49 protein-coding genes and 1 pseudogene (1 of these 50 running past the window's edge) are annotated in these 57,671 nt (G+C 52.9%); 30 read left to right on the plus strand and 20 right to left on the minus strand.

What is annotated here, in order from left to right:
• Positions 1–46: 46 nt before the first annotated feature.
• From JCM12296_RS05310 to JCM12296_RS05320, 3 genes are all read right to left on the minus strand, one after another.
• Entirely contained in the window at positions 47–1,411 is a 1,365-nt protein-coding gene (locus JCM12296_RS05310; protein ID WP_246804011.1) for a KamA family radical SAM protein, read from the minus strand.
• Between the two features lie 63 nt (positions 1,412–1,474).
• Positions 1,475–1,834, minus strand: coding sequence for a hypothetical protein (locus JCM12296_RS05315; protein ID WP_054690733.1), 360 nt, complete (start codon positions 1,832–1,834; stop codon positions 1,475–1,477).
• Positions 1,831–2,322: a site-specific integrase gene (locus tag JCM12296_RS05320; RefSeq protein ID WP_157067392.1), complete on the minus strand. Its 492-nt coding sequence runs from the start codon at positions 2,320–2,322 to the stop codon at positions 1,831–1,833. Before JCM12296_RS05320 ends, JCM12296_RS05315 begins: the two co-directional genes overlap by 4 nt.
• 166 nt (positions 2,323–2,488) lie before the next feature.
• Here JCM12296_RS05320 and JCM12296_RS05325 point away from each other — a divergent pair, with 166 nt between their 5' ends.
• From JCM12296_RS05325 to JCM12296_RS37875, 5 genes are all read left to right on the plus strand, one after another.
• Positions 2,489–2,794, plus strand: a complete 306-nt coding sequence (locus tag JCM12296_RS05325) for an NIPSNAP family protein (RefSeq protein WP_054690736.1) — start codon at positions 2,489–2,491, stop codon at positions 2,792–2,794.
• Positions 2,795–2,976: 182 nt separating this feature from the next.
• Positions 2,977–3,285, plus strand: a complete 309-nt coding sequence (locus JCM12296_RS05330; RefSeq protein ID WP_054690738.1) for a hypothetical protein — start codon at positions 2,977–2,979, stop codon at positions 3,283–3,285.
• Between the two features lie 136 nt (positions 3,286–3,421).
• Positions 3,422–3,814: a hypothetical protein gene (locus JCM12296_RS05335; RefSeq protein WP_054690741.1), complete on the plus strand. Its 393-nt coding sequence runs from the start codon at positions 3,422–3,424 to the stop codon at positions 3,812–3,814.
• 110 nt (positions 3,815–3,924) lie between these two features.
• Positions 3,925–4,197, plus strand: a complete 273-nt coding sequence (locus tag JCM12296_RS43590) for an SEC-C metal-binding domain-containing protein (RefSeq protein WP_246804012.1) — start codon at positions 3,925–3,927, stop codon at positions 4,195–4,197.
• Positions 4,160–4,618 (plus strand): tetratricopeptide repeat protein, encoded by a 459-nt coding sequence (locus JCM12296_RS37875; protein WP_157067393.1) that lies wholly within the window; start codon positions 4,160–4,162, stop codon positions 4,616–4,618. The genes JCM12296_RS43590 and JCM12296_RS37875 overlap by 38 nt, the downstream gene beginning before the upstream one ends.
• 414 nt (positions 4,619–5,032) lie before the next feature.
• Here JCM12296_RS37875 and JCM12296_RS05345 read toward each other — a convergent pair whose 3' ends face one another.
• The gene (locus tag JCM12296_RS05345) at positions 5,033–5,992 is read right to left on the minus strand and encodes a DMT family transporter (RefSeq protein WP_213182564.1); all 960 of its coding nucleotides are present in this window, start codon (positions 5,990–5,992) and stop codon (positions 5,033–5,035) included.
• 185 nt (positions 5,993–6,177) lie between these two features.
• Between JCM12296_RS05345 and JCM12296_RS05350 the strand changes: the two genes are divergently transcribed.
• The 6 genes and pseudogenes from JCM12296_RS05350 to JCM12296_RS05375 all read left to right on the plus strand — a co-directional run bounded on the left by JCM12296_RS05350 (position 6,178) and on the right by JCM12296_RS05375 (position 24,567).
• Positions 6,178–7,059, plus strand: coding sequence for a methylated-DNA--[protein]-cysteine S-methyltransferase (locus JCM12296_RS05350; RefSeq protein ID WP_054690746.1), 882 nt, complete (start codon positions 6,178–6,180; stop codon positions 7,057–7,059).
• 282 nt (positions 7,060–7,341) lie between these two features.
• A pseudogene (locus JCM12296_RS05355) lies at positions 7,342–9,819 on the plus strand (SpvB/TcaC N-terminal domain-containing protein); the annotation flags it as partial.
• Positions 9,820–10,130: 311 nt separating this feature from the next.
• Positions 10,131–11,885 (plus strand): toxin TcdB middle/C-terminal domain-containing protein, encoded by a 1,755-nt coding sequence (locus JCM12296_RS43595; protein WP_246804013.1) that lies wholly within the window; start codon positions 10,131–10,133, stop codon positions 11,883–11,885.
• Complete coding sequence (locus tag JCM12296_RS05365) at positions 11,815–12,807, plus strand: RHS repeat domain-containing protein (RefSeq protein WP_054690751.1); 993 nt, start codon at positions 11,815–11,817, stop codon at positions 12,805–12,807. Before JCM12296_RS43595 ends, JCM12296_RS05365 begins: the two co-directional genes overlap by 71 nt.
• Positions 12,808–12,845: 38 nt before the next feature.
• On the plus strand, positions 12,846–14,813 hold the full coding sequence (locus tag JCM12296_RS05370) for an RHS repeat domain-containing protein (protein ID WP_054690753.1): 1,968 nt from the start codon (positions 12,846–12,848) through the stop codon (positions 14,811–14,813).
• 34 nt (positions 14,814–14,847) lie between these two features.
• A complete protein-coding gene (locus tag JCM12296_RS05375) occupies positions 14,848–24,567 on the plus strand; it encodes a Tc toxin subunit A-related protein (RefSeq protein ID WP_054690755.1) in 9,720 nt (3,239 codons plus the stop codon).
• Between the two features lie 11 nt (positions 24,568–24,578).
• Here the strand turns inward: JCM12296_RS05375 and JCM12296_RS05380 are convergent, their stop codons facing one another.
• The 6 genes from JCM12296_RS05380 to JCM12296_RS05405 all read right to left on the minus strand — a co-directional run bounded on the left by JCM12296_RS05380 (position 24,579) and on the right by JCM12296_RS05405 (position 31,318).
• Positions 24,579–25,238 (minus strand): hydrogenase iron-sulfur subunit, encoded by a 660-nt coding sequence (locus tag JCM12296_RS05380; protein WP_281491930.1) that lies wholly within the window; start codon positions 25,236–25,238, stop codon positions 24,579–24,581.
• Between the two features lie 6 nt (positions 25,239–25,244).
• Positions 25,245–26,756: an ATP-binding cassette domain-containing protein gene (locus JCM12296_RS05385; protein WP_054690757.1), complete on the minus strand. Its 1,512-nt coding sequence runs from the start codon at positions 26,754–26,756 to the stop codon at positions 25,245–25,247.
• Positions 26,757–27,329: 573 nt separating this feature from the next.
• On the minus strand, positions 27,330–28,385 hold the full coding sequence (locus tag JCM12296_RS05390; protein ID WP_054690759.1) for a uroporphyrinogen decarboxylase family protein: 1,056 nt from the start codon (positions 28,383–28,385) through the stop codon (positions 27,330–27,332).
• A gap of 4 nt (positions 28,386–28,389) precedes the next feature.
• Entirely contained in the window at positions 28,390–29,055 is a 666-nt protein-coding gene (locus JCM12296_RS05395) for a cobalamin B12-binding domain-containing protein (protein WP_054690761.1), read from the minus strand.
• 324 nt (positions 29,056–29,379) lie between these two features.
• Complete coding sequence (locus JCM12296_RS35980) at positions 29,380–30,192, minus strand: alpha/beta hydrolase (protein WP_172683777.1); 813 nt, start codon at positions 30,190–30,192, stop codon at positions 29,380–29,382.
• A gap of 505 nt (positions 30,193–30,697) precedes the next feature.
• Complete coding sequence (locus JCM12296_RS05405) at positions 30,698–31,318, minus strand: Tle-like phospholipase domain-containing protein (protein WP_054690765.1); 621 nt, start codon at positions 31,316–31,318, stop codon at positions 30,698–30,700.
• Between the two features lie 927 nt (positions 31,319–32,245).
• Here JCM12296_RS05405 and JCM12296_RS05410 point away from each other — a divergent pair.
• The 11 genes from JCM12296_RS05410 (at position 32,246) to JCM12296_RS05460 (ending at position 43,376) form a co-directional block, all read left to right on the plus strand.
• The gene (locus JCM12296_RS05410) at positions 32,246–34,609 is read left to right on the plus strand and encodes a hypothetical protein (protein ID WP_054690767.1); all 2,364 of its coding nucleotides are present in this window, start codon (positions 32,246–32,248) and stop codon (positions 34,607–34,609) included.
• Positions 34,603–35,160 (plus strand): hypothetical protein, encoded by a 558-nt coding sequence (locus JCM12296_RS05415; protein ID WP_054690769.1) that lies wholly within the window; start codon positions 34,603–34,605, stop codon positions 35,158–35,160. The genes JCM12296_RS05410 and JCM12296_RS05415 overlap by 7 nt, the downstream gene beginning before the upstream one ends.
• The gene (locus JCM12296_RS05420) at positions 35,150–36,145 is read left to right on the plus strand and encodes a hypothetical protein (RefSeq protein ID WP_054690771.1); all 996 of its coding nucleotides are present in this window, start codon (positions 35,150–35,152) and stop codon (positions 36,143–36,145) included. The genes JCM12296_RS05415 and JCM12296_RS05420 overlap by 11 nt, the downstream gene beginning before the upstream one ends.
• Positions 36,138–37,616, plus strand: a complete 1,479-nt coding sequence (locus tag JCM12296_RS05425; protein ID WP_054690773.1) for a hypothetical protein — start codon at positions 36,138–36,140, stop codon at positions 37,614–37,616. The genes JCM12296_RS05420 and JCM12296_RS05425 overlap by 8 nt, the downstream gene beginning before the upstream one ends.
• Positions 37,617–37,769: 153 nt before the next feature.
• Complete coding sequence (locus tag JCM12296_RS05430) at positions 37,770–38,303, plus strand: XRE family transcriptional regulator (protein ID WP_054690775.1); 534 nt, start codon at positions 37,770–37,772, stop codon at positions 38,301–38,303.
• 89 nt (positions 38,304–38,392) lie between these two features.
• Positions 38,393–38,731: a carboxymuconolactone decarboxylase family protein gene (locus JCM12296_RS05435; RefSeq protein ID WP_054690777.1), complete on the plus strand. Its 339-nt coding sequence runs from the start codon at positions 38,393–38,395 to the stop codon at positions 38,729–38,731.
• On the plus strand, positions 38,721–39,131 hold the full coding sequence (locus tag JCM12296_RS05440) for a hypothetical protein (protein ID WP_054690779.1): 411 nt from the start codon (positions 38,721–38,723) through the stop codon (positions 39,129–39,131). Before JCM12296_RS05435 ends, JCM12296_RS05440 begins: the two co-directional genes overlap by 11 nt.
• Positions 39,132–39,183: 52 nt before the next feature.
• On the plus strand, positions 39,184–39,720 hold the full coding sequence (locus JCM12296_RS05445) for a ferritin-like domain-containing protein (protein ID WP_054690781.1): 537 nt from the start codon (positions 39,184–39,186) through the stop codon (positions 39,718–39,720).
• A 258-nt stretch (positions 39,721–39,978) separates the two neighbouring features.
• On the plus strand, positions 39,979–40,497 hold the full coding sequence (locus JCM12296_RS05450; protein ID WP_054690783.1) for a helix-turn-helix domain-containing protein: 519 nt from the start codon (positions 39,979–39,981) through the stop codon (positions 40,495–40,497).
• Positions 40,498–40,612: 115 nt separating this feature from the next.
• Positions 40,613–42,733 (plus strand): TonB-dependent receptor, encoded by a 2,121-nt coding sequence (locus tag JCM12296_RS05455; protein ID WP_054690786.1) that lies wholly within the window; start codon positions 40,613–40,615, stop codon positions 42,731–42,733.
• Between the two features lie 28 nt (positions 42,734–42,761).
• Positions 42,762–43,376, plus strand: a complete 615-nt coding sequence (locus JCM12296_RS05460) for a flavin reductase family protein (RefSeq protein WP_054690788.1) — start codon at positions 42,762–42,764, stop codon at positions 43,374–43,376.
• Between the two features lie 182 nt (positions 43,377–43,558).
• Here JCM12296_RS05460 and JCM12296_RS05465 read toward each other — a convergent pair whose 3' ends face one another.
• Together JCM12296_RS05465 and JCM12296_RS05470 are read right to left on the minus strand one after the other, a co-directional pair.
• Positions 43,559–43,996: a HAMP domain-containing protein gene (locus JCM12296_RS05465; protein ID WP_054690789.1), complete on the minus strand. Its 438-nt coding sequence runs from the start codon at positions 43,994–43,996 to the stop codon at positions 43,559–43,561.
• A 55-nt stretch (positions 43,997–44,051) separates the two neighbouring features.
• Positions 44,052–44,507 carry a hypothetical protein gene (locus JCM12296_RS05470; RefSeq protein ID WP_157067394.1) on the minus strand — a complete coding sequence of 152 codons (456 nt, stop codon included), beginning with the start codon at positions 44,505–44,507 and terminating at the stop codon, positions 44,052–44,054.
• A gap of 326 nt (positions 44,508–44,833) precedes the next feature.
• Between JCM12296_RS05470 and JCM12296_RS05475 the strand changes: the two genes are divergently transcribed.
• Both JCM12296_RS05475 and JCM12296_RS05480 read left to right on the plus strand, forming a co-directional pair.
• Complete coding sequence (locus JCM12296_RS05475; protein ID WP_054690792.1) at positions 44,834–45,283, plus strand: DUF4231 domain-containing protein; 450 nt, start codon at positions 44,834–44,836, stop codon at positions 45,281–45,283.
• Between the two features lie 63 nt (positions 45,284–45,346).
• Positions 45,347–46,033: a TVP38/TMEM64 family protein gene (locus JCM12296_RS05480; RefSeq protein WP_054690795.1), complete on the plus strand. Its 687-nt coding sequence runs from the start codon at positions 45,347–45,349 to the stop codon at positions 46,031–46,033.
• Positions 46,034–46,204: 171 nt separating this feature from the next.
• Here the strand turns inward: JCM12296_RS05480 and JCM12296_RS05485 are convergent, their stop codons facing one another.
• From JCM12296_RS05485 to JCM12296_RS05520, 8 genes are all read right to left on the minus strand, one after another.
• Positions 46,205–46,456 carry a hypothetical protein gene (locus JCM12296_RS05485; protein ID WP_054690798.1) on the minus strand — a complete coding sequence of 84 codons (252 nt, stop codon included), beginning with the start codon at positions 46,454–46,456 and terminating at the stop codon, positions 46,205–46,207.
• A gap of 162 nt (positions 46,457–46,618) precedes the next feature.
• Positions 46,619–47,215, minus strand: coding sequence for a class I SAM-dependent methyltransferase (locus JCM12296_RS05490; protein ID WP_246804014.1), 597 nt, complete (start codon positions 47,213–47,215; stop codon positions 46,619–46,621).
• Between the two features lie 1,307 nt (positions 47,216–48,522).
• Complete coding sequence (locus JCM12296_RS05495; protein WP_083455869.1) at positions 48,523–48,837, minus strand: SPASM domain-containing protein; 315 nt, start codon at positions 48,835–48,837, stop codon at positions 48,523–48,525.
• Positions 48,803–49,624, minus strand: coding sequence for a radical SAM protein (locus JCM12296_RS05500; RefSeq protein ID WP_054690803.1), 822 nt, complete (start codon positions 49,622–49,624; stop codon positions 48,803–48,805). Before JCM12296_RS05500 ends, JCM12296_RS05495 begins: the two co-directional genes overlap by 35 nt.
• Before the next feature lie 70 nt (positions 49,625–49,694).
• A complete protein-coding gene (locus tag JCM12296_RS05505) occupies positions 49,695–51,209 on the minus strand; it encodes a sigma-54-dependent transcriptional regulator (protein ID WP_083455870.1) in 1,515 nt (504 codons plus the stop codon).
• Positions 51,206–52,393 carry a two-component system sensor histidine kinase NtrB gene (locus JCM12296_RS05510; protein ID WP_054690805.1) on the minus strand — a complete coding sequence of 396 codons (1,188 nt, stop codon included), beginning with the start codon at positions 52,391–52,393 and terminating at the stop codon, positions 51,206–51,208. Before JCM12296_RS05510 ends, JCM12296_RS05505 begins: the two co-directional genes overlap by 4 nt.
• 136 nt (positions 52,394–52,529) lie before the next feature.
• Positions 52,530–52,865 carry a hypothetical protein gene (locus JCM12296_RS43600; RefSeq protein ID WP_054690807.1) on the minus strand — a complete coding sequence of 112 codons (336 nt, stop codon included), beginning with the start codon at positions 52,863–52,865 and terminating at the stop codon, positions 52,530–52,532.
• Positions 52,853–53,746 carry a Tll0287-like domain-containing protein gene (locus JCM12296_RS05520; protein ID WP_054690808.1) on the minus strand — a complete coding sequence of 298 codons (894 nt, stop codon included), beginning with the start codon at positions 53,744–53,746 and terminating at the stop codon, positions 52,853–52,855. The genes JCM12296_RS43600 and JCM12296_RS05520 overlap by 13 nt, the downstream gene beginning before the upstream one ends.
• Positions 53,747–54,021: 275 nt before the next feature.
• On the opposite strand from JCM12296_RS05520, the gene JCM12296_RS05525 reads away from it, so the two are divergent.
• From JCM12296_RS05525 to JCM12296_RS05550, 6 genes are all read left to right on the plus strand, one after another.
• Positions 54,022–54,297: a hypothetical protein gene (locus JCM12296_RS05525; protein ID WP_054690810.1), complete on the plus strand. Its 276-nt coding sequence runs from the start codon at positions 54,022–54,024 to the stop codon at positions 54,295–54,297.
• 3 nt (positions 54,298–54,300) lie between these two features.
• Positions 54,301–55,929, plus strand: a complete 1,629-nt coding sequence (locus JCM12296_RS05530; RefSeq protein WP_054690812.1) for a YeiH family protein — start codon at positions 54,301–54,303, stop codon at positions 55,927–55,929.
• Between the two features lie 29 nt (positions 55,930–55,958).
• Positions 55,959–56,162: a hypothetical protein gene (locus JCM12296_RS05535; protein ID WP_054690814.1), complete on the plus strand. Its 204-nt coding sequence runs from the start codon at positions 55,959–55,961 to the stop codon at positions 56,160–56,162.
• A gap of 121 nt (positions 56,163–56,283) precedes the next feature.
• Positions 56,284–56,754, plus strand: coding sequence for a universal stress protein (locus JCM12296_RS05540; RefSeq protein WP_172683779.1), 471 nt, complete (start codon positions 56,284–56,286; stop codon positions 56,752–56,754).
• A gap of 39 nt (positions 56,755–56,793) precedes the next feature.
• Positions 56,794–57,315: a hypothetical protein gene (locus JCM12296_RS05545; protein ID WP_054690818.1), complete on the plus strand. Its 522-nt coding sequence runs from the start codon at positions 56,794–56,796 to the stop codon at positions 57,313–57,315.
• Positions 57,316–57,334: 19 nt separating this feature from the next.
• Positions 57,335–57,671, plus strand: partial view of a serine/threonine protein kinase gene (locus JCM12296_RS05550; RefSeq protein ID WP_054690821.1) — the 5' portion only. The gene runs 1,583 nt beyond the window's last position; the window shows 337 of its 1,920 coding nt (coding positions 1–337); its start codon is at positions 57,335–57,337; its stop codon lies beyond the right edge, outside the window.

A 57,671-nucleotide genomic window follows, 5' to 3' on the forward strand; every position in this document is an offset into this window, starting at 1 on the left:
CCCGACCCCGAGCCCCACCCCGAGCCCTCGATATAATCTTGACGGTTTAATCTTTTGCACTATTATCACATGCCCATGGGAGGTCGAAAAATATACGATCCTGATCAAACGCTGGCTTCAAATCCGTATACCATGTTGCATCCGGGTCATACTTGGCGAAAAATGGTCTTGCCACATGATCCGTGTTTCTTCCCTGAAGCATCCGCATGACAAAGACCTTTTCTCCGGCTACTTTACTGACGCCGAGCATCTGAACCTTACCCGGGTAAGCGGACATGGTCGGACCTCTTGCTGTTCTCGCAAGACCGCTGACGCTTTTGTAGGCATCACGGAATATGTGCCAGGCGTTTTCAAGGGTAACGCCGAAATAATGCTGGGCACCGGTGTTGCGGGCCACGAACATATAATATGGAATGCACCCAAGTTCCACCTGACGCTGCCACATCGCAGCCCAGAGTTCTGGTTTATCGTTGATATGCCCTAGTAATGGGGACTGAGTCCGGATTTCAGCGCCTACTTCCCGTATTCGGCGGATGGCTTCTCTGGCGATTAATGGTTCGAGTTCCCGCGGATGATTAAAATGTGCCATAACAGCCACATGTCTTCCTGAACGGATAATCTTTTCAAACAAAGCGATCAGATCATCAGCATCATCATCGGAAACAAATCTATAGGGCCAATAACTCAAAGCCTTTGTCCCGATCCGTATAGTTCTTAAATGGCTGATGTCCTCATCCAGCACCGCATCAATGTAACTTGCCAAAACACTCGTCTTCATGATCAGCGGATCGCCCCCGGTAAATAGAAGGTCCGTGACATGCGGATGTTTACGGATATATTCAACCAGCAGATTCGATTCGTTCATTGAAAATTTAATTTCTTTCATTCCCACAAACTGAGGCCAGCGAAAACAAAATGTACAGTAAGCATGACATGTCTGCCCCTGGCTGGGGAAAAATAGCACGGTTTCTCGGTATTTATGCTGGCTTCCTTTTAACTTTAATCCGTCAAGCGAGGGAATATTGTATTTTTGTCCGGCCGGATGAGGATTCAGTTCCCATCGGATTTCCATTGATGCTTTCTCAATTTCATCGGAAGGCGCGTTTTTTTTGAACAAATCCGCAATTTTTTGATAATGGCGCGGTTGCAGCATTTCTTTTTGCGAAAAATTTAGAATGAACATGGGGTCTTCAGGAATGTTTTGCCAGTCAATTAGATGTTCTATAACATAGTTATTAGTTTTAAACGGTAATACCTGCCCGACGATTTCGATATCCTTGAGTCGCTGTTCGGATATTTTTTGTATTTGCGGTATATTTCGCAAATTTTTAAGCGTATAAGATTGGTATCGGCTTTCTTCACCAGGCATAAATGGCTTCATTCCTGACGGATTTGTGGGTGGTATTAGCATAATTACCTCCTGAATATATTGCAAAAGCGGCCTTTATCATATCAGCTTGTGTCAATAAACAATCTATATGAAAGTGGAAAGGCCTACCCCAACATTATAGACGATCGATAAGGGCAATAATAGCTTACAATTAACATCACTTGTCAGGCGGAGCCATCCATGAAGGTGGATGCACGGACGTACGTACGGCTTTGTTCCTGTATTTTTAGCCTTTATCAGTTTAACCAGCTTCCCCACTTTCATTACGATCACCCGTGCTGCCTCGTAGGAAATGGGGAAAATACGATCCTCCGGTTTTTTGCATAGTTGGAGAGCATAATCGCGGAGCCGTTCGGCCACCTTTTGAGGTATAAAGACGATTTCTTGTTCCTTGCCACTTTTGGGCGCTTCAAGGACCAGTTTCTGATCCTGCAGGTCTTTCACAACCTGATCTTCAGCACCTCTCCGACCCGCATTCCACCACGGACCATCAGTTCGAGCAATAATCGATTGCGAATCTTGGTCGTTCGAAATATGATTTCCCACCGCGAAGTTCCTTCTTGGCGGTAGAGTTTCCAGATCATGGGTGTATCGCATGGATTCACTGATCCGTAGTCGATATTGTTCCGTACGAAGTTGAAGAAACAGGATAATTGGGAGAAACGGACCCGTTTGGTATAGGGTTTGTTGCCATCGGTGAGGCGGTTCAGGAAGGATAGGATTTCATCCGGCGTGACTTTACCAATCACCCTGTCACCGAAATCCCTGTAAAACGGTTCAATAATGGCTTGATAGGATCGCAGTGTGTGTTTTTTTCGAATGGTTCTTGTGGTAATCGATCCAGGGATGGTTGCTGCTGTTGACAGTTTCATGGTGTGCCTCCTATAAAATTGTGGGTTTGTGAATGGCGGGCTGTGCCCGATGACCACCATTATATCCAGGTACGGAAAGGATGTTAAATCTGTAAAGGAAATGCGAAGGTGATACTGGTATGTAATCACACTATTTGACGGCCAAAAATATCATGTGATAATTTCAATCTATCCCACATATTAGCACTGTTATCTTTTGATCAAAAAAATGAAAAATGGAGTGACTATGGTTACCTGTTACCTGCGCTATGTAATTGACCCATATAAATTGGTTGAGTTCGAAAATTACGGGAAAATGTGGATTCCATTGGTTAACAAATTCGGAGGTACACATCATGGGTATTTCCTGCCTCATGAGGGAGCAAACAACATTGCGATAGCTCTCTTCAGTTTTCCGAGTTTGGGGGAATATGAAGAGTACAGGGTGAAGATGGCGCAAAACCCAGAGTGCCAAGAGGCGTTCAAGTATGCTGAGGAAACCCGGTGTATTGTAAGCTACGAACGAAGTTTCATGAAACCCATCCTTGAATGAAGTTGCAGATGAAATTTAAAAATATCTAATTAGTGAAGAGAAATCGGGCTTACCTTGCGTCCCTTAAAGAACTAATTTTCAAGGCCAATAAAAGTGCTTTAAAACAACTCTTTTGCATAACACCGCCCGGCCTCTCTCTTCCAAGGTATTTTTCAATTGGAAAATGAGCACTATGGATTAAAATGGGTATATTTGAAAAAGATGCATTCAAACTTGAAAATTATATCCGTAAAAGACTTCCTTTATTTGCTAAGGCAACTGAAAGTGCAAAAAACAATGATTCTAAACTTGCAAAATATTTCGTAGATGATAATTGGATAAAATTTGGTGGAGTTGTTTTTCATTCAGGTTTAAAGGAAGTATATTGCACCTTTTATGATGATTTTAAAAAGTGTGCTACTTTAGTTTCGGTTATTGATTTAAAATTTATGAATATCAAAGTTCATAATGAAGTTAAAAAGTTCAAAAATAAATACTATGGAAAAGAATGACCTATCACTCAAATGGACCGGAAAAATTAAAGCCATTTCGAGCTGTTTGGTTTTTTTAACTTTCGTACCTTTAAAAACAGTTTTCTATATTTTGTTCCAGGCTCACTAGTTTAATCGATCAGCATGGAGAATTAATATGATTTCGCCAGACCAATTCCGAGTTAATGAAGTTTGGATAGCAGTAAGAGTAAATGATGAATTTTTATTAGTTCAAAATGAACCATATGATATTTATGTATTGCTGGATGCCGCAAGTTGTTACGTATTCGGACATGTTTTGTCACGTGTGGTTGATGAGCTGCCTCAAGAAGTCGATGTTAAAGAGTTGTTTCAAACCGCATTCCAAGCAAAAAACCAGTGGGCTTATTTCTTAATTTTAACTGGAAACTCTCCAACTGATGACATTTTTAGGAAGGAAGCTGAAAAAAATGGACTGTCTGTGAAAATAATGAATGAATCTGAACTAAAGCCTATCTTAGGTCCTTTGAAAGAATCTTTTGCCTCCAGTTTTATGCGAGGCTCAAAATAACCATGCAGTGAAGGGGACGCGATTAGGCCAGGTATTTCTTCTGGTAATTTTATTGGCGCGTCACTAACCGCCACGTTATGCCAAGTGAAAAATATAGACGGGAAAACAAAATGACCAAAATAGGCAGAAATCAACTATGCCCTTGTGGAAGTGGAAAAAAATATAAAAAATGTTGTTTAATTAAACCAAAATCAGATTCACAACTATTAAAAAAACGTGATGAGCTTGATATATTAATGGAAAAAGGTTGGTCACTCGTTCAAGAAAACCAAACTACAAAGGCATGTGATGTGTGGTTGGAATTATGGGATAGCCTTAAAAAAAGGTTCAAACCTGAATTCAGGGATGTTAAAGAAGCAGAGACAATTTTTTTCCGGCTGTGAGCTCATCTATAATTGGTGCCAGGACCTAGAAGTTGAACTTGGGAATGCAGGCATTGATGACTCAACATATTACCGGGAAAGAATAGCTTATTGTGATGAATTTTGCTCAATATTTCCAGCCTCTGGTGAGTTATTAATGCATAATATGAAAAGAGCGATAGCTGAGTCTTATTTTGCGCTTGGAAATGTTGAAGAGGGAAATAAATGCTTCAAACAATTGATCGAGCAATATCCAAATAATATATGGGGGTATATCGGTTGGGGGGATATGTATCTTTGGCCAATGGAAAAGGATATCAAACCAGATTACAATAAAGCTGAACAAATTTATAAAATGGCTGTTGGAAAGGGTATTGAAGGAGAAAATCATTTGAATGACAGGCTTAATGAATTGAAAAAAGAAAGAGAGAAATATGCATAACGGCATTTAGATCTACGGCATAAAGCCGCCGCGCCTTATGCCGGGCGTTTCGTTCGACTCAAAATAATTATCCTATTCATGAGTTTTGGTAGCACTGATCCAATCATCATTACCAACGGAAAGAAAGACCCCCTCTACAAGATGTGGTAGAAAAAATTTCAAGGGGGCGAGCCCCTGGCGTAGAGGCCCACCCCGCGTTTTTTATCCATAAAGGTTGTCAATCCATCTGATCGCCTCTACATCATTTATTGTTCAATTACATAAAGGAAGTTGGAAGGAGGGCTTGGTATGTAATTCCAACTTTCGCAGTAATTTACACGGCCACAAGATATAGTTATTTTCTTCTCATCGATTAAAATGCTTCTTCAATAGCAAGAATCATCTATCAATTCTGCAAGATAATAGATGGAGATGCTAAATCTCATAATACCAAACCTCTTTTTTAAGTTTGAACCTTTTTAGCAAGCGCCCGTCGATCGCAATCAACCCAATCGATATCAGCCCCATACCCACAAATGCATTCCATCCCAAGCGCTCTCCTAAAAATATGGCGCCTAGTAAAATGGCACTCAGTGGGATTAAAAAGGTAACCAACAACAGATTCGTCGGGCCTGCGGTGGCCAATACTTTGAAATAGATGATGTAAGCCAGCGATGTGCTGATCGCAGCCAGCCCAAGGAGCGCCATTATTGTACCAATGTCTGGGGATAGATTCCAAGGCTGATCAACAAACAATGCCATTGGGGTCATCATAATGGCGGAGCCCGTCAGCATTCCAGTGGCGACCACAAGAGGGCTAAGGCTTTTGAACCGACGCCCGTAAATTGCCGCACATGCATATGAAAGGGCGGCTCCCAGGATGGCGATTTGGCTGAACAATTGGATACCGGAACCTCGCAGAGAATTGATCCCGATCAACACCACGACACCCAGCCAGGCAATCAACACACCCGACATCCGACGGGTTGTCAAGCGTTCTTCTTTGGTTAAGAAATGGGCAAGAACAATGCTGAATATAGGTGTCGTGCCATTTAAGATACTTGCAAGACCGCTTTCAATATGGGTTTGCCCCCAGACAATCAGACTAAAGGGGATCAAATTGTTCAAGGCCCCCATGACGAGAAACCCGCCCCACAATGCCGGCAATGTCGGCATTTTTCCTCCCTTTAGGTAGACGATGGTGAGAAGAATAATTGAAGCGAGGACCACTCGAAAGAATACAATCGTTAGTGGCGGCACCTCCTTAACAGCAATGCCGACAAAGAAAAAGGAGCCTCCCCAGAGCATTGATAAAATAATGACCCGTGCCCAGTCCTGAACCCCCATAATCCGGTTAACGGTTTCAGATCGTCGTCTGCTTTTCTGTGGTTTCATGTTTCCCCCTTGAGCAGTTGTTATCGCTTAGAGAATCATTTTTTTGTTGGCCTGTTTTTTAAATATGCAATTGTAGGGGGAATATGCGACCCGAATCTTGTTGATTCCCATAGCAAGATTCGGGTCGCCATTTTTGTTTTATTTGATTAGGATGACGGAGAAATAAGAAGGAAAGGGGAGGGGGCATGGATGCACACGATTATTCGCAACTGTCCGAGGACTTCCAACGGATTGAAAAGGCCATTCAATTCATAGAAGAAAACTTTAAATCCCAGCCGACCCTGGATCAGATGGCGCGAAGCGTTCATCTCAGCAAGTATCATTTCGACCGGTTGTTCAAGCGGTGGGCTGGGATAAGCCCGATTCAATTCATGCATTTTATGACCCTTGACTACACCAAAAAGCGGTTGGTCGAGTCAAAGAGCCTCCTTGAAACCGCTCTGGACGCAGGCCTGTCAGGCACCAGTCGCCTTCACGATTTATTCGTTACCTTCGAGGCAATGACGCCTGGCGATTTTAAAAAACGTGGGTCAGGACTCCAAATTTCGTTTGGTGTATGTGATTCGCCTTTCGGAAAATGCCTATTGGCAACTACGCAACGGGGGATTTGTTATTTGGGATTTGTAGATTCAGGCAGGCGCTCCGAAATATTGAATCAGTTATTCGATACATGGCCAGGTTCCGAGTTCATTGAGAATCCAGCCGCCGTCTGCCCCATCGTTCATGATATTTTCAGAATTGATCATCAGCAAAGCAAACGCCCTTTTACGCTGCAGATCAAGGGCACCAATTTCCAAATCAATGTTTGGAAGGCCCTGTTAAACATCCCCATGGGTCGTGTCGTCAGTTATCAGGACATTGCTTCTTATATCGGGCGCCCCAAGGCCTTTCGAGCCGTCGCCAACGCCATCGCAATCAATCCTGTCGCCTACCTTATTCCCTGCCATCGCGTGATTGCAAAATCTGGGAAAATTCATCAATACCGTTGGGGGTCGTCAAGAAAAAAGGCTTTGATTGGATGGGAAGCGGTAAATACAGCGCCCAACTATTTTGAAGATGCATCTTGACAATTATCTTTCTGTGGTCAATTTGGTCTTAATACCACAATGTGTCATATTGATTTATCCTGTTTGGTGCTTCTACCGCTCATCCTCCTGATTTTGATCAGAATGCTGCACCGGTTAGTCTCACGGGCCTTGTTTTTTTATCTCATTGTATTTCGTTGGTTTCACTTCATCATTTTATAAAGCGGAATATCGTTTCAAGGCGGTGTCGCGTATGTAGAAGAGATCTCAAATCTTCAAAATTGAAGCAGGCTGGGCTTGTCCTGAGGCAGAAGGCGGAAGATGATGCAACCATCACAAGACCCCACTCTACAATCAAATCCCATAACAGCGGGACCTGACGACAAGCGTTCAACAGCGCCGCATATCACAGAAGCCCCAACGTTGACATTGCCCGCCGGTGGGGGCGCCTTGCGCGGTATCGACGAGAAGTTCCAGGTCAGTCCCGCCACTGGAACAGGCGCCCTGGCCCTTCCCATCGCCACCTCGCCGGCACGCCAGGGTTTCGGACCGCAACTGACACTGAGATATGACTCCGGCAGCGGTAGCGGCCCCTTTGGGTTGGGATGGCGCCTCTCCCTGCCCCGCATAACCCGAAAAACGGACAAGGGCCTGCCGACGTATCGGGATGGAGAAGAAGCGGATGTCTTCATCCTCTCGGAAGCCGAAGACCTGGTGCCGGTATTGGTGGAAGATGGCGACGGACCCGTCCGCCGCAGCCAAATCCGAATACTGGATGAGACTCCCTATGTGGTGAGACGTTACCGGCCACGCATCGAAGGTCTCTTCGCTCGCGTCGAACACTGGATCGACCAGCAGTCCGGTGGCAGTCACTGGCGCACGATCACACCCGACAACATAACGAGCATTTATGGGCGAGCATCCGAAAGCCGCATTGTAGATCCGAAAGATCCCTTGCGAATCTTCTGTTGGTTGATCTGTGAAAGCTTCGATGACAAGGGCAACGCCATCGTTTACCGATACAAGACCGAAGATTCGGTAGGCGTAAGCCCCAGCCATGCTCACGAACGTAATCGTACCGATTTGTCCCGCACGGCCAATCGCTATATCAAACGTATTTTGTATGGCAACAGGACGCCCCGGCAGGTCGATGAGCGCTTATCCGAGCGTAGCGATTGGATGTTCGAGGCGGTCTTCGATTACGGAGAAGGCCATCTGCAACGTTTGGACGATGATGACGCGGGCCGCCGGTTCGTTCAGGCAAATATTGCAGAACAAGCGCTGTGGCCTGTTCGTCAGGATCCCATCTCGACTTATCGGGCCGGCTTCGAGGTGCGCACCTATCGCCTCTGCCGGCGGGTGTTGATGTTCCACCATTTTCCCGACGAATTGGGGGCGGCGGATTATCTGGTGCGCGCAACCCATTTCGGCTACTCCGAAAGCCCCATCAGCACTGTCATGTCCAATGTGGTCCAATCCGGTTATCTCCTGCGGGACGGATCCGTTTTCCAGGAGCGGTCGCTGCCGCCGGTCGAATTCGAATACAGCCGGGCGGATATTCAAAGCGAGATTTACGATATCGACCCCGACAGCCTGGAGAATCTGCCGGTCGGCCTTTCCGGCTCCCAGTACCGCTGGGTGGACCTGGATGGCGAAGGGGTGTCCGGTATCCTGACCCAGCAGGGGGGCGGCTGGTACTACAAAGCCAATCTGGGCAACGCGCGCTTCGCCTCGGTGGAGACGGTTACGGCCAAGCCATCTCTGGCTGCGGTCAACAGCGGCCCGCAGTTGCTCGATCTGGCCGGTGACGGGCAGCTGGATTGGGTGCTTTTCGACGGTCCGGCGCCCGGTTTCCACGAAAGGACCCACGATCGGACATGGGCCGACCACCGTGCTTTCGCGTCTCTTCCGGCCATCGCCTGGGATGATCCCCATCTGCGCTTTATCGATCTGACCGGCGACGGTCATGCCGATATCATGATCACCGAGGATCAGGTCTTCACCTGGTATCCATCCTTGGCGGAAGCCGGTTACGATGCGGGCAGGCGCATGCCGCAAGCCCTGGACGAGGAGGCCGGCCCTCGTTTGGTTTTTGCCGATGCCGCCCAATCCGTTTACCTGGCCGACATGAGCGGTGACGGGCTGAGCGATTTGGTGAGAATTCGAAACGGATCGATCGGTTATTGGCCCAATTTCGGCTACGGGCGGTTCGGGGCCAAAGTCAACATGGACAACGCCCCTTGGTTCGATACCCCCGATGGTTTCAACCAACAACGCATTCGCCTGGCCGATGTAGACGGCTCGGGCATTAGCGACATTCTCTATATTCACCATGACAAGATATCCGTTTACTTCAATCGCGCTGGCAACGGCTGGGACGGCGCCCGGTTCATCGACCCTTTCCCGAGAGTCGATACGCTGTCCGATGTGACCGTTACCGACCTTTTAGGCAACGGCACGGCCTGTTTGGTGTGGTCTTCGCCCCTTCCCGGCGATGCGGGCCGGCAGATGCGCTATATCGATCTGATGGGCGGCATCAAACCCCATCTGATGATCGTCTCACGCAACCATATGGGCGCTGAAACCCGCGTGCAATATACTCCGTCCACCCGTTTCTACCTGGAAGACAAAGCCGCCGGCCGCCCCTGGATAACGCGCCTGCCGTTTCCCGTGCATGTAGTGGAACGGACGGAGACCTTCGATCCCATCAGCCGCAACCGCTTTGTGACCCGCTATGCCTATCACCACGGTTATTTCGATGGCGTCGAGCGCGAGTTTCGCGGATTTGGAATGGTGGAGCAGTTCGACACCGAGGAATTTGCCGTACTGAACGAGAGTGACAACTTCCCCACCGGCGACAATATTGATGCGCGTTCACATATCCCGCCGGTGCATACCAAAACCTGGTTGCACACCGGTATATATCTCGGACATCAGAGGGTGTCGAATTATTTTGCCGGGCTGATCGATGAGAGCGACACGGGTGAGTACTTTCGCGAGCCGGGCTTATCGGACGAGGCGGCCGCCCGGTTGTTGCTGCCGGATACGGTGCTGCCCGAAGGCCTGAATGCCGAAGAGGAACGGGAGCTTGCCGCGCCCTCAAAGGCGCCGTGTTGCGCCAAGAGATTTACGCCTTGGACGGGACCGCCAAGGCGCCGCTTCCCTACACGGTCATGGAACAGAACTACACCATCCGTATCCTTCAACCCAAAACCGGCAACCGGCACGCCGTGTTTTACACCCATGCCCGCGAGACGCTGAACTACCACTACGAACGTGAACCCGCCGATCCGCGCATCAGCCATGCGCTGACCCTGGCGGTGGACGATTTCGGCAATGTCCTGCAATCGGCGGCCATCGCATACGGCCGGCGGCAGCCCGATCCGGACCTGCGGCCCGATGATCGGCAAAAGCAAGCGCAGCTGCGCATGACCTGCGCCGAAAATACGTTTACCCACCCGGTGGACGAAGACGACGCTTACCGCAGCCCCCTGCCCAGTGAGCGCCTGAGTTTTGAGCTGACCGGTCTTTCCCTGGGCACGGATCAGATTCGTTTCAGTTTCTCACAAATGCATGCTGCCGTTCGGGCAGCGGAAACGATCGCCTACCACCACTCGCCTACAGAAGGGTTGCAGAAGCGAATCCTTGAACATGCCCGCATCCGCTACCGGCCCGATGATCTGGGGGCCGTTGCCGGCAATCCTGACGCGTTGCTGCCTCTCGGGGTTCTCCAGACCCTTGCCTTGCCGGGTGAGAGTTACATCCTGGCCTTTACTCCCGACCATCTGGAACGGGTCTATGGCGAGCGGGTGAACGAACGCATGCTGAGTGACGAAGGTCGCTACGTCCATTTCGACGGCGATGAGAACTGGTGGATTCCTTCGGGACGTAGTTTCCTGTCACCCAGTGAAGCAGACGGCCCGGCCCGGGAACTGGCCTTTGCCCGGCAACACTTCTTCCTGTCCCGCCGGATCCGGGACCCGTTCCTGCAGACCGCTATCGTTGCCTACGACCCGCATGACCTGATGATGACAAGCACTGTCGACGCGCTGGAGAATCGTGTGACGGTCCGGAACGATTACCGGGTGCTTGCCCCTGACCAGCTCACCGATCCCAACGGCAACCGCTCGGCCGCGGTCTACGACATCCTCGGCCTTGTTGCCGGAACCGCCGTTATGGGCAAGGAAACGGAAAACCTGGGCGACCCTCTGGACGGTTTTCAACCCCAATTGACCCAGGGGCAGATCGATCGTTTTTTCGCCAACCCGCGTGGCCCAATGGCCGTACAACTGCTGGGAAGCGCCACCACCCGCATCATCTACGATGAAACCCGTTTTCAGCGTTTCGGACAACCGTCATTCGCCGCGACCATCGCACGGGAGACGCATGTCAGCGACTTGAGTGACGGCGAGGAGAGTGCCGTCCAGGTGAGCCTGGCCTACGCCGACGGCTTTGGCCGTGTGATTCAAAACAAGGTTCAGGCCGAGCCGGGTCCGGTTCCCCTGCGCGACGCGGATGATCACATCATTTTAGGACCCGACGGACAGCCCGAATTCACGGAAACAAACGTCAGCCCGCGATGGGTCGGCAGCGGCTGGACGGTATTCAACAACAAGGGCAGCCCCATCCGCCAGTACGAACCTTTTTCACCGACCGCCACGGCTTCGAGTTTGACGCCCGCGTCGGTGTCAGCCCCACGATTTTCTACGATCCGTCGGCCGCGCCGTTGTGACCCTGCATCCCAACCATACCTGGGAAAAGGTGGTCTTCAATCCCTGGCGGCAGGGGCGCTGGGATGTGAGCGACACGGTGCTGGTGGCCGATCCGGCCGAAGATCCGGATGTGGGCCCTTATTTCCAGCGTATTGAAAACGCAACCTACCTGCCCACCTGGCACCAGGCGCGCATTGATGGCCAATTGGGCCGCCCGGAGCAGGATGCGGCCCAAAAGGCCGCCGCCCATGCGGCAACACCCGCCATCGTTCATTTCGATGCCCTGGGCCGCCCCTTCCTGAGCATTGCCGACAACGGTCCCGACGGACAGTACGAAACCCGCACCGAACAGGACATCGAGGGCGTGCCGCTGCGGGTCGTCGACGCCCGCGGCAACGCCGTGATGGTCTACCGGATCGAACCGGATGACCCGACCGCCACGCCGGTCATCGGCTACGACGTCGCCGGGCGGCAGTTATTCGAACACAGCATGGATGGCGGCGATCGCAGGATGCTGCTTGATATCGCCGGCCAGCCCATCCGCCAATGGGACGCTCGCGGCCATCGCTTCCGATTTGAATATGATGAACTGCGCCGTCCACTGAATGCATTCGTTGCGGGCGGTGCGGTCGATGATGCCGAGCAACTGTTTCAGCGTACGGTCTACGGCGAAAGCGAGGGCGTGGCGCTGAATCATCGCGGCCAGGTCTATCAATTGTTTGACCAGGCGGGCGTGGTGACAAACATCGAATATGACTTCAAGGGCAATCTGCTGCGCGGCACGCGACAATTCACCACGGACTATCGAAACCTGGTGGACTGGAGTCAGAACCCGGCGCGGGAGGACGAAACCTTCGTCAATCACACCACATACGATGCCCTCAACCGACCGACCACCCTCACTTCACCGGATGCCAGCATCACCTTGCCCGGCTACAACGAGGCTGGTCTGCTGGAGCGCATGGCCGTTCGGCTGCAAGGTGCGGAAACGGTTATGCTCTTTGTGGATAACATCGATTACAATGCCAGAGGCAACGTGAACGCATCGACTATGCCACTGCCGATGGCCGCAACCTGACAACGACCTACGATTACGACCCTGAGACCTTTCGGCTGATGAACCTGCGCACGCAGCGTCACAGGGACGGCCGCATACTGCAGGATCTGTACTATGCCTACGATCCGGCCGGTAACATCACGACAATCCGCGACAACGCCCAGCAAACCGTGTTCTTTGCAAATTCCCAGGTCGAGCCGCATAACGACTACACCTATGACCCCCTCTACCGCCTGATTCACGCAACCGGACGCGAGCACGCCGCTCAGCATAATCATCAGCGCGATGCGGCCGATTCCGACTGGCTGACAGGCATCCCGTTTCCGAACAACCCGGAAGCGCTGCAACGCTATGAAGAGCAATACGCCTACGACCAGGTCGGCAACATTCTCAGCATGGCCCACACTGGCGGTGCGGTGCTGCGCTGGAAGCGCTGCTATCAATATGCACAGGACAGCAACCGGCTTTTGGCCACAGGCGGTGCGAATGAAATTGACCCCGCCGATCCTTGCCCGTCGCACTATGTGAACACCCCATCTCTCTCGCAGCCCTATGAGTATGACGTTCACGGCAACATGACGAGTATGCCGCATCTGCCATCGTTGCAGTGGGATTTTCAGGACCGGTTGCGTGCGACCCGCCGCACAGCGGTCGCCAATGGTGGTTCCGCCCAAACCACCTACTACGTCTATGACGCCGGCGGCCGGCGCGTGCGCAAGGTCACCGAGCGACAGGCCGCGGCGGGCCGGACACCGACGCGCCAGCACGAGCGCATCTATTTGGGTGGCTTCGAGACTTACCGGGAGTATGCGATCGATGGGCAGACCCCGGCCCTGGAGCGCCAGACGTTGCATGTGACGGACAGCCAGCAACGCGTCGCCCAGATCGATACCCGCACGGTGGGAAACGACAATATGCCGGAACAGAGCCGCCGGTTTCAGCTTGGCAATCACCTGGGCTCCGTCGCGCTTGAGATCGACGAGAATGCCAATGTCATCTCCTTCGAGGAATACCATCCATACGGCACCACCGCATGCCGGGCCGGGCGTTCGGCTGCCGAGACAAGCCTCAAGCGTTATCGTTACACAGGCAAGGAACGCGACGAAGCGACCGGGCTGTATTACCACGGGGCGAGGTATTATGCGTGCTGGCTGGGGCGGTGGATGACGATTGATCCAATTGGTGTGCAAGGTGGAATCAATGTCTATTTGTACGTCAACAATCAACCGATTAATTTTATAGATAAAAACGGTGAAAATGCGACTGATTCCATTAACCCTGTGATAGCCTTTGCGCTTTTAAAGTGGAGAAAAAACGAAGTAGAGCTCGCGAGAAAGACCCTGGCCAAGTCGGACATATTTAATGATCTTGGTGGAAAGACAATTAACATTCGCTCGTATTCGAAAAGAGAAGAATACCTCTTGTTGTTGGAAAGTTTTGCCAACAAAGCTCATGAAAATACGGTTAAGAAAGAAAAAGAACTCGGTCGGACACTCAACGTCGGCGAGATGCAAGAAACAATACAAAAGACATTAAGATTTGAAGATCTGCTAACTAGAATGGACGGACCTTCGTACGATATGAGCTTTCGACTATTGAGTTTTCCTGAATGGTTACCAACATATAGGGCGAGGCTCAGAGAGGCACGAGCTGACATGGACACCAACGAAGTCTACCTTTACACCAAGAAGGGAGACGAGACCGATTTGACTAAAACTGTGGCGCACGAGACTTCTCATTTTTTTGATCCAATGAGGAATGTAGAGATTTCCGATACCGCAGCAACGACATTCGCTGAGAATAGAACGGAACTGTTTGCGGAAATCTTTTCCGAATTTATTTTGGCGGAAACTCGTGGACAAACATCCGTGCGGATAGAAACGCTGAGATATGCATCAGAGACAGTTCAATTAACCAGGGAAGAACAAAAAAGACTCAATGCAATTTATCAAAGCAAACACACTTCTGAGGAAAAAGCAGAAGAAGTCAACAGGTTTGTAGTGGAACAGGTTGGTGGGGTGCCATAGCAATGCGCCATCGCTGCAAGGGAAGATAAAAATTATGAAAATCCTGAAAAGAAATCTAAAGCTCAATATACACGGCGACGATGTAAAACTGCTGCAGGGTGAATTGCGCCAGCTTGGCTTCAAGATAGAGGACCGGGACGGTTTCTTTGGTTCCACCACCTTCACGGCTATCAAAGCATTGCAAAAGGAGTACGCTTTGCCGTCCACCGGCATTGTGGACGCCAAAACAGCCAGGGTGATCGCTTCCGCATTGGATGCGCAGCCGCGCCAACAGTTTTTGGTAAAGGGCAGGGTCGTGCAATCCGACGGCACGCCAGTCATGCGTGCCTGGGTGGTTTTGGTTGAAAAGCGGGTGCGCAGCGAAAAGAGACTCGGCAAGGACCGGACTGACCAACAGGGCGAATTCGCCATTGAATACCCGCCGCCCGAAAATATTCGTCTCAGTATAGTGGTGCGGGCTTCGGATTCCGACGGTCAAGAGATTGCCGTTTCCGATTTGATTTGTGAAGTAAAACCGGTTGAAGAGGTCACCCTCGTGGTTGGCGGCCAGACCCTTCGCGGCCTCTCGGAGTTTGGACAACTGAGAGAAATTCTACGCCCTGTGCTGGCGACGGAAAGAATCGATCTGGCCGATCTTAAGGAAGAAGAGGTCGAGTTCCTGGCCTGCAAATATGATCTCAATCCCGAACATGTCGCCCTGTTCGTTCTCAGCGAGCGGCATGCCCGCGCAACCGGTATTGCGGGCGAGTTGTTCTATGGCCTTTTGCGTCAAGGGTTGCCTGCCGATTTGAACGTATTGATTGCCTTGACCGGCAACGTTCTTCGAGATGCCTGGCGCAGGTCCATCGAGCAAGGCATCATCGCAGCGCAGCGTGATGAAGCGATCGAACAGGCCCTCGTCCGCGTGAATCGGCACGTCGTCCGCCAGTCCCTGCGCGACCCGGAACCCGACCGGGCGACCTTTGCGACGCTGTTCGACATCGCCAACGTCGACGCCCCCCATCGCCTTCGCATCCTCAATGATTACATCCAGCGCGACGACACGGTTGAAGCGTACTGGGAGCGGTTGCGCGCAGATCCGGACATCCCGGATGAGATCCCCGACGAACTTCAACGAACGCTAATACTCAGCACCATCTCGCTGAACCACCTGGAGCTGGTCCGCCACCTGCGACGAGGGCTTCAAAGTGGTGAACTGGGACGCGAAACGCGTGACCTTGCCCGCCTGGATCAGGGTGCATGGCGAGCGCTATTGGGGGGTGGCACCTCTTCCAGGCCGATTGGCGGGCCAGAATTTCTCGGTAACGATGACCAAGAACGCATCGATCGCTTCGCGGCATTTCTGCCGAGAATGATGGAAACCCTCTATCCCACCGCTGCCCTTGCAGCGGGTTTGCAGCGGCAAACAGACGCATCATTCGATTTTGGTCCGGCGTTGCGGTTTTTCGAACGTAATCCCGAATTCGAGTTCCGCGACAGGCGTATCCAGGATTACCTGGCAGAACATGACGACGCCCTTGAAGGCGATCCCGAGCCGGAACAAACAATTGCCACGCTTCACACCATGCAACGCTTGTTTCGGGTAGCACCGGCGTTTAACAAGGCACAAGCCGTCTCCACAATGATGGATGCGGGCGTTGCGTCCGCATGGGCGATCCGGCGCGAGGGCGCGAGTGCGTATATCCGCCGCCACGCGGCCACTCTTGGGCGGTCGGCAGCGGAGGAAATGTACGCAAACGCCGCACGCACGGCGGACACCACCCTGTATCTGCTAAGCCAGTCAGCGGCGTTCAGTCCGGTCTGGACGGGGATGATTCGCCCGCAGTTGTTCGGCCGTGATATTCCGGACCTTGAAGACCTGTTCGGTTCCCTCGGTACCTGTCAATGCAACCATTGTGACTCCGCGTTGGGGCCTCCGGCATACCTGGTGGATATCCTGCATTTTCTGTCGAATCGACCCGGTGATGGGCCAGGCCGAAGCGCGTTGGATGTCCTGTTCGACAGGCGCCCCGACCTCGGAGATATCGAGCTGTCCTGCAAAAACAGCGATACCCAACTGCCCTATGTGGATTTGGTTCTGGAAATCCTCGAGAACGCCGTGATCAATCATGGGCCGCTGGTGATTGCCGATGACAATCCCGAGGATGAGCAAAACCCGGCGGATCGTTTCCCCTTTCAGACGGTTGGGGCGGAGGCGTCCCTGGGTGCCAACCCCGAACATCAAAGCGAGCAGGCCTACGAAATTGTCCGCGCCGCGCCGTATCCGTGGAACTTGCCGTTTGATCTCTGGCATGCCGAGGTCAATGGTTATCTCGGACATCTTGGCGTGGCAACCCATGCCCTGATGAACGCATTTCGCGCCTCTTCCGACGAAGTCTCGGACGCGGCCATCGCGGCCGCGGATCTTGGCTTGTCACCCAGACAGCGGGCACTGATTACGGCCACTGCCGGAGAACCCCCGCACCGGATCTGGGGTTTTGACAGCATGGCGGATTTCAATGATTTTGCGAGCGCCCAGCGCGTCGGCCCGTTGATGGACCGTACCGGCCTGGATGACGAGGCGCTTACCCGTCTTCTCAAAACGGACTATGTCGCGCTATCCGCCCCCCTCGATATCCATTTCAGCGGCACCGATTGTGACCCGGATGCAGCCCTCATTCCCCATCTGACGGTGGCGTCCTTGGATCGACTGCACCGTTTTGTGCGCCTTTGGCGCAGCGTGCATTGGTCCATCGAAGCGCTGGATGCGATTCTGCTCGCGCTTCGGGGCGACCGGGCGGCAGAAGATTTCGAGATCGACGATGCGGTTTTGTTTCAACTCGCCGAACTGTCCACGTTACAACGCGAACTGAAAGTGGATCTGCGGGTCCTGCTGACCTGGTTGTCCGGTCGTATGGCCACCCTGGCCATCGGCGATGATCCCGCACTTTTTGATGAGGTCTTTCTCAATCATCGGGTGCATCAACATGCATTGGCCGCGTTCCGGCTGGATGATGCGCGCACCGAGCTTGCGAACACCGGAGACGGCCTCAGTGACCACGACGCCCTGACGAGCAAAATGCTGGGGATCGACATTGAGGATTTTCATGTACTCGTCGAGGCGGAGCTTGATGACGCGAGCCACGATATGGCGAGCCTTTTGCAACTTTACCAGGCTGCCTCACTGGCCAAGCACTTGCGTTTATCGCTGGTTGAATATGTGGCCTTGCGCGGCATGACCGGCATTGATCCGTTTGATAGAGAATCGGTGCAAGAACTGCGGCGGTTCGTGGACATCGGTCGGCGCGTGCGCCAAGGCCCATTCACCCCGGCCGAGCTCGATGCCCTCTTGCGTTTGCGTGGTGATTCGGTTTCCCGGGTGGTTCCGACCGATGAACGCGTTACGGACGTTTTTATCGCGTTGCGCACGGGCTTGCTCGACATTGTGCGACAGCATCAACTGCCGGAATCAGGTGATGTCCGGCTAAAGATCCTGGACGCCAAGCTGGCCGAGGTGCTCACGCCAGACATATCCGATGCGCTTCTCGGTATTGTGAACAATTCGTCGACACTGACCCACCAGGATCAGATCGCGCTGATCGAAGCGCACCTGGGCGTATTCCTGGATGTTGCGCCGCTTGTTGAAGCTTGGTTCGATGCCAATGAAGAAAGCCGCACCACCGAGCCCGCCGAGCGCGCTGGGCAGGTTCTGCGGCCCCTGATGCATTATCTGCGGGAAGCCGCCCTACGGACCTTCGTGTTGCAGCATTTGGCCGAGTCAATCGATATTCCGCTGGCCATGGCCAAAAACCTGCTGGATTCCATGCTGGCACCGCCTGAGGATTTCGACGCGTTCCTGGATGTATTTCTCACAGATGGATTCGTGCCTTCAGCATCTCACGCCATCGACCTTCAGATCGACACGCGGCCTGACGATCCCGCGCTGACGATCCAATACACGGCCTTCCGGCAGTTTGCCCGCGTGGCGTATTTCTTGAAAAAATTGGACGTCCATTCCGACGGGCTACCGTTTTATATCAATCAGGGATTATCCGCGGGATGGGTCGATCCGAACGATTTCCCCATCGAGCCGTCAGAAGACACGGCGCCACAGCTGGAAGCCCTGCTTAATCAAGTCGAGGTGTTTGCGCTGGGCAAGCAACTGTTCGGCGGAATAGATGCCCTGTTCGAATTGTTAGCTACCACGGACATCGAGCAAATGAATCGCCAGGCATTTTTGATCATGCTTGGCACCTTGACGGATTGGCGCTTTGCCGACCTCGTGTTCCTCACCGGCCCCGAGGTGGCCGATCTGGATTATCCCGCAGATTTTCGCGATGGCCGTTTTCTGCTCGATCTGCATTCGCAGATGGGATTTTTGCGCACCCTCTCCGCATCGGCGCAGACCGTGCACCGATGGATAACCGCACCGGAAAATTCATCGGCCGAGATCGCACGCAACGTCAAACAGGTTGTGCGCGCCAAGTATCGGGACGAATCGCACTGGCTTACGGTCGCCAAGCCTTTGCGGGACCAGATTCGCGTTCAGCAGCGCGATGCCCTGATGGCGCATCTGGTCCACACACTCGATCTTTCGGGGACCAGCGCGCTGTATGATCATTTTCTGATAGATGTGGAAATGGATCCTTGCATGCAAACGACCCGGATGGCGCTGGCCATAAGCGCGGTACAGCTGTTCGTGCACCGTTGCCTGCTCAACCTCGAGGACGTCACGTTCTCCCCGAAGGATGCCGAAGAGTGGCGCTGGATGCAACATTACAGGGCGTGGGAGGTCGCTCGGAAGGGCTTTCTCTACACCGAAAATTTTCTGCGCCCGGAGCTGCGTGCCGAGAAAACCGAGCTCTTTCGTCAACTGGAGCAAAATCTTCTTCAAGATGAAGTCGACGCGCTTTCCGCGGAACGGTCGTTCGGCCAATATCTCAGCGGCTTGAGCCAGGTCGCCCGACCCAAAATCATGGGCGTGACCCGGCAATGGGAAGTACACCGGGATATCTTGCACGTATTTGCACGCAGCCGGGGAAAACCACACGTCTATTTTTATCGACGCTGGGTCGATCAGCGCTATTGGACGCCATGGGCGCGCATAGAATTGGATATCGATGGCGACCATTTGATACCGGTGGTTTGGCAGGGGCGGCTGTTGCTGTTCTGGCCCCTGATCACAAAAGAAGCCGTCGAGCCCGAGGCAGATGCCGAGGAGCTGCCACCGCCCCCCAAACGCTATTATTCCGTGACCATGGTTTGGAGTGAATACCAAAACGGTGCTTGGCTGCCCAGCAGGACGTCGGATAACGCAATTGATTCCCATCCGAGTGACGATTTGATGCCACGTAGCGAGATACGCTTTTGGCCTCAGTTCAGTCCACAAGGAAATCTGCACATTGTCTCCACTATTTCATTGCGGCAATTTCGGCTTGATGCCAGCGGCGGCCAACTCGTTGCGAACGATCAGGTGGATTCACGTTGGATCCCGTTCGAACCGGTTCGTCAGCAAGCGCGAAGCCTGTTTCAGGGCACCACATTCCATTTTGGCGATCTACGCGAGGACCGCAAAACCAGCACGGACGATAAGCCCCTGATCGCGATCTCCGGAGGCGAGCGCAAGAACAACTTTTTTGGTTTGGAATGGCTTGTAAACGTCAACTCGTCGCTGTTGCTTGACCGGACGCCGGGAACATACACGGTCATGCTTCCTGCGGAAGAGCAGTTATTTGTCTCTCGCTCGCCATTTTTCTATTCCGATCGCCGCGCGAACTTCCTGGTTGTGCCGAGAGGTCGATATACCGGAGGATATGCAAATCCCGATCTTGAACTTGTCAACCGCTTGAATCCCACTCACGGCGTGCCGCTTGAGCTTCCGAGTACCGTAACGCGCATGGTCGCGGTAGCCGCCGGCTCGGCGGAAGGAAGCGTTCAGGAAGCCCCTTCCAGCGATGACACAACCGAGGGTACGGCAGGTTTATTGTTTTCCAATAGCGCCGTTGCACAGACCGGTTTGGGGCCGCTGCAGTGGGAAGCCAAAGCTTATCGCTTCGAGAATCACTACCACCCGTTTGCGTCTCTGTTGGTCAACCAGCTTGAAAGACATGGCATAGACGGGGTTCTCAAGCCGGATCCGGAAAGGGAGCCCCGGCAAGGCGGCCTGCTGCGCAGCCTGCGCCGGCAGAACCTGCTCAGATTGTTTTTCGTGAAGAACTACGCCCCCAACGCGGAGACCGTCGAGAATGTGCAGGGCTTGACGGGCGTGCTGGAGCTGGCTCTTGTCGACCCGGTGGAGGAATTTGATTTCTCTTATTCCGGTGCCTACGCCGCATACAACTGGGAGCTGTTTTTCCATGTCCCGTTCTTGCTTGCCTTGCGCTTGAGCGAGAACCAACAGTTCGCTGCCGCCCAGCGTTGGTTCCACTACATGTTCAACCCCACCGATATCCCGGGTGACGAGGAGGACGAAACGTGGCCGGATCATGTCTGGCAAATCAAGCCCTTTGTCGACCAAAGCAAGGGGGCGCAGATTCAAGACGCCATGCTGCTGCTGAACGACGGCCATCTGAGCAAACGCGAACTGCGTCGGCGCAGGCAGATGCGGGATCAGATTGAGGTTTGGCGGAAGGACCCCTACAGACTGGACCTTTTGGCCCAGATGCGGCCTCAGACGATGATGAAAGCCGTCATCATGGCCTACCTTGACAATCTTATCGCTTGGGCGGATCACTTGTTTCGCATGGATACCCGCGAGTCCTTGAATCAGGCGACGCAACTGCTGCTGCTTGCAGAAAAAATACTCGGTGACCGCCCGGATGCGATTGCCGACCATCAGGATGCGCGGCGCACCATCGGGGGCCAGGAAGTCAGAACATTTAACCAGTTGCGCAGTCGGCTGGACGAATTTTCCAATGTTGTCATCCAACTTGAAACCCAGTTGGATCCGCAGAATGGCAGCGGCGGATCAGGTGGTCCCAGTCGATGGATCGCCGCGAACACGCTGGCTGTCGCGGTCGACAATGACGGTGAATTTGATCTGGCCGCACCGGGCGTCGAACCGCCGGATGACAATCCGGATATCGTTGACTTGCCTCTGGCGGCGCCGACACCTTCCATCCTCGGTCCTTCACTGTTTTTTTGTGTCCCCCAAAACGACAAGCTGCTTGGCTATTGGGACCTGGTAGCAGACCGCTTGTTCAAACTGCGCCATTGCCAAAATATTGATGGCGTGGTTCGGCAGGTGGCGCCTTTCGCGACACCGATCGACCCGGACCTGCTGTTCAGGGCCCGGGCCGCCGATATCGACATCCAAGATCTGATCCAAGCCGCACATGTGCCTTTGCCCAACCAACGATTTTATTTCCTGGTCCAGAAAGCCACAGAACTGTGCAATGACGTCAATGCCTTGGGCGGAGCCTTGCTCTCGGCTTTGGAAAAGAAAGATGCGGTGTCGTTGGGTCTGCTTCGTGCCGAGCACGAAACATCGATCCTTGCACACGCAGAGCAGGTGCGCATCAAGCAAAGGAAAGAAGCCGCCGCACAGAAGGAGGCGTTGCTCGCGTCACGCCATACGGTTTTGTTGCGATACCGACATTACGAACGCGCGCTCGGTACTACCGTCGGCACGGTCCCGATCGGTACCGCAATCCGGTTGCGCAGTCCATCGAACAAGTTCAAGTTCGAAGATACAGCGCCGAGTGACTTCGAATCAACGGGAGAAGCGATCGAGGGGGTCAGCCTCCAGGACATTGCCACGTCACTTGTGAATATGGTCGTCACGGCAACGGGATTGGGTGCAATTCGCCGTAAGTTGGAAAAAGGATTGAATCGAGCGGTAAAGAAAATCCCCGTGATAAAACATATCGGAAAAGTGTTGGACAAAATTCCTACGGCAAACGAACTCGTTGAGAACATGCTGCCGGAAAAAGGCATTGCGCCCGGTGATATATTCGGTCTGCTCGGAGAATCCGACCCTCCTGAACCGGAAGTCACGCGAGAAGATTTTCTGGCTGGCGTCGATGCACTGCGCCTGTTGCTCCAAGAGAAGGGAGAACTCAGGTTGTTGAATGAAGCGCAGCGGTTCGCCAAGGGCGCGGGAGAAATGCGCGTGTCCGGTACGTGGTGGAATCAGCGGCCAACCATTACCCTGTCGGTGACGCCTCTCGGTTTGGGTGTCTCTAGATCCCTTGGGGGATTGAATATCGGCGCGGCCGCGATGGCGAACGCCGAACGGCTTGGCTCCCAGGCCGGCGATCTCTCTCTCGGGGCGAACCTGAGCGCCAAAGTCGGCCAATACATCCTGCGTGAGCACGATTGGACGTTCCAGAGCAATCTTGCAGCTCGCGAATTGATGCGCATTGACCGTCAGCTATTGGCGGCGGACCTCAGAATTGAGATCGCCGACAGGGAATTGGCCAACCATCGCAGACAGATGGAAAATGCACGCGAAACCGAAGCCTTCCTGCGTGACAAATTTACCGATCAGGAGCTTTACAGCTGGATCGCGGACACGATAGCCGATATTTATTTCAAAAGCTATCGCCTGGCGTTTGATTTGGCCAAGCGTGCCGAACGCGCCTTCCAGTTCGAGCTGGGTATCTCCGACAGTCGATACATTCAGGTCGGCCACTGGGACAGCCTTAAAAAAGGGCTGCTGACGGGTGAGAAGCTTCATCACGACATCAAGCGCATGGAGATGGCTTACCTGGAAGAAAATCGGCGCGAGTTGGAACTGACCAAGCATGTATCGCTGGCCATGCTCAATCCGACCGCGCTGTTGCGACTGAAGGAAGAGGCCCGTTGCGAGATAGAGCTGCCGGAATCGCTTCTCGATGGCGACTATCCGGGCCATTATTTCCGTCGTATCAAGTCTGTCTCGATCACTATTCCGGCAGTAACGGGACCCTATACCACGGTTTCCTGTACGTTGCGTCTTCTGCGCAGTTCCATTCGGCGGCAAAGCACACTGCTAAACGGTGAATATGCCCGGGACCTGGAAAATGACGATCGGTTCAGCGACAGTTTCGGTGCCATCCAATCCATGTCCACCAGCAGCGGGCAAAATGACAGCGGCCTTTTTCAACTCAACTTCCGCGACGAGCGCTATCTGCCGTTCGAGGGCGCCGGCGTCATCAGCCGCTGGCAGTTGGAGATGCCCACCGAATTCCGTCAATTTGACTATGACTCCATCACGGATGTGATTCTGCATTTCAACTATACGGCCAGAGACGGTGGCACTGCCTTGCGGGATGCGGCCAGCCAACACCTGCATGATGCCGTCAACGGCTTGGTTGCCGGAGAAAACGCCCCCAGACTGCAACAGCTGTTCAGTCTCCGTCATGAATTTCCCACCGAATTCCATCGCTTTTTGCACCCGGAAAGTGGGGTTCCGCCGCAGGCAATGACACTGAATCTCAGCCGGGACCGATTCCCCTACATGTTCAAGGGGAGGGCGATTCGCGTGGACCGCTTCAGCCTCCTCCTCAAACTGGCGGACGCCCCCGAGGAAATCACCCCCAACGGCACCGTCTTCACCGTAACCCATCCAGGCGGTGAGACCGCTATCGACTTCGATGGGTCATCCGGCATCGGAAACACCCATTTCGTCGATAGCGGACCCGTCACCACGGGAACCGGCGAGTGGAGCCTGACGATGTCGAGCGTCGGCGCCGGACTGTCCGAGGAAGGCAATCGGCTCAATCCGGATGTGGTCGAAGACATTCTTCTGGTCCTCCACTACACGGTGGCACCGGATTCGTACGAACCGGACTGACACGCCTGGGCCTATCCCTGACTGCCCACACAGTATCGTTTGTTGTCTGCATCGAAATGGATGAAACCTTGTCGAATCGATGCATGCAACTGTTTGGTGACCACTGACCGATCCAACGCCAGCGCTTGGGCGATGTCGCCAATGGTACAATCCTGCTTTCGCAAAAGGGCGATCAACTGCCCGGTCGTCACTTTTTGGGCTATCATCTCATCGAACAGCTTGGAGAATTCGTCGCCGTTGAAATATTCTTCATACTCTTTTTCGGTTTTAAAGCGGACCCGGATTTTTTCTCTTTCAACCAGCTTCAGGTAGGGGACCAGGCTGGCGGCCACGTCGAGCCGCGATTTCAATTCATCGCCGGTCAACCCTTCGGCCTTGCCGATGGGACCCATATCGATGAGCTGCTTGGAAAAGTCGTTCATGACCTCGGCAAAACGGATCCCCTCGGAGGCGGATACCCATTCGAGGCGTAAGCGATCGGGGTTGATGCCGATGTGGGCCAGCAGTTTTTTGTAAATATACTTCTTGGTCAAGGCGTCATAGTTGCCTTCGGTCGAATAGTGGCATTCACCCGGCCAGCAGCCGCCGATGAAGACGCCATCCATGCCGTTCAAAAAGGATCTGAAGATGAACAGCGGATCAACCCTGCTGGAGCACATCAAGCGGATCACCTTGATTTATTGTATTTTTAAAATATAGTCTCCTCCTTTTCTTCCGTCCTCTGAAATATGCCATCTTTGTCGGGCTAGCACATCTAAAAAACGCTGGTCATGGCTTGCCAGGAGCAAGCCGCAGGGACAATCGGTTAAGGCATGTTCCAAGCATTCGATAGATGGCAAATCCAGATGGTTTGTTGGTTCATCCATGACGATAAGGTGTGGTATGTTGGCAATCCCAGTTGCAAGAAGTATTTTCCGAATCTCGCCGGGGCTGGGTTCAATACTTTCCAATAAGCGGTGGGGGCGCGATCCCAGACGGCTGACCACAGTCATCATCTGCCCAAGTCTTTCGTTGGGCAGCATTCTCGCCTTGACCATGATATCCTGTGACTCTTGGATGTCAATCTCCTGGGGCATATAGATGATACGATCCTTGCCAATATTGAGCGAACGCATGACATGGTCGATCATTGTACTTTTGCCGCTACCGTTTGGGCCGGTCAGTGCGACTCGGTCGTCGGGTTTTATTTGCAGGTCGGGAAAGTGCAGCCATCTGCCTCTTCCAAGGCTAAGTGATCCGGCATTCAGGCTGAACAGGGTGTTGCGTTTGGATTTTTCACCAGACACCCAGATCCCCATGGCATATTTTTTTTTCACTTTGGTATTTTGTAGTTTCACCTGGGCCTGGGACAATCTTCCCGACAGTTGATTCAACTGTTTCCCGGCAATGCCATCTTTCCCTGTTACACGTGCCTGATCGATTTTTCCCTTGGCATCGTGATCTTTGCGTGAAATCCTGCGTTTTGATCTTTTTATGTCCGCCTTGGATGCAGCATCTCTGCGTTTGGTCGCCTCGCGTTTGATTCTGGATAATTCGAGCCTCGCCAGTTGGCGCTGCTTTACAGCATAAATTTCTTCTTTTTCTGACTGCTGCAACCCCTGCGTGTAGTTGCCGGGTCGCAATATGGTATTGGGTGGTTCGACAAAGAGGCATTGATGACACAGTTCATCCAAGAATTCGCGGTCATGGCATACTAGTATGCCGACACCCTGAAAGGCAGTAAGTGTGGTGAACAACTTGTTCCGTGCGTCGATATCAAGATGGTTCGTGGGTTCGTCTACCGCCAGCACTTGTGGTTCCTGCCACAGTGCAACAGCAATTTGGGCCCGTTTTCTCTCGCCATGGCTAAGGGTGGCCCAACGATCGGCCCAGTCATCTTCGACACCAAGCCGTCCCTTGATTTCAAAGGCACTTCCATCCATGGCATGCACCAATGCATGAAGATGATCGGGGACCGTATCCGTACGTTGTGGACAGTAAATCGCGAATTCGGGAACGGCGATATGCCCGGTTAGCGGTTTCAACTCTCCGGTGGCAAGCTTTAAAATTGTGCTTTTCCCAACACCATTGGCACCAACGATTCCTGTCCACCCTTTGGTAAGGTGCAGAGACAGATGATTGAATAGCGGGTGTGCTGCCTTGTCGTATGAAAATGAGACATCCTGAAATACGATTGATAGGTCGACCATCGGTATCCTCAAATTAAAAAGCCACGGTTACCCGTGGCTTTTGTTAAAAATGAAGTATGTAATTGAGCAACGGGTCAAAGAAATATGGCAAAAACACACACCAGCGAAAAACTCACAAAAGGCATATATGCCTTTTGGCTGAGTCCCCATACTGTTTTGATTGGAGACGCGGTGTGGTTCTGGCGATCCTATCTCTTCATCCCGATAGCTCCTTTGCATTTTATCGATGGTCACATCAGCGTACTTAATTGAGAGTATCTGAATAGATATCAACTACAGAAAGCTCTGTCAAATTCAATGACAGGAAATTTGCGTAAGCTTTGGGTAGAATACGCAATTCAGCCTGCAGACCATTGCCAAATACAAAACGGGTTCGCTATTCCCCGTTGAGTGAGAAAAATACACTTAAGGCTGGCGGAAAGAAATAATTCCACCATCCTGCTTGTCTTTGTGCCCGTCTACCGCGTTGCCGCCACCGGCACATATTCCCGATATGCACCGGTGGCGGCGCCTTGTAGACGAACCCAAATCCGGCGCGATCTGGGGCAATTATTTATTTCCGCCAGCCTAAAATCAGACTATGGATTCCTGAAATTTTGTTACGGAATGCTTTATCGCATAGACATTTTCCACAGGTGCAAACACCGGGAGGTCGCATCCCAGCGCCAGAATAAAACCCGCGTCAACATTTTTGCCTTGCTCAAGGGTTTTCCGGCAAACTTCATCTACTTTCTGGGGAGAAGCGGATTGGATGATCTGGGGATCGACGTTGCCGTAAATAATATCCTCTGGAAAAAAACGGGCTGCCTCACTGATCTCCACCTCATGGCCGATGCTGATGATGGCCGGATGGTGCCAGTCGGCTATGCTTGAAAGATAGGGCAGGTTTCGCTTTTGCTCCCCGCAGATATGGAAGAAATACCGCGTGATTCCTGACCGGTTTAAGCGGTTGATATATTTTTGATGACTCGGCAGGGCAAAGCGTTCAAAATGTTTGGGGGAGATCAGCTGGTTGCTTTCCATGGGGCTGCTGTTATACACGGCGATGTTTTCACTGCCAAAGGTCTCGATCCAGTAATCCAGCACGTTGAAGATATGGTCAAACGCCATGTCAATCAAATGGTCACACAGATCGGGCTTTCTGATCATCCATCGGCCAAACCATTCCATACCGCAGATATTGGCCGCCATGGTAAAGGGTGAACGGTGGTGAAACCAGACAATGCCGCCGGTTCGATGTTGAAGCCTTGAGAACTGCATGGCGGTTTCAATTCCCCCGGCGGTTTTCGGGTCCGGTGCCTCGAGTGCCAGAACGCCTGATTCGTCACTGACCGGGTGGGCAACTACTTTCATGGCCTGGTCAAGTGGACTTGATGGCAGCCGGACATCCCCTTCGAAGTCATGGGCGCCTAAAATGGTATGGCGGAGGATCCGGGGCAGGGGAGCAAAACCGAAACGCTTTTCTCCCTCAAGCCTGGCGTTAAAGCTTTTTTCCGGATCTTTAAACGCATCGGCGACGGACAACCCTGCCGCAACACTGGTAAAGCCGGTATCGATGCTGCCCAGGGCCATCGTCGTCATCGGGTCAAAGCGATACGTGGCTGCGAGTTTTTCCCACCAGTCGTCCACTGTCTTACTCCTGTGTTGTAGAGGACATTAAGCGCTCGGCTTCATTGACGCCGGCGACAATATCCGGTGCATACCCGTCCGCACCGAATTTTCTGGCCACGTCCTGTGACATGGGGGCACCGCCAACCATGACTTTGATATCAGGGTTCAGGTCTCGGATGCTCTCAATAACCATGGGCATGACCATCATACTGGTTGTCATCAGTGCCGACAGGGCCACGATATCCGGCTGAACCGCTTTCGTCTGCTCAACAAATGTCTGGCAGGAGACATCCTTGCCCAGATCATAGACGTCCCAGCCCGAAGCGATAAACATGGCCTTGAGCAGATTCTTGCCGATGTCATGGATATCGCCTTCAACGACGCCGATGATGATTTTCCCCGCTTGTTGCGATTGGTTTTGCGCGTTAAGATGGGGTTTCAGAATATCCAGACCCGCATACAGGGCATCCGAGCAAAGCAGCAGTTCCGGGATGAAATATCTGCCGGCCTTGTAGTATTCTCCGACCTTAGCCATGCCGGCCGTCAGCCCCTGTTTGATCGCGGAAACAGGGTCCAACCCCGCATCAATCACCTTTTTGCAAAGCTGCTTGCTAAGGACATCATCATAGTCGAGCACGGCCTGGCTCAACTGCTGATACAGCTTTTGGTTTTCTTTTAGGTCCACCATTCGGGCACCGCCTTAACATTTAATATCAGTGTTTAAGATCATCTAAAGTTTCCCCGTTTTGAAATCGGGCTGGCAATGTGAGTACTGCCGGATTTAGTTAATATCTGTAGTAGTAACAGATAGTTGGCGAAATGGCGGTCGTTCATAACAAATTGAAATCATTGCGAATATCGAGACCGGCTTTTGTATGAACGCGTGGTAATGCTCAAGACCATCCAATGTGCGGTCAAGGTGGTCTGGATTTATCGAAAGACGCAATGGGTAGCGCTTTATTCCACTGACCTGTGCCTTTATAGGAATCCAAGGTATCTTTGCTTCAAGGCATTAATTAGCAATAAAGTTCTTTCCATTTAATGTGGTGTTGTAGAAATTAAAGACACTGGGTGAATTGGTTTGGTTTATATAGTATCTGTGTTTTTTGCCCAATTTGTCTGTGAAATTCACATAATGTGCATTGGCGGCAGTGTCATCAATATTACTACTATCGATTCTCCCTAACCTTGGAGACATGTCGAAATGCCATAGAAACTTACATACAATCTTGGGTTTGCCTTCTAAACATAAAAGCGCCTTATCATTAGTGTTGGAGACGATATATATGTTTTCTGCAAAATCAATATTACTGATCCATTCTCCATGGTTTTTCTGGCTGGATGCAGAAGCATTAATTACGATGTTTTTGAATATGTTTTTTGTTAAAGTATTATCTAATTCTTTTTCAACTATACCTTGAAGAACGATTGATCCCATGCTGTGAGTTAACATTGAAAGAGGGTTCTTGTAAGCTCCATTTGTTTTAACCCTGTATAAAGTTTTGATTATTTCTGTTAGCTCATCGCTGGAATCCATGGCGCTAGTATCTGGAAATCCTGAGGGCCCCTCCCAAGAAGGCCAGGTGAATGATAGAACAGAAACATTGTATTGGTCCCGTATATTTTTAATTAAATTCTCTTTTATTGTTTTGCTTGGATGTTTTCCTCTGCCATGTACAAATAGAACAATTGGTTTAGTCGATGTTTCGAAAATATTGCTTATGACCTCCGCATAGCAACTTTTACCGTAGAAATGATTGTTTTCAGTAATCAATCCAGGCTTTGTTGTATTTTTACTGTTTTTACTTATTTTTTTCCCAAACAATTGATCGGTGTAGCTATATCCACTTGATCTTTTTGTTGAACAGAAGCTTCCGTTCCACAAGAGCTGATAAAGATTGGGGTAATAACAAGAGACGTTAATATAATAATATTTATAAACATAATGGATACCTTTCTCTGATAGAGGTTGCTATTTTTTAAAGAATCCCTGAGATTCATCTATGGTGTTTCGCTCAACTCACATTTGCCAAAATCCACATACCCCTTACAAATGCCATCCTCATCCATCAATTCACTTCGTACGTAATTAGGCGTGAATTTATGCTTGGCAACTTTATCCCTATCTTCAATTAAACATGCAAAATGGCAACTGAGCAGCGTCATAGAATGGCCAGCAATCATCTTTTTCGGCTTCACTTGGATGCCAATATCATGTCTTCCGTAACGTGCTTTGGTAAAAAGCGTCGCAATACTTCGAACACCACCAAGTGCTTCTCCACCGTTATAAATCCGATGAAATACTGGGAAGGCTTTCTGGACTTTCCCCTCTAATGCAAGGCTGGTCCAGTTGGTGACTGGACTTGTGTTAAAGGTGAAAACTTCTTTGATATCTTTTGATAGATAACCCGCTTGTTGGCTAAACCGCCTCCCAATGAATGCCCTGTTGCGTATATTTCAACCTTTGGATTCTCCGATTTTAGCGCTTCAATCACTTTGGGGATTTTTTCTGCTGCTATTTTATATTGTTTGGGCTCGAAGCCAAAAAAGTTGGCAAGGTTTGTTGTCCAATCATGCCAAAATTGGGAGCCGGTGTTCTCAGTCCCTCTGAAAGCAATAACCGCTTCCTGTATTGTGCTGCCACTAATATAAATATAGGTTTCATAAAACAAACCGTTATGATCGTAGCATGGTTCAGACGCTATATGGCTGCTACCCCGCCATCGCGACCACCTGCCGATCTGTTCGGCTTCATCCGGAAGCGATAGATCAGAAGGTAACAGGTAAGGCATTCCAAAGGTCGGAATCGGCACTTCTGGTGAGAGATAGTCACAAGCGGAATCCAGATTGTCTTCCGATATCTTGACGGATTTCAATTCTCCACTTTGAGAGTACTCTTTTGATTTGACTACCAAGTCATCTCTGTATGCAACCTGAGCAAAGTGAGCCATCAGTCCAAATCTGTCGGCTATATCATAGAGATATTTGTCATCTCAAAAATCGGGATTTTTTGTATCATTGCCAAAGCTTTTGTACCTCCAGGAAGCATATCGTGTTCGAATAATCCCACAGGAGGCGGTAAGTAACAAAACAATAGTTAAAATTGCCGCCTTGGATTTATTGCTCATTTTATGTTCCCTCAATAGATTGGATTAGATTTGAGATGATCATGCTTGACGGATATTTAACCTTCTTGAGAGGTAACAACATGGTATCGTTTGCAACGGTTCGGATCATTCGGCATCCCCAAACGTCTGTTCACAGCCGACACAAAATATATACACATAACAATACACCACAAGATACCCGATTACAGGCTCACCTGTACTGTATTACCGCCATTATCCGGTGAATGGTCTAAAGGTTGACTTCCCTTTTGGCATGCCTATTTTTTATTTCAACCGTAAACCAATGTCAATTATGGGATGAAGTTCATCGTTTGAGACTGAAACAGGCAGAACGGTAACACACGTCGTACAATTTCAGATAATATTCCGGACGGCAAGCTCGACACCAAGCTTATAGTTTGTTCAATTCGTTTACTCACCATTCAGAATCCTGAGCGCTTGGTTTGAGCCTCGCTTCGATAGCTTCCATAATCCGGATTTGCTCTGAACTGGTCGATTCGATTCAACATACAGAAATGCAAATATCGACAATGTGGCGGATTCGAACGCATAGAAGACAATGCTTCGTCACCATTGATCGTCAAGCCTGAAAGATAACCGGCCTTTGTCTCTGCCCTGAATTGCGTATCTTCATTTGTGGGGCAATGGCCAGGCAATTCAACTCCCCATTCTTCCCAGCCTGGCGCCGTTTCAGACACCATCAGCGATTTTACCCAGTGATAGCGTGGTCACTGATCAGGTGGAGGTATCATGTATAAAAACGTGTTTTATCCATTGCGTGCATGTGTTGGTGAAGCCCTTGAGATAAAAGCGGTAAAAATCGTGGACGAGTCTTCTGGGTCGCGCCGGCAAGGTATGACATACGAGTCGATCCTGCATCCCAATGCCAACGCCATCGTCAGCCAGGCCCAATACGCCTCTTACCTGCCATCCATGCGCGTGGGCAATATCGATATCCGTCCTGGAGAGGGCATGGACACACTGCCCATAAGCGGCGAGCGCCCCTTTCCGATCCTGTCGCCGGTGGTATCGCTGTTTGCACTTGCCGGCAGCATCAAGACAACCGATCTGGGACGCTCCCTCTCGGTGACCATGCGACTGAGGCTCGGCCAAAAAGCGCTGATTGGCGGACTGTGCCTTGCCGGGTTTCCCTATTTGCCATTTAATGTCAACGAGCATGGGGAAAACAGCGCCAATTTCGGATTGCCGCGCGAGATCCGAATCACGGCCATCTCCGACACTGCTGACAGCCTTGAAATGTTTCGGCGGCACGATTTCATCGATGCCGAAGTCTCAACCACACGCCAGCAAATCGTTTCCCACTCCAAATTCCACTACATCAAGATCGATCCCACATATACCGACACCATTATCCTCTACTTTTCCGATTTTCCCGAATTTCTTACAGGGGTAAAGATCGGCGCGGCGGATTCGGCCATCACTGCCGGGTTGAGCATCCGCTATGGATTCATCATCCCCCAACTCTACGTCTATGCGTATCGGGAGCAGACACGCTATCGACCTCCCGTACCGTTCGGCCTGCTGGGTCTGGGACCGGACCGACCCAAACGGCCGGACGATTCGGCCGCGACATTGGATACTGTACTGCATCGGTATGCGTCCAACTTTTTACAGCACAGTCAGCAGAGCGACAATACCTATATCGATTTCACAGCGGCCAGCCTGTTCGGAGCGTCCCGGCAATACGTGAACGGACGTCGTGGACGGACCGAGGAGTGTTTTATCAGCAAACCCATTAAACCGGGCGAAAGCATCGTGATGTATGTCGAACAAGCCGAAGATCATCTGCGCTGTATCGCCGGCCTCAAAGCCCTGATTCCCTTTGTGCCAGGAAAGAACCTGAACGAGGATATCGGCCGAATTGCCGATCAATGGGCCCTACTTTTTCCCAACAGTACGTTTGATCCCAATGCCATTTCCAATATTCCCCGTGATATCCTGGAGGATATGCTGCGCCAATACGTCCTGCGGATACCCGAAAACATCGATTTTTGCGAAAAGCTGCGCATCCGCGTTTTCGAACTCGATCCCCTGGACGGCGTTTCTCCCCTAAAGGTGCCCTTGGGAGGAAAACATGCGCGTTTACTGGCCGATGTCGAAATCGACGAGCTTTCCGAAATTTTATTGACCTACTACCTCAAGGGGATCCGGTTTCGTCGAGCCTCGACGGCCGCCTATTTTGCTATCGAATGGACCAATGCAGATACCAAGCCGGGCCAGTTGGTGGTCAAGCAGCTTGAGTTCATCCAGTCGGCCCATGTCTCCCTGCATCCCCGGGTTTCGCGCAAGCGGATAGTAAAGCGGCTGCGTTACCGCCTCATCGGCAAAAACCTTGCGGAGGACTATGCGGCCCTTGGCCAACACGGATTCAACTTCAGTATCGAACGCCAGATCGCCGGCGGACGCAAGTTCGAAATATTCCGCGCCAACAGTCTGTTGGACTTGATCCAGGACGGGGCAGCCAAGCTTATGAGCAATACCCGGACCCGGGCGGTCGAGGAGCAGCTCACCCAGACCGTGGGCGGTGCCAAAGACAATCATACCACCACCCACGGTAATAATAGGAGCTCCGGATGGCGTAAAAGCGAAACCGGCAGTGGGATCACCGGTTCCGCTGATTGGCAGGGAGACAACCAACCTGGCGAATTCGACAGTTTCAGTAACCAGGAAACCCGCCAGCACACGGAGGTCCTGTCGCCCATCGAAGAGAACAACCATTGGCGCAGCAATGCTATGATCGGAAATGTACTCTACACGGCCTATGAACTGGGCACCACAGCCGGTGTCTTTCTCAATGCGTTCTCGAGCAGCGGAAACCTGCTGTCCTCGGCAGAGCAGACCTTCTTGGGCCCCAACTCGGCCCTGATCCCCACTTATGAAAACAACCGCCTGTACAGCGGTTTCGTGCGGGCTTGGCGTGGGCTGAGCGACCCGGAGGTATTGAAGGTGCACGGCATGACCACGGTCAACTCCAGCCCGTTCGGATACAACAATGTGACCAAAGACCTTCTGGACCTGCTCGACGCCCTATCCGCCAATGATTTAGGCGCCGTGGGTACCAACCTCATCGACCTTTTTTTCCCCTTTTGTTAGCCACGGGCAGCGGGTTTACCGGTACCGGAAGCATTAACATCTATTCCCTCGCGGCAGCCAACTCCCTGGGTGTGTCGCTGAGCCTTCAGCCGGTGGGCCTGGGACTGACCCTCTCCACCTCCACCGGCGGCGGGTTGATTATCCCCTCCTATTCCCACATCAACTCCTTCGGCACCCAGGGTATCATCACCCACCAGGCGTCGGATGTGGGCTATGCCTACGACAACCGGCTGGTCAATAGTTACGACGACCAAAGGGCCACAAGCTTCACCGACGAGGCGGCTTCGCATCTGACAAGCGAACGCAGGGCGGTGGAGGGGACTGATACTCAACGGATCAGGGGGGCGGAAATACTCTGGCAAAACGAACTGGTGGATATCATCACCGGCAGCGTGGGGCTGGATATCCAGTTTCCGGCCATCGCAGAGGAGATACATTACCGCACCGCAGACGATTGCATCCGGGTGCGTATCGGCAGCGGTGTAAGCAGTGATATCACAGTGGATTTCTGGTTTGATATCTTGGAAGAGGTGGTGCACGATGATTATTGATGTCAATCAAATCGCAGATCTACCGGCTTATCTGAAAGGTGCCAATGATGCCGTCAACCTGGCATCCCTGGCGCCGGTTATCGCAAGAACACCCGAATTGAAGGAAAAGCAGCAGATTGAAATCGCGGACCTGGATCTGCTGATCGAGGCCGACAACCTGCTCGACCTGCTGCCCCGTCAGAACGACCCCCTCTTCAGCATCGGAGTCCAGAAAGAGATGCTGCCGGGGATCTTTGCCGATCCCTACCGACACCGGGTTTTCACGCTGGCCGGGTTCGAGGACTTCAACCGGGGCACATTCGAAAACTGTCAGGCGTTCGAAATCGACGGTATCCCCACGCTGGTCTCTCTGGGCACGGGTACCTGCAAGTGGCACTCGCGTTGGTATGAACTGCCCCGGTCCGTCAAGGTGGGGCACCTGAACTGGGAGATAGCTAGTGCTCGCACTGCGGCGGCTCAGAGCTTCAGTTACAGCCTCAAGATGGACTACCGTAGCGACTCTGATGCGGCCAATGCCACACCACACGATACATTGTTGGCCAACAATGCGGGACCGGACGCGGAGCGTACGGCGACGCCGGCTGGCCTCACGGATGTAATCGCCTTTCGGTTCCACTTTACCGCAGATGTCTGGCATGACAGCTATCTCAACGAGCAGCACCTGGAGGTGCTGGGAGAGTCCCTGGGAAGTCCATTACTGCGGGCGATCAATGTCTTGGAGCGGGTACCGTCGCCGCTGAGTTTCTTTTCGCTGAACGAGCTGATGGCAGCGGCCGACAATTATCGGCTCATCGAGCATTCCGGCCAACCGCCTCGGATCTTGCTGGCCACGCTTGGCCTTAACGCGACGCTGATTGGAAAAAAAGACCAGGACGTCAGTCAGGCACGCTATGAATTTTTGCAGTTGGATTTAAAAAGTTCTGCGTTCAGCCGCTTTGAGGCTAAGCTGAACGCAGAAGAATACATGCGGACTACCAATGAGTAAACCAGGCGCCATTCGGACTTTCGAGTTCACCTTCGATTCGGGTAGCAGTATCAGGGTCTCAATTATTAAGGACAATGAGAATGCGTACCATATTATCAACGAAGGTTATAATCCCAAGGGAGAGATGACCTCGGATATTACGAGGACATATGGTTCGCTGGAAGCGGCCGAATGGAAGTTTAACGAAGTGACGGCCCGTTATAGGGATCCAGCCTGCAACATCACCGAAACCGAGATGCCCGTTGATGAGTGGTATTTCCCCGAGGATGTCGTGGAGGCCCTGCACAGGGATGAGGCCAAAACCCCTGGCCAGCGCATTGACAAGAAAAAGCCCCAGCAGCAGACCCAAGAGAAGCAGACCGCAAAGCTGCCGAAAAATCCAGTGGTGGTCGAAGACCGCACCACGGCGCAATCCCCACAAGTCACTACAGACAAATCGTCGGGAACCAAAACCGAGACCGTCAAACCGGAAACTGGGCAGCTAACCCCGCCGGATCGGACCCGGATGACTGGTGCTCAGAACCAAATTCAGGGCTCCGGTGGCATTGAAGGCGTGCTACAGAGCGCCGAAAGAGGCATCGGCGAGTTCTTCGGCCAGGGCAGGGCGGCCAATATAAAGCTCAAAGGCCGGCTGGAAGATTATGTGCTGGGTGGGGGCAGCCCCATCCTGGGCGCATTGGGCGCCTCGGCCCTGGATGTGCTTGATCTGGCCATGGGTGTAGCGGAGGGAATCCCTATGGGCGTTCTCGATACGCGCCGGATCGGCGAAGGGCTGGCCAAGGGCACCTGGGCCGGTGCCAAGGAAGATCTACAGCGGGCCTTGAATGTCATTCCCCAAGGCCGGGTTCTGCGCGCGTTGGACACGGCTCTCGGGATCACCGACGTGGGCACCCAGATGGCCGCAGGTAATTACAAGGGGGCGGCTATGGCGGCAGGCATGATGGCCGCCGCCGCACGGAAAAAAGGCGGTTCAGCCAAAACGCCTGAAGATGGATTTGCCCGGGAGTGCGCTGACCAGTTCAAAAGCGATTTTAAAAAGGTGGAAACAAAACACCGTCGCAAAAACGGCAAGTCCAACAAGATGCAGGTGTCGGTTGAGGCTCACAAAAAGACCCAGAGTGAGATCAAGAAAAGGTACGGCGACGATGTGGAGACGGAACTGCCCCTCGGGGTCACGCATTTCGGCCGGCAGCCCGGGAAGGTCCGCTGGAACATGGGCGCACTGGATGACATTACCAACATACCCATGAATATCCGGGTCGAGCTCAAGTCCTATGTCCATTTCAAGGATGGCCACGTCTCGGTGAACAAAAAGATTGGCGGCCAGTGGAAGTCGGCCATGACCGATCAGATTGCCAGCCTGGAAATCTACGCCCGATCAACTGGCGGTAAGGCGTATATCGCGACTGCCAGCGGCAAAGTCTATTCCTACAATCCCGCCACCTACCGCTGGGTAGAGGTTAAACAATAAAGAACGACCACGCTCTCACCCAATCGCGTACGCTCGTTAGCCAGTGGCGATCGGATAAAAAGACCCTGATGGTTTTCTTGCCAACAATCCGATGGGTTGATTTAATTTTGCAAAATGGTTATTATAATCTACATTTCAACACCAGGATAATTGATGACGAATTTATCACGATTTGATTTCTCGGTCGTCCGTACCCTTCGCATGAAATGGGGGCTAACCGCCGACCAACTGGCCAAGAAGGCCGGTTTGACAAGAGCGACGATCATGAAGATCGAAGGCGGTTGCGGCAATCCGACATTGGATACGATCGAATCCCTGAGCCTCGTTTTTAACTTGTCTTCGAGCGAGTTGATACGGCTTGCTGAAGTCGCCCAGTGCGAGCAAGGCACGGTGAAAACATTTAAGGAAAAAGGAAGAAACGTTTCTCATACCTGGTTTCCAGACTTCGAGATCTATCACATCCAGGCAGAAAAAGGTCTTCGCGGGATGTCCGAACCAGAACGGCATGAAAACACCGCTGAAGTGTGCAAGGTGCTATCCGGAAAAATCAAGGTATACTTGGCCGGGCAAGTCCATGAATTGGGACCGGGTATGGCAATACGGTTTAAAGCATTGCAGGAGCACCGCTTCGATATCCTTGAAACGGCTGAATTTCTTTTGATCCATCACAATCACAAATCGTTTTGATAGGGCAGCGTATTTGTAACCATGGACCACGAAGGTCATCGCACAAATGCGAACGCGAATGGTCTATTTTTTGATTAGGAGGTTTTTACATGAAACCGGAATTGAAAGACGCCCTTGCATCCCTTGAAAAAGAGCTCCCGTCTGTAATGGGGGCTTTTCGTGGCCTGCAGGCAGCTGCGACAAGCGATGGTGTTCTGGACGCGAAAACGAAAAAACTGATGATGGTGGCGGTAACGGCGGCATTGCGTTGCGAGCCATGTTTGCGTGAGCAGGTGAAAGGCGCTCTCCAGCTGGGTGCCAGCCGCGAGGAAATTTTGGAAGCCGCGGGTGTGGCAATTCTCATCGGAGGCGGCCCCACAGCTGCCTATTGTGCCTTGTACCTGATGGACGAATTGGAAAAGGCACCAGGAGGTCAACATGAAGTGTGATCGCTGCAACCAGGAGATCAAGCCTGGAGAAGAACGGGAGCACTTGGGGCAGACGCTTTGTGAGGATTGCTGCATTGATGCGCTTTCGCCCATGAAAACGTGCGATCCATGGGCGGTCCACAGTGCCAAGACCTACGAAAAACACGCTGGAAAAAATCGCACGTTGACCCCACTTCAGTCACAGATACTTAAGCTCCTGGAGGAGCGTGGTGCCATGGAGCCGAAACAACTACTGGCGGAAATCGGTCAAAACCTTCAGCTAAAGGATCTGGAACGCGAGTTCGCCACGCTTCGGCATATGGAAAAAGCCAGAGGCGAAAAACAGGGCGATAAAGTTTTTGGCGATTGTGGTAACGGCTTGAATCCTTGGAGAATGCACCGGGTCTCGAGATCGAGATAATGTAGCACGGCTCCATTTTTTCCAAACACACTGAGATGAAAAGGAGAGCACAATGGCAAAAAACAAAGATGAGCGAAGAGAAGAAGTGATCAAGGTGCTGAACCAGGCCAGGGCCATGGAATTGCACGCCATAAGCCAATACATGAACCAACATTATAACCTGGATGACATGGATTACGGTGAACTGGCGGCCAAGATCAAATTGATCGCCATCGACGAAATGAGACACGCGGAAATGTTTGCCGAACGCATCAAGGAACTCGGCGGCGAACCCACCTCGGATTTGGCGGCAAAGGTAACCAAGGGGCAGAAAGTCGAGGGCGTTTTCCCATTCGATTCAAAACTGGAGGATGATACCATCGATGCCTATAACGGTTTTCTCCAGGTCTGCCGAGATAATGGGGACAGCACGACCATGAAGATTTTTGAGACCGTTATCGATGAAGAGCAGATTCACATGAACTATTTCGACAACGTCGGCGACCACATCGAACGGTTGGGCGACTCATATTTGGCCCGGATTGCTGGTACCTCGTCCGCAACCGGTCTTGGAAATAGCGGCTTTGTGGTTGCCTCTGAAGGTGAGTAAACAGAAAGACGATTTTCCTCGCCATCGCCTAAATTGCGTTTCCCATCTATCCTAACGCCCCGTTCCGGCCCACCGATGACTTTGTCATGGCGGGCCGGAACGGGGCCGTCGCCTGAAGCCAAACGTGTTGACGGAATATGCGGAACGATTGATTGGGAAGTCTATTGATCATCTAGGTGATCAGATAGGATTCCGAAAATAAAATTGACAGACTATAAACTATAATATATATGGCCTGGAAACGAACACCCATGATCCATGAAAGAATTTGACTTCTCAATTATCAAGGCACTCCGCATGAAGTGGGGGCTGACGGCCGAGGAACTGGCCGCAAGGGCAAATATTACCCGGGTAACGGTGGCCAAGATCGAATCGGGTAACGGCAATCCCACCATCGAAACGCTCGGGGCGCTGAGCCGTGTCTTTCAACTGCCTGCCAGCGAATTGATCCGCATGGCGGAGGTGGCCCATTGCGAGCGTGGCGAAACCGCACCGTTCGCGGATGACGGCCTTGAAGGCGCGCATATCCGGTTTTCCAATTTCGAGATTTACCGTCTCAAGGCAGGCGCCGGAATTCGTAAAATATCGGAACCCGGCTACCATGAGAATACCGCCGAGGTCTGCCTGGTGAACAGCGGAACGATCCGGATCACCGTGCGGGGAGAATCCCACGACCTGGGGCCCGATATGGCGATCCGCTTCAAGGCGTTGCACGAGCACCGCATCGACATTCTGGAAGATGCCGAGTTTCTGCTGATGCATCATAACCTGCCCTGACCCGTTCATCTGTTTCGGCATGCTGACGACCACGAAGGTTGTCGTGTCCCTTTATTAAAGGACGCGCGCTTCGTGGTTTTTTATTTGGATTGCGTGGAGAGAAAGGAGTGGCTGCATGAGGTGTACGGCATGGATCGGATGGATTGTCTTGGGCGTGGGCATGACAGTGGTCCCGGCTTTTGCCGGAGCAGGCGATGAGGCGGGATCGGCGACCGAACTGGAACAGATTACCGTATCGGCCGAAAGAACGGACACGTTGAGCAAGGATGTGGTTACGGCCGAGACGATTCAGGCACCGAATGTGTCCGGTTCGGTTCTGGATGCGCTGGGCAACGAAGCCGGCATCCAACTGAGAAGAAGCTCTCTTTCCGGCAGCGATGGCAGTAAACTGCGCCTGCGGGGCTTTGACGAAACCCGCTTGCGCATCACCAAGGACGGCGTGCCGCTCAACCGGGACGGATCCTACGGCAACGGTCCCATCGACTGGAGTATCCTCTCGCCGGAAAATGTCGAACGGATCGAGATCTACCGGGGAGCCGGCCCGGCCAAATTCGGCAACACCCTGGGCGGGGTGGTCAATATCGTGACCAAGACGCCCACGGATGATCCGGAAACCGTCGCCAGGACGGCCTATGGCAGTTATGATACCTGGGACAGCAGCGTGGCCCATTCATGGAAGGTGGGAAAGGTTGGCTGGGTTTTTTCGGCGGGGCACTTCGAGAGCGACGGTTACCTGCGCAACAACACCATGGACCGGGACAACTTCTCGGGGTTACTGACGTTCGACCTGCCTGCGGGTTGGCAGATCGGCGGTGGGGTGGATTATTCGGACAAGGAGAACGGCAATCCGGTGTACAACCAGCCGGACAGCCCCTATTACGACAGCGGCGAGCCGGATGCCGAGGAGAAGGAACTCGGTGGGCCGGGTATCAGCAGCCGCCTGCTAAATGGCGCCTTGGCCTGGGGCGACGGGACGCTCACCGAGGATGAAAACCGCAGCCTGACCGCCTTTATCGAGAAAACCATGGACGCGGGCCGGTTTCGGGTGGACTACCGTCTCTGGAATCAGGACCGCACGGAAACATATTACGCGGCGGACACCGGAAAGAAGATCTATCAGCGCGAAACCGAGGCCGAGGATGACAACTGGTCCCTGCAGGCGGCATTGGCATATAAGATTTTCGAGCACCATATCGAGGCCGGCGGCGAGACCCGGCACTATGGATGGGGCGCCCAGAAGGTCGATTATATCGATACCGCCTACTTCAGTAGAGCGATTTATTCCCCCTATTTTACATTTGTCAGAGAGGGCTTCGAAGGCCAACCCAATCTGATGGCCTACCATGCCCTCTACCTTCAGGACACCTGGACCCTGATGCCGCAACTCACCCTTGAATTCGGGCTCCGGCAGGAGTGGTTCCGGGCCGACAGCGTGGATCCGGAGGCGTTCGGCTTCGAGTGGCAAGCGGAACCCACCGACTTGAACGAAGACCACCTGGATCCCCGGATGGCCATCACTTATCGCCCCTGGACGGACGGAGCCATCACCGCCCGCTTCGGGATTACCCATCGTTACCCCACTTCCCCGGAGTACTTCTGGTGGTATCTGAACAACGGCACCGGATACTTCAACACGGATTTCAATTCGGAAGAAGCCCGCCAGTATGAACTTGCCTATGTCCAGTCCATCGGGAAGATCTTCGAACTTACCCTCCGCGGATACTACTATGATATCGACGATTACATCACCTCGACCAGCATTCGTGGCGTGGGTTCGGTCTATTACAATATCGGCGAGGTGGAAATCAAAGGCCTGGAAACCGGAATCTCCGCCAACCTGCCATACGGGCTGCGTGCCTGGGCCAATTTCACCTGGCAGGAGGGCGATAAATCCGACGATCCTTATGACATCGACAACCAGTTGAGCAACCAGCTTCCCGATTTTCCGGAGACCCTGTTCAACGCCGGGATCGACTACACCTACGAGAAGCTGCGCCTGCGTTGCTGGCTTAACCATGTCGGCGAGCGGGATCATTTCAGCACCGATGGCCTGGAGACCCTGGGCGCCTATACCCTGGTGAATGCCACGGCGGCCTACCGCCTGCTTTCAACGGAAAACCTCAAGTTGGATCTCGAAATCGGTGCGGAGAACATTTTCGATGAGGATTACGAAGAGGAGGAGGGGTATCCCATGCCCGGTGCCATGGTGATCGCCGGGGTTCGGCTCGAATTTTAATGGTAATCAAAGAACAAGGAGACACGACATGCTTTTAAAACCAATGATGCGCGAAGGGCTGATTCCGCTCCCGGTGGCGTTTATCTCCACGATCAGCAAAGACGGCGTGCGCAATATCGCCCCCTACGCCTGTGTCATGCCCGTTCTGCGGCCTTTGGACCTGATCTGTATCGCCTCGGCGCTCAAGCGTGACACGCTGGTCAATATCAGAGATACCGGCCAGTTCGTGATCAACATGGTCGGGGCCGACTTCTCGGACAAGGTGATTCCCACGGCCCGTTTCTCTCCGCCCGAAGCGGACGAGTTCGAACTGGCCGGGCTGGCCGAGAAACCCTCGGAAATGATCGACCCGCCCGGCATTGCCGGCGGTTATGCCTGGATGGAGTGCGAGTTGTTCAAACTTTACGAGGAACCCCAGTATGTTCTGGTCATGGGCCGGGTTGTCCGACTGGAAGTGGCCGACGCGGTGTTGGACGCCGAAGGCGAATTCGACGTGAACAAAGCCCGGCCGCTGATGATGGCCGGTACCCATAAGGGCATGCGGTTTTGCACCGTTGCGGATATGGATCACTTCGTTCCCTTCGGGGCCATGTTCGCAAATGGCCAGGATCCGTTGGCGGCAAAATACCAGAAAACCCCATGAGCAGGCATATTCCCCTGAACATTTTCCGCCAACCTCACGAATCCTTCACTTCCGGCTTGGTTTCGTGTTTGGCAAGGATATCGCCATATAGTTTCGTGGCGCAATCCGGGCACAGACCGTGGCTGAACCGGGCGCCGGTGTGCATGGACACGAATTGTTCGACCTGCTGCCAGTAGCCTTGGTCATTGCGGATTTTTTACATGCAGCGCAAATCGGCAGCAGCCCGCTGAGCACCTGCACCTTTTCCAGGGCGGTTTCGAGGGCCTGGGTCCGTTCGCTGACGCGTTGTTCCAGATTGTCGCGGGCGTCGCGCAAGGCGTCGATGGCCTGATCCGCTTTATAATGGCTTGCGCCAGTTCAACGGACATGGTGTTGAATGCCTCCACCAGCTCGTCGAATTCGTCGAACGTTTGCATGGGAAGGGTCTCGTCGTAGCGCCCCAGGGTGATCTGTTGACATCGTCGGATCAGGGTGTTGATGCGCCCGGTGAACCCGCGGGAAAGATACAATGCGAAGAGCAGGGCCAAAAGGAGGGACGCCAACAAGGACAAAAGACCGGCCAGGCGGATTTCATAGAGTTTCCGATCCATTTCATCGGCCCGCATGTCGATGCCGATCAAATAGCGTCCCTCGCCATTGCGCAGGGGGGCGTACCCCGATAGAAAAACCCCCCATTCATCGCGATAGTCGATCGTCCACGGCCGGTTCGGTAAACCCGGACAGCAGCAGCTCGGGCGCCTCCGTGTATTCCCGTCCTGGAAGGGCCTGCTGGTCGGTTTCGTCGGAATCGACCACGAAGGTGATCCGACCCTGCTCGTGACGCATGATATAGAGAAAAGCGATGTCGGGGTTGGAACGGCGCATCCGTCTCAGGGCGTTCAGTGTGCGGCGATAAATGGGGTTTTCGGTATCGGCGGCCGACCGGATACCGTCGAGCGCCTTGGCATCGATGCTTTGGCTGAGCAGGGCGGCGCTGTTTTTCAGGCGGGACTGCAGGCTTTGCACCAGGCTTTTGACCGCATTGAAATAAAAGAAGGTCCCGATGCTGCCGGATACCAAAATGACGGCCAGGAAATGGCTAAAAAATAATTTAAGGCCGAATTTCATCCGTAGGTGCGGTCTTTGGGTCATCGTCTCTCCTTGGGCAATGACTGCAAGATAAACGACCGAGCAGGCATTGTCGGTCCAAGTCCGGTTGGATGGAATGGGGGCCACGTCGTTTGCGGTCAAGTGGTTGCCGACGAGCTTACTCCGAGCGGGCCCCGCATTTCAAGAGGATTGCGGATAAAGGGGGGACGGTATCAAAAGAATTGACACGCCATGGGCAAATCTCCATACTCGTGTTTGAAAATACCGCTTCAAACCCTGGGGCCGGCCTCCTGGAATGAATCGCATCCCTGGAACGGGTCTGGCTGGCCATGGCGGGAAAATGATGATCGGATGCGCGTGAGGAGACAATGGAGCGAGACCAATATCTCAAGGAACGGGTCGATGATCAGATCAACTGGTACGATTTGAGAAGCAAGGCTGCCCAGCTTGCGTTTAGGCGGCTTCGCCACGCGGAAATCGTATGCGCCGCCCTGGTTCCCTTTATGGCCGGTTTTGCCGGTAGTTATGCCAGTGTCGCATTTCTTGTGGGCCTGCTCGGAGCCGTGGTGGTGGTCCTGGCCGCGTTTCAAAGTCTGGGGCAGTACCAGGAAAACTGGATTGACTATCGATCGATCTGTGAATCCCTCAAACACGAGAAATACCTGTTTTTGACCGGAGCGGATCCCTATACGGCCCCTGAAGCCTTTCCGCTTCTGGTCCAACGCGTGGAAAACTTACTGTCCAAAGAAAACCGCAACTGGTCCCAGGATACCCGAACCGGAACGACCCAATCCCTTCCTGCGGCCGACAAAACCTGATTCGGACGCATGGGAAGCCGATGTGGCCCAGGCATGGCTGCATCGGGTCAACAGGAAACAACCATGACACATCAACCCAGGAATCACCGCGTGCTGACAAAGGCTATTCTCTTGGTCCTGTTTATCGGTGTGGGGGTTTACCTGGTCCGTTTTTCATCCGTGCAACACTACCTGACGGTCGAGCAACTCCAGCGGATTCTGACCGATACCGGATTCTGGGCTCCGCTGGTGTTCGTGTTCATCTATGCCGCGGGCGTATGCCTGTTTCTTCCCGGAACGCTGCTGACGGCCCTGGGCGCCGCGCTCTTCGGCCCTTACTGGGGGTTTGCGGTGGCCTGGATCGGGGCCATGCTTGGCGCCAGCCTCGCCTTTTTGATCGGACGCTATCTGGGAAGGGATTTCGCCGCCAGCCTGATCGGCGGCCGGCTGAAACGGTTTGACGACGCCATCGCGCGTAACGGTTTCGCCACGGTCCTTTATTTACGGCTGGTCTACTTTCCCTTTACACCGATGAATTTTGGCATGGGATTGACCAACGTGCGTTTCCGGGATTATTTTTCGGGAACCGGTTTGGGAATTCTGGTGGGCACCTTTATCTTCACTTTTCTCATCGGGACCCTACGGGACGTCTGGGTCGATGGCGATTGGGCGGCATTGTTGAGCTGGCGGGTCCTTTTTTCCGTCGCACTCTTCATCTTCTCATTCTTCATCCCCCGAATCATAAAGATGGTGCGATCGCCAACCGGATGATAGTATTCAAGATGATGTTTTTGGGCTGCGTTATCGGTCGTCGCAGTATGGTTAATACAGCTTCCTCCCTCTGGCCTTGCCAAAAACATTATCTTAAATACTATGAGAAAGCCGCAGCTCCGACGGATTCGCGTAACGCGGGCTTCTTACGAATCCGTCAAACGTGCCGCGTTAGGCCAGGCTGCAACGGACATTATAGGGAATCCGGTGGATCAGCCAGTCGGCAAACTTCAAGAGTCGTTTTTCTCTTACCAGCCGCATGCACAGACGATACATGAAACAGTAATAGCCATCCGGCATCGGATTGATGGCTTTCAAGCCGAAGAGTTGTTTTTCGGTCCAGTAATATAATTTCAGGTACCTGACACGGTAAGCTGCATATCGCACCATCAGGAGCACTGCCTTGAGCAAACGTTTCATCATGGGTATTCTGCCTTATCGATGGTAGTTTTTTGCACAAGGTTCAGGGTAAGGCTTTCTGCCATCAATCCAATGCGAATGCATTGATGGTAAAATGACAGGTAGAAACTACCATGCATGGGTTGGCGGGTGGCTGAGCGGTGGAAGGGCGGCCCGGCTTTTCGGCTAGGCGACCTTGGCATGATACAGGTTCACGACGCCAAATTCAGCGGGCTCAGCCAGATCGGGGAGGGTGGTGCTCCGGAATTGACCGATTTTTCGGTATGGTGGGTGATCGAAATCTTTTACCCTTGAATCGGCGATCAGTACCTCCGGTGCCCGTTTCAGGAAACGATCCAGGTAGGCGAGGTTGGCGCTGTCGTAGAGGACATCCGCGGCCAGAATTAGATCAACGGCTTCCGTGCAGGCGGACCAGTCGCCGATCACCTCAACGGAAACCGCGTTAAGCCGGGAATTCAGCGTTGTTGCCTGGACGGCCAACGGATCGATATCGCTGGCCCACACCTTTGCCGCACCGACCTTTGCAGCGGCAATGGCCGCGACGCCGGAGCCGCAGCCAAAATCGAGCACCCGTTTGCCGGCCACCCATTCGGGGTGCTCCAACAGGAAACGCGCCATGGCCTGCCCGCTCGCCCAGCAAAAGATCCAGAACATCGGCTCTTCCATCAGGCGTCGGGCCTCTTTTGCGCTTAATTCCAACTGAGGATATGCCTGATTCAGCAGGTAGAGCGAAATTGTCCTGCAGTGGGGTAATTCCGTCATGTCAAGACATGCCCCCGGCAGGATTTCCCTCGTCCGCGCTACCAAATAATTTTCCTCATCAAAGGGTGCCATGCAGCGATTCTCACACACATTTTCCGGTTTTTCCATTTTGCCACGCCAGCCGATCGATTTGTAGCAGATCCAGAGGGATTTACAATAAAGATAAAGAGAAAGGCAGGCCCCTGTAGCGGTAACCACTACAGAGGTCCGAGGAGAGGAGGGGGGTAGCGCGAGGGTTTATGAAGGGATTTGGTGTTTCCACCAATACTAAAGAGCCGAAAAAATGAATTGCGTTACAGGGATTATTTCTGGATGGGCACTGTTAGCCCGTCAGCCAAAGCCTTGACCGATACCAGACGATAAAGGCGACGGAGTTGTTCGTGATTTACCTATTCGTTTCATCTCAATTTTAATGCATAAGTTGACAACCCATCAAGAAGCCACCCCCCTGGATCCATTTCTCCGTCGGTTTGACAATCCTTCATGTGGTGCCCATTTCTTAGGAAGATTGAAGATTTCCCCATGTATATTTCGGGAAATCGCCACAGATAAAATAATTTCAGGTTTCCGGTCCGTGAACCAACGCCACTTCGCATGACGAGAGGCATGTATGGATCACGGTTGCTGCTCATCGCGAAAGGAGCATAACAATGGCTTACACATGTAAAAGTTGCGGCGCCGTCGCCGATTCTCCGGGGCATTTGTGCAACCCCTGCAGTGATACTGAAAACTGCAGTTTTTGCGGTGCCCCTCAAGTAGACCCCAGGCATATCTGTAAAGATAAATTGGCCGCCATGAAATATGTTTGTGGCGGTTGCGGGCGGGTGGCCATGGAATCGGGTCACCTTTGCCAACCGCAACCGATCGAATAACACCTCAAACGTTTTGAAATGGAACGTAGTCCAATTCTTTTCCGCCTCATCGGGCCGCCATCGGGCGGCCCGGTGTAATTCCGGCTCCGTAAAACAAAAAAGGCAGAACCTGGTGAAACACCTAGCTGATGCAGCCTGGATGTGGACGGTCAGGGGGGCTCAAATAAATATGGCGAGACCGTTATTAAAACGGTCTCGCCATATTTATTTGAGGAATAGAGATTCAGATCAGCGTAGAAATAACAGTCCAGCTCAGTGCAGTGTCCTCGCGAGTTATTATTGGTTATTTCCATAAAAAATCAAATTGATATTTTTAATATCAATTATAGAGATATCAGAGCCCCTTGGTTTCCATCTTTTGACACGACAGGATATTGTCGAACGAATTTGTGAACAACTTGGCTTTCCAAAGAATCGATCCATTTTACCCGCATTTCAATACCCAAACAGGTGGGGGCATCCCTGGCACGGTTCAGGCGCTTGAAATTCAGGTGTGGCAAAATAGGATGCGATTTTTTCAGTGGCCTGTTCCAGTTTCGAAAGACCTTCGAAATCGGTCCGGATGGGCGGCATGAGACGTTCATACAGATCCAGACGCCGGGAAAACCGCTTCCGAAAGGCAACATAGGAAGGCGCACTCCAGATCTCTTCCACACTGTTGTGAGCCAGGTTCCCCATGACCCATCGCTTCGGTGCGCGTCGGGGCTCTTGTCCTTTAACCGGCCGAGCATGATCGATGGGTGGGCACAAATATACGCATGGGGAAACGGAGCCATCCGCGCCTACGAAAAATTTTTATGGGGTTTTTCATGCAAACGGGTATGGGACTTGGCCGGACATCTGGTAGGATCAGCTGCGTTTTGCGCCAAAGTACGGCACACCGACTTCGAAAAAACACCCAGGCATGCTGCCGGCTCTCCTCGCAACTGGATAACGCCTTTTGATCGTCGGTAACGGCATGCACCAGGTGAGTGGCCACGAGGGTGTCCACGCCCAAGCGGCTGGCGAGGGCCAGTGCTTTGGGCAGACGTGGATAGCTGTATGGCGTAAGCAGGTAGTTGATGAGAACCGATGGTATTTTATCTGCTGACCGCTGAGCGATAAAGGTTTGGATGCCGGCCACGGCCTTGGCAAAAGTTCCTGAGCCCCGTAGCCGGTCGTTGCTATGGGCATCGGGTCCGGCCAGGCTGAAGGTCATGGAGGCCAGGCCGCCATCCACGAGCCCCCTGGCCAGCTGGGCCGACATGATGGTGCCGTTGCTTCCCAATGTTGGTTGACCGCGGGCATGGGTCACATCCCTGATCCGATGGACGATGTCGTCCCGCAAAAGGGATTCTCCCCACCCCTGCAGGTGGATGGCGTCGCATTGGGGTGCGACGTCGAGGACCCGGTTAAAGTGTGCCATATTGAGGTCCAGCGGAATCCACTGGCGGGCATAGGTGGGATAAAGACAGGTCCGGCAGCGCAAATTGCAGCGACTGGTCATTTCCACTTGAACCTGTCCGAAATGATGCTCCGCCGCAGCAAAAATATCCACCGTGTGATTCCTTCCGGCAGTATTGACCGGACTCAATCTTGACGGATCCGTAAAAAGCCCGATATCGGCGTTACGCGTATCCTTCGTCACTGCGGCGTACGCAAAAGTACGCCTCATTCCTCAGGATTCGCAAGCTTGATCTCGGGCTTTTTACGAATCCGTCGGAAATGCGACTTTTTACGAGTCCATCAATCTTGAGACGGCGTAAAATCTTATGCAGCGCTGCGCGGGTCAAGCCCGAAAGCTTGGCCGCCCGGGAGATGTTGCCCCCCGTTTTGTCCAGAAGCGTCATCACATAGCGCCGGGTGAAATCTTCGAGGCAGCTGTCTTTGGCCTTCTTGTAAGGGACGATCCCATCTCCACGGCCAAAAGCTGTCCGTTGGGGCTCCGGTGCGGATGATTCAATCTGCAGGTCATCACCGTTGATCACCTGGTCAGGGCAGAACAGCACTGCCCGCCGAATCACGTTCTGCAACTCCCTGATATTTCCGGGCCAGTTATGCTGAACCAGTTTTTCGTAGGCGCTGGAAGAGAACCTTTTGGCCGGTGTCCCCAGTTCCAGTTTCACCTTGTCTAGAAAGTGTTCCGCCAGCAGACCGATGTCTTCCCGGATTTCACAAAGCGACGGCATGCGTAGGGTGATTACTTCCAGGCGGTAAAAGAGGTCTTCCCGAAAACGGCCATCCTTGATCTTGGCTTCAAGGTCCGAATTGGTGGAGGCGATGATCCGGACATCGATTTTTTGTGAATTTGGGGCGCCAAGCTGTTTGATTTCCTGCTCCTGCAGCACCCTGAGCAGTTTGGTTTGGATCGGGACCGGGATATCACCGATCTCGTCAAGGCAGATGGTGCCGTGGTTCGCCTGGAAAAAGAGACCTTCATGATCCTTGTCGGCACCGGTAAAGGCCCCCTTGCGATACCCGAACAACTCGGACTCCAGCAGCTGCTCCGGGATTGCCGGGCAGTTGACCATGACAAAAGGACCGGAGGCTCGCGGCGAAAGCTGATGAACCGCCCGGGCGCAAAGCTCCTTACCGGTGCCTGAAGCCCCCCTGATCAGCACGGTATAGTCGCTTTTGGCTGAAATCCGAATGGTCTCGTAGAGCTGTTTCATCAGCGGACTCCGACCGACAAAATCGGGAGCGCTCACCCGGCCTGAGATCTCTTCCCGCAGTTTCCTGTTTTCGCTCAGCAGCCTGGAGCGTTCGAGCCCCTTCCGAACAAGCCGGGCCAAGCTCTCCAGGTCCAGGGGTTTGGTAATGAAGTCCCAGGCGCCGCGACGAATCGCATCCACCGCCATTTCAATGGTGCCATATCCGGTCATGAGGATCACGGTGATCCCGAGGTCTAAAGCCTGAATCTTGTCAAGAGCTTCGATGCCATCCATCTCTCCCATCATGATATCCATGAGCACCAAATCAACATCGTGTTGCGACAAAATTGCCAATGCCTCTACCGCCCCTCCTGCGGTGAACACCTCGCAATCCGGTAGCCGGCTTGTAAAACTTCTCTTCAATCCGGACAGCAGGTCCGGCTCATCATCCACCAGAAGGATGGAACTGACGCCTGTTCGGACTCCGGTCATTTTTCCCCCTGCATGCCAGTCGGCTGGACTTGCGGAAGCGTTATTGTGAAACAGGTGAATTCACCGGGTTTCGAATCCACCGTGATCTCGCCGTTGTGTTCACGGATGATACCGTAGGAAATGGACAGACCCAGGCCGGTTCCTTGACCAGGCTCCTTGGTGGTGAAAAACGGGTCGAAAATTTTGTCGATCATCGACTTGTCGATCCCCGGTCCGTTATCCTCGATTTTGATAACCACCCGGTCGTCCCGTATCGCTGTTGTAACCCTTATTTTCCCGTCTTTCCCGACCGCTTGGACACTGTTCATAACCAGGTTGAGAAAGACCTGACGTATCCTGTTGCCGTCAATCTGACAGCATGGGTCGGCGTCGGAAAAGATCTTTTCCAGGTGAATCCGCTTGGCGATAAACTGACGCTGGGTCATGGAGAGCACATTGTCCATAATGGCGCTGACCGACTGGGATTGAAGCACCATGGCCGTGCCCCTGCTGCGCGAAAAATCAAGCAGATTGGCAACGATTCGACGGCAATTTTCCGTATGGCGTTCAATAACGTTGATGTCGTCAATGAGTTCTCGATCCGCTGCATTGTTCTCCCGGATCAGGTTGGTATGGCAAAGGATGACGCCAAGGGGGTTGTTGATCTCATGCGCCACTCCCGCGGCCAGTTGACCGATGGCCACCAATTTTTCCGTCTGGCGGATGCGACGCTCGGTTGCCTTGAGCGAGGTGATATCCTTGCCGAAACAGATGATGGCGCGAATGGAACCATCTCTGTTGGTTATCGGATAAAAGCGGGTGTCGTAAATAGAGTCGTCATTTAGCCGCACCTCTCTTGAATGGGGAACGGTCTCCAGAAGATCTCCTTCCTGCAGTCGACTGGAGAAAAAGCACTGCCGGTCGGAGCTGATCGCGTCGAGCTTCATTCCAAGGATAGCGTCCCTTGACAGATCATGACGCAGCAGAAAGGCCTCGTTCACCATCTGCAGCCTGCCATCGGGATCCATCAGAATCAACGGATCGCTGATGCCGTCAAATACCGACTGGAGCAATTCGCTTGAACGGATGAGCTGGCGGGTCGTCTGCAAACTCTCAATGGTGATCCCGATCTGCTGGCCGACGGAAAGCATCAGATCCAGCAACGTTTCACGGATCAGGTCATGATGCAGGCCGCTCAATACCATGAGCCCCAGCAGCTGATTGCGACAGCAGAGCGGGATGGATATACTGATGTCCTCCCCCGTGTCCTGGGAAACCAGCTTGATGTGGCGGCAGTCAGCCAGGTAGGATGCCGCATCGTCGACACCGTCCGCCTGCGGATCAATGGGAATTTTTTGCGGAAGCTCGGTCGCTTGCTCGGCGCATCTCAGCCGAAAGCATTCCGACGGGGTGTCGCGCAGATAGATGCCGGCGCTTGGCCGGCACCACCTGGAGCACCTCGACAATCGCCTTGTGCAGAATCGTTTCGAGGCTGTCCGTTGCCGTGATCAATTCCGTGAGCGTGTTATAGAGCCGCAGTTCCCGGTTTCTTTTCCTCACCTGTTCCTGAAGCAGATCCTGGGAGCGCTCCAGGGCCTCGGTCCGTTCGGCCACCTTATGCTCAAGATTATCCGTATATTCCTGCAGCTGCGACCGGCTCTCTTTCAGGTCACCCACCAGGTTCTGGCGTGGACAAACAGTTCCGCTAATTCCTCACGATGCCCTTGGCGGTGCCTGAATTCCAGGTCTGCCGTGTCCGTCGTCAGGTTGGACCTGAACAGGGTCAGCACATCCCGCAGGTTGGTGAGAATAAGCTGGTGAAAAAGCAGCCAGATCGTGGCGTATAGCAAAAGGGCGACCAGGATGGTGCTGCCGAACATGCGTAGCGAGGTGTTACGGATCTGCGCCAGGCTGGTGTCCAGGGGGATGGATATGGAAAGCAGGCCGGCAATTTCGTTCTCCTGCCGGTAAAAACCCCGCTTGGCGCCGTACTGGTCCCGGATGGCCGACGGTGCATCACCCGGTTTGCCGTGACAGTGGAGGCAGGATGAGAGGAACACGACCGGACGGTAAAGGGTGAATGCCTGACCGGTTTTGCAGCGGCTCATCCCCTGTTGTTCGACCAGGTCGGGGGTGCGCTTGAAAAACGCTATCATTTCACGTTCCTGCTCGTCCGCTTCAAATATCGGGTTCCTGGCGTCCAAGGCCACCCGCCGATAGCGGAAAGTCGGGATCTGCTCGCCAAACCGATCCATGATTACCCGGGTGATATAGGAGGTGGACATGGCTTCGAGCATGAAGTGATCCTCACCCAAGGCCTCAAACATTTTCGGCCTGAGGACTTCCCTGATGTACCCGCGGGTCGACTCGAGGGTGGTCATCACGAGGTGCGTCTGGATGGCGGTTTCCTCTTCCAGCAGACGCTTTTGGAAATGATAGATGACGGTAGCCGTGAACAGGCAGAAGCAGAAGAGAATCACGCCCAGTCCGACCTGAAAACGCAGCCTGAGATGGTGCTGATCCCGATTCGCAAGATCCCTGACAATATCCTTTATCACGTCCGGTTTCCTCCACGAAAGAACATCTATCCGGGAACGTCCGCTTCAGCGATATGCATACCTTATGCTTCCTGGAGTATACACCCGTCGCCGATACATGTAAACTCGTGGATGCACTTTTAGCGAGACAATTCTCAATTGCTTTGCCAATTGTAGAAAACATGTTTAATTCAAACGGGTTATAAAATATTCAGTTTCCTTTTTTTTCTGGAACGGACATTGCTGTTAAATGCTGGCAGTCCATCAACCGTTCCCTAGGCACGAAGGAGAAATAAATGCAGCGAACGATCATCACCCCACTCGCCGTGCTTGCCGGTATGATTGCACTGGTACTACTGGCATCCTGCACTTCCTTTTTCAGCCCGATCATCAAATTCATTCACAGTGGTGAAATCACGACATTTCAGGGCATCGTATGCGTCGGCCTGTCAGGGGCAGGGTTTGCCCTCTGCTACCGTTGTCTTACCCTGCTATGCGGCTACTTCGTGCCAAGAATCGATGACCGGCCAAAGCGCAATCAACCACTCATCCAAAATTTATCGAGGAGGTAATCTATGTCGCGAACCAAAGAAAATATACCCGTTTTTATCATGGGCGGTCTGTTAATCGTCTACGGGATCATTGTTCAGACAGGGGTGTTGCTGCCGCTCCTGACCTATCTTCACGTCCACAAATCGATGGACCTGATGGTTACCATGAGCTTCGTCATCGGCGTTATCGCCCTTGTCGGGGCCGTTATCAATTCGAGCAAGGAACCTGGAAACTCAGTATTCGACCGCTTCGTTCTCCAGCCGATGGGCGGCATTGTCCTGCTGCTGATCATGGCCATGGCAATCCGATGGTACCTGGAACCCCTGGTCATCATCATGTCCAAATCGCTGCATGCGACGTTGGGATTTGATGTCTACAAAGTACTGAATCTCAATTACGTCGTCCTCGGTCTGCTGGCCGGCGTATTGCTGACCAACACCTACGGAATCCCAAAGTTTGCGGCCGCCGGCGTCAAATGTGCCCGCTTCGTTCTCAAAATGGGTGTTATCATGCTCGGTGCGCGTTACTCATTCGCCGAACTGGCCAAGCTGGGCGTCTACTCGATCTGGCTGATCGGCTTCTTCGTGCTCGGCACGGTCTTCCTCGTGCTCTGGCTGGGCAATATTTTCAAGCAGCCCAAGACCATGACCGGGGTTCTATCAGCGGGCATGGGGGTCTGCGGCGTGTCGGCCACCGTGGCCGTGGCCCCCGTGGTCAAGGCCAAGAGCAGCGAGATGGCCTACACCATCGGCACCATCCTTTCCTTCGGCATCATCTGCATGTTCATTTTCCCGACCATCGGCAAACTGGTTGGCATGAACGCGGTCCAGTTCGGGGCCTGGGCAGGCACCGGCATCCTCAATTCCGCCCAGGTGGCGGCCGCGGCGCTGGCATTTAACGCCGTTGACATCAAAACCCTGAAAGTGGCGGAGATCTTCAACATCACGCGCGTCCTGTTCCTCCCCGTTATCGTTCTCGTCCTGGCCACCTGGTTCGGCAAGGAGAGCGGCCAGAAACTGAGTTTCAAAACCGTTGTCATCGACAAGTTCCCGATCTTCATTCTCGGCTTCCTGCTGCTCTTCATCCTGTCTTCGGCGGGTCTCTTCTCACCTCCGGAGCATTACAAGGGCAAATACATCGATGTTTCCTACAACAAGCGTACCGAGGTCACGCCCGAGGAGTGGGAAGTGTTGAACAAGGCCATGCAGGCGGGAGCGTTCAAGGAACTGAATGAATCCCAGATGATGGCGGTCACGGATCTGATCCACCAACGCCAGATCGCGGGCAACTTTGACGAGCGTAACGACAAGACAAAATTTGACCAGGTGGGCCGGGCACGCATGAGCGAATTGGAAGGTGTGCTGGCCGCCGTCAAGGCCAAGCAGGTCAGACTCTCGAAAGAGGTCGGAAGCGCGATCAAGCACGCGATCTCTCAGGTTCACAAGAAGTCCAAAACGGTTGTAACGCTCACGGACTGTATGATCTGGTTCTTTGCCTTCGGCCTCATCGGCCTCGGCATGCAGATCACCAAAAAGGCCATCTTCCAGGCTGGCGGCTGGCCCCTGGTCATTGGTGTCATCTCCGGTGTGGCCAAGGCGACCCTGTCGTTCTTTATCGTGCTATGGTTGGTCAAGGACGTTGTCCTCAAGTAAACCATCTTCCAGAGAGGATCTAAATATGAATGACGAAGAAAAAAAAAGTCGTAATCGACACCGGTGACGCCGGCAAGGGAACCTCGGAAATTGCCGAGAACGCCAACACCCAGGAGATGGAAGAACGCGCTTTGTCCGTTTTTGCCAGCGAACGCAACGAGGACATCACCGCCTTGGTTTTATGTCTTATCACCACGTTTATCGTTTTGCTGTTCACCAAATGGGTGGTATAATCCGTTGTAACAAGGCATCATAATTGGACTTCACCCGCAGCCAGGTATCCCGGCCGCGGGTGGTCCTTCTACTTCGTGCCGAACGACCATCATGGACTGACGCCTGGCGTCTATGGAAAACATGTTTAAACATATCCTGCTCTGCACCCACGGAAGTGACGGCGCCCGCAAGGCCGAGGCCCTGGTCTTCACGCAGCTGGCCGAGGCCACCGGCGCCAAGGTGACGGTGCTCACCGTGCTCGACAAGGATTGGCGGCTGATGACCGGCGATGACTGGTTAAATTCCTCCAAAACCCACGCTGATTTTCTGGATCATGTGGAGGAACAGGTCTCCGAAGAGATTGCCGACGACTGGAATCGTATCCTCTCAATCTATGCAAAGGCCAGGTCGGCTGACTTTGTTCAACATACCGGTGGGATCGCTGAAACCATCACAACGGTTGCCAGACAGCTTGGCTGTGATCTGATCGTCATCGGTCCCTATCGAAAAACCAAGCGCCTGACCCTGAAAATGGAAAAAGGGCTTCGTGACAGGATGAAAAACGAAGTTCTTCACCCCCTGCTGCCATGCCCCTTGATGATCGCACCATAGCGCCCCGGCGTTCAAACCCCGCACGCGTTTGAGCTGGGGTTGAAGTTACCGGACGGTTTTGATCTGGCCCGGCTCTTTCCCGGAGACAGGCTGCTGCGCCTCCACCCGCTCTGGTTTATTGACAACTTCCGGCAGGACGGTTCGCATTTTTCAGCAGACATCACGGACTATGCCACGGAAGAACAGTTTCAGCTATCCGGTGTATTGACCTATCCCGATTCCGGCCCGATTCGGCTTGACATCGATCTTCGCCAGTCTTCTGGTGGCCGTATTCGCTTGCTGACAAAGGACGGCCTCCTCAAGGCGGAGATCGTTTCTGGCGACGGTGAGGTTGGGGATGACAACCCCATGCTGCAGTGGATCCTGGCGATCCGCGAATATATCCGCATTTATCTGAAAACAACGCCAGTCACCGTTTTCTTCAGGCTGTTGATGAACAAAATGGTGCTGTCGATGAATCCCTCACAGCGCAAAATATGCATGATGATCACCAAGATCACGGCTGTGGAGCTGCTGGTCATCATCATCGTGGTGGTTGGCTATGTCCTCTTTCATCAGTAGACCGCCGGACTGTCCCGCGGTGGGGGACCGACTGGATATTTTTATCCTTCGTTCCGAGTTGCACCAAGGGGTCATGGCGGTCTTGTTCCTGGCCGAGGACCCCTTTTCCGGCAAAAAGGTGGTCATCAAGATTCCCTCCGGCGACATCCTCAACCAACCCATTGTATTCTATCACTACCAGAACGAAGACCGGATCAGCCGGGTGGTTGATCACCCCGCGATCATCGGTTTCATTCACCGGAGACGATCGCGTCAGTACATCATCATGGAACATGTACCGGGGCACGACCTGCGCACGCTGGTCGGCAGAAACCGGAAACTCCCGCTGGACAAGGCCTTGGCCATGATGGAACAGC

The sequence above is a fragment of the Desulfosarcina cetonica JCM 12296 genome, assembly GCF_001311845.1.
Classification (GTDB): Bacteria; Desulfobacterota; Desulfobacteria; order Desulfobacterales; family Desulfosarcinaceae; genus Desulfosarcina; species Desulfosarcina cetonica.

Excerpts from the sequence above, each read along its gene's own strand:
- JCM12296_RS05525 (WP_054690810.1), top strand. The coding sequence starts at position 54,022 with ATGCAGCGAACGATCATCACCCCACTCGCCGTGCTTGCCGGTATGATT.
- JCM12296_RS05410 (WP_054690767.1), top strand. The coding sequence starts at position 32,246 with ATGTATAAAAACGTGTTTTATCCATTGCGTGCATGTGTTGGTGAAGCC.
- JCM12296_RS05485 (WP_054690798.1), bottom strand. The coding sequence starts at position 46,456 with ATGATGAAACGTTTGCTCAAGGCAGTGCTCCTGATGGTGCGATATGCA.
- JCM12296_RS05345 (WP_213182564.1), bottom strand. The coding sequence starts at position 5,992 with ATGAAACCACAGAAAAGCAGACGACGATCTGAAACCGTTAACCGGATT.
- JCM12296_RS05535 (WP_054690814.1), top strand. The coding sequence starts at position 55,959 with ATGACGAAGAAAAAAAAAGTCGTAATCGACACCGGTGACGCCGGCAAG.
- JCM12296_RS05375 (WP_054690755.1), top strand. The coding sequence starts at position 14,848 with ATGAAAATCCTGAAAAGAAATCTAAAGCTCAATATACACGGCGACGAT.
- JCM12296_RS05320 (WP_157067392.1), bottom strand. The coding sequence starts at position 2,322 with ATGGTGGTCATCGGGCACAGCCCGCCATTCACAAACCCACAATTTTAT.
- JCM12296_RS05505 (WP_083455870.1), bottom strand. The coding sequence starts at position 51,209 with ATGACCGGAGTCCGAACAGGCGTCAGTTCCATCCTTCTGGTGGATGAT.
- JCM12296_RS05530 (WP_054690812.1), top strand. The coding sequence starts at position 54,301 with ATGTCGCGAACCAAAGAAAATATACCCGTTTTTATCATGGGCGGTCTG.
- JCM12296_RS05405 (WP_054690765.1), bottom strand. The coding sequence starts at position 31,318 with ATGGCTCACTTTGCTCAGGTTGCATACAGAGATGACTTGGTAGTCAAA.
- JCM12296_RS05310 (WP_246804011.1), bottom strand. The coding sequence starts at position 1,411 with ATGCTAATACCACCCACAAATCCGTCAGGAATGAAGCCATTTATGCCT.
- JCM12296_RS05435 (WP_054690777.1), top strand. The coding sequence starts at position 38,393 with ATGAAACCGGAATTGAAAGACGCCCTTGCATCCCTTGAAAAAGAGCTC.
- JCM12296_RS05395 (WP_054690761.1), bottom strand. The coding sequence starts at position 29,055 with ATGGTGGACCTAAAAGAAAACCAAAAGCTGTATCAGCAGTTGAGCCAG.
- JCM12296_RS05450 (WP_054690783.1), top strand. The coding sequence starts at position 39,979 with ATGAAAGAATTTGACTTCTCAATTATCAAGGCACTCCGCATGAAGTGG.
- JCM12296_RS05480 (WP_054690795.1), top strand. The coding sequence starts at position 45,347 with ATGACACATCAACCCAGGAATCACCGCGTGCTGACAAAGGCTATTCTC.
- JCM12296_RS05540 (WP_172683779.1), top strand. The coding sequence starts at position 56,284 with ATGTTTAAACATATCCTGCTCTGCACCCACGGAAGTGACGGCGCCCGC.
- JCM12296_RS05370 (WP_054690753.1), top strand. The coding sequence starts at position 12,846 with ATGAACCTGCGCACGCAGCGTCACAGGGACGGCCGCATACTGCAGGAT.
- JCM12296_RS05455 (WP_054690786.1), top strand. The coding sequence starts at position 40,613 with ATGAGGTGTACGGCATGGATCGGATGGATTGTCTTGGGCGTGGGCATG.
- JCM12296_RS05330 (WP_054690738.1), top strand. The coding sequence starts at position 2,977 with ATGGGTATATTTGAAAAAGATGCATTCAAACTTGAAAATTATATCCGT.
- JCM12296_RS37875 (WP_157067393.1), top strand. The coding sequence starts at position 4,160 with ATGTTAAAGAAGCAGAGACAATTTTTTTCCGGCTGTGAGCTCATCTAT.
- JCM12296_RS05430 (WP_054690775.1), top strand. The coding sequence starts at position 37,770 with ATGACGAATTTATCACGATTTGATTTCTCGGTCGTCCGTACCCTTCGC.
- JCM12296_RS05490 (WP_246804014.1), bottom strand. The coding sequence starts at position 47,215 with ATGACGGAATTACCCCACTGCAGGACAATTTCGCTCTACCTGCTGAAT.
- JCM12296_RS05475 (WP_054690792.1), top strand. The coding sequence starts at position 44,834 with ATGGAGCGAGACCAATATCTCAAGGAACGGGTCGATGATCAGATCAAC.
- JCM12296_RS05420 (WP_054690771.1), top strand. The coding sequence starts at position 35,150 with ATGATTATTGATGTCAATCAAATCGCAGATCTACCGGCTTATCTGAAA.
- JCM12296_RS05425 (WP_054690773.1), top strand. The coding sequence starts at position 36,138 with ATGAGTAAACCAGGCGCCATTCGGACTTTCGAGTTCACCTTCGATTCG.
- JCM12296_RS05350 (WP_054690746.1), top strand. The coding sequence starts at position 6,178 with ATGGATGCACACGATTATTCGCAACTGTCCGAGGACTTCCAACGGATT.
- JCM12296_RS05325 (WP_054690736.1), top strand. The coding sequence starts at position 2,489 with ATGGTTACCTGTTACCTGCGCTATGTAATTGACCCATATAAATTGGTT.
- JCM12296_RS05335 (WP_054690741.1), top strand. The coding sequence starts at position 3,422 with ATGATTTCGCCAGACCAATTCCGAGTTAATGAAGTTTGGATAGCAGTA.
- JCM12296_RS05510 (WP_054690805.1), bottom strand. The coding sequence starts at position 52,393 with ATGGTATTGAGCGGCCTGCATCATGACCTGATCCGTGAAACGTTGCTG.
- JCM12296_RS05385 (WP_054690757.1), bottom strand. The coding sequence starts at position 26,756 with ATGGTCGACCTATCAATCGTATTTCAGGATGTCTCATTTTCATACGAC.
- JCM12296_RS43590 (WP_246804012.1), top strand. The coding sequence starts at position 3,925 with ATGACCAAAATAGGCAGAAATCAACTATGCCCTTGTGGAAGTGGAAAA.
- JCM12296_RS05445 (WP_054690781.1), top strand. The coding sequence starts at position 39,184 with ATGGCAAAAAACAAAGATGAGCGAAGAGAAGAAGTGATCAAGGTGCTG.
- JCM12296_RS05460 (WP_054690788.1), top strand. The coding sequence starts at position 42,762 with ATGCTTTTAAAACCAATGATGCGCGAAGGGCTGATTCCGCTCCCGGTG.
- JCM12296_RS05470 (WP_157067394.1), bottom strand. The coding sequence starts at position 44,507 with ATGACCCAAAGACCGCACCTACGGATGAAATTCGGCCTTAAATTATTT.
- JCM12296_RS05440 (WP_054690779.1), top strand. The coding sequence starts at position 38,721 with ATGAAGTGTGATCGCTGCAACCAGGAGATCAAGCCTGGAGAAGAACGG.